General features: G+C 51.1%; 44 protein-coding genes (2 of these 44 running past the window's edge). 15 read left to right on the top strand and 29 right to left on the bottom strand.

From position 1 onward, the window contains the following. A protein-coding gene (locus tag GmarT_RS13860; RefSeq protein WP_002646926.1) for an alpha/beta hydrolase family protein crosses the window boundary here: on the top strand, positions 1-386 show its end. Its footprint begins 1,717 nt before the window's first position; only the last 386 of its 2,103 coding nucleotides appear in the window; the start codon falls outside the window, past its left edge; it ends in the stop codon at positions 384-386. Between the two features lie 171 nt (positions 387-557). Next, positions 558-1,400, top strand: coding sequence for a hydrogen peroxide-dependent heme synthase (gene hemQ / locus GmarT_RS13855; RefSeq protein WP_230682310.1), 843 nt, complete (start codon positions 558-560; stop codon positions 1,398-1,400). Between the two features lie 51 nt (positions 1,401-1,451). Here hemQ and GmarT_RS13850 read toward each other — a convergent pair whose 3' ends face one another. Beyond that, positions 1,452-2,441, bottom strand: a complete 990-nt coding sequence (locus GmarT_RS13850) for a DUF1571 domain-containing protein (protein WP_002646928.1) — start codon at positions 2,439-2,441, stop codon at positions 1,452-1,454. Between the two features lie 643 nt (positions 2,442-3,084). On the opposite strand from GmarT_RS13850, the gene GmarT_RS13845 reads away from it, so the two are divergent. Next, positions 3,085-4,044, top strand: a complete 960-nt coding sequence (locus tag GmarT_RS13845; RefSeq protein WP_197998382.1) for a sugar phosphate isomerase/epimerase family protein — start codon at positions 3,085-3,087, stop codon at positions 4,042-4,044. A 4-nt stretch (positions 4,045-4,048) separates the two neighbouring features. On the opposite strand, the gene GmarT_RS13840 is transcribed toward GmarT_RS13845, so the two are convergent. The 3 genes from GmarT_RS13840 to GmarT_RS13830 all read right to left on the bottom strand — a co-directional run bounded on the left by GmarT_RS13840 (position 4,049) and on the right by GmarT_RS13830 (position 6,523). Then, positions 4,049-5,005 (bottom strand): YdjY domain-containing protein, encoded by a 957-nt coding sequence (locus tag GmarT_RS13840; protein WP_149302857.1) that lies wholly within the window; start codon positions 5,003-5,005, stop codon positions 4,049-4,051. A gap of 98 nt (positions 5,006-5,103) precedes the next feature. Further along, positions 5,104-5,979, bottom strand: coding sequence for an alpha/beta fold hydrolase (locus GmarT_RS13835; RefSeq protein WP_002646932.1), 876 nt, complete (start codon positions 5,977-5,979; stop codon positions 5,104-5,106). A gap of 4 nt (positions 5,980-5,983) precedes the next feature. Further along, complete coding sequence (locus GmarT_RS13830; protein ID WP_002686223.1) at positions 5,984-6,523, bottom strand: O-acetyl-ADP-ribose deacetylase; 540 nt, start codon at positions 6,521-6,523, stop codon at positions 5,984-5,986. Between the two features lie 117 nt (positions 6,524-6,640). On the opposite strand from GmarT_RS13830, the gene GmarT_RS13825 reads away from it, so the two are divergent. From GmarT_RS13825 to GmarT_RS13805, 5 genes are all read left to right on the top strand, one after another. Continuing rightward, a complete protein-coding gene (locus tag GmarT_RS13825; protein ID WP_002686224.1) occupies positions 6,641-7,777 on the top strand; it encodes a glycosyltransferase in 1,137 nt (378 codons plus the stop codon). Positions 7,778-7,834: 57 nt separating this feature from the next. Beyond that, the gene (gene asnB, locus GmarT_RS13820; RefSeq protein ID WP_044238230.1) at positions 7,835-9,847 is read left to right on the top strand and encodes an asparagine synthase (glutamine-hydrolyzing); all 2,013 of its coding nucleotides are present in this window, start codon (positions 7,835-7,837) and stop codon (positions 9,845-9,847) included. 113 nt (positions 9,848-9,960) lie between these two features. Further along, positions 9,961-11,325: a PQQ-binding-like beta-propeller repeat protein gene (locus tag GmarT_RS13815; RefSeq protein ID WP_002686226.1), complete on the top strand. Its 1,365-nt coding sequence runs from the start codon at positions 9,961-9,963 to the stop codon at positions 11,323-11,325. A gap of 165 nt (positions 11,326-11,490) precedes the next feature. After that, positions 11,491-12,123: a CDP-diacylglycerol--glycerol-3-phosphate 3-phosphatidyltransferase gene (pgsA, locus tag GmarT_RS13810; protein ID WP_002686227.1), complete on the top strand. Its 633-nt coding sequence runs from the start codon at positions 11,491-11,493 to the stop codon at positions 12,121-12,123. Positions 12,124-12,271: 148 nt separating this feature from the next. Continuing rightward, the gene (locus GmarT_RS13805; RefSeq protein WP_002686228.1) at positions 12,272-13,279 is read left to right on the top strand and encodes a site-2 protease family protein; all 1,008 of its coding nucleotides are present in this window, start codon (positions 12,272-12,274) and stop codon (positions 13,277-13,279) included. A 136-nt stretch (positions 13,280-13,415) separates the two neighbouring features. Here the strand turns inward: GmarT_RS13805 and GmarT_RS13800 are convergent, their stop codons facing one another. From GmarT_RS13800 to GmarT_RS13715, 18 genes are all read right to left on the bottom strand, one after another. Further along, entirely contained in the window at positions 13,416-14,846 is a 1,431-nt protein-coding gene (locus tag GmarT_RS13800; protein ID WP_002686229.1) for a hypothetical protein, read from the bottom strand. A 31-nt stretch (positions 14,847-14,877) separates the two neighbouring features. Continuing rightward, positions 14,878-16,692: an NPCBM/NEW2 domain-containing protein gene (locus tag GmarT_RS13795; protein WP_002686230.1), complete on the bottom strand. Its 1,815-nt coding sequence runs from the start codon at positions 16,690-16,692 to the stop codon at positions 14,878-14,880. Between the two features lie 26 nt (positions 16,693-16,718). Then, a complete protein-coding gene (locus GmarT_RS13790; protein WP_002686231.1) occupies positions 16,719-17,351 on the bottom strand; it encodes a hypothetical protein in 633 nt (210 codons plus the stop codon). Positions 17,352-17,353: 2 nt separating this feature from the next. After that, positions 17,354-18,772 (bottom strand): hypothetical protein, encoded by a 1,419-nt coding sequence (locus GmarT_RS13785; protein WP_002686232.1) that lies wholly within the window; start codon positions 18,770-18,772, stop codon positions 17,354-17,356. A 66-nt stretch (positions 18,773-18,838) separates the two neighbouring features. Continuing rightward, positions 18,839-21,025: a hypothetical protein gene (locus tag GmarT_RS13780; protein ID WP_002686233.1), complete on the bottom strand. Its 2,187-nt coding sequence runs from the start codon at positions 21,023-21,025 to the stop codon at positions 18,839-18,841. Between the two features lie 35 nt (positions 21,026-21,060). After that, positions 21,061-23,508: a vWA domain-containing protein gene (locus GmarT_RS13775; protein ID WP_002686234.1), complete on the bottom strand. Its 2,448-nt coding sequence runs from the start codon at positions 23,506-23,508 to the stop codon at positions 21,061-21,063. Beyond that, positions 23,492-25,633 (bottom strand): BatA domain-containing protein, encoded by a 2,142-nt coding sequence (locus GmarT_RS13770; RefSeq protein WP_002686235.1) that lies wholly within the window; start codon positions 25,631-25,633, stop codon positions 23,492-23,494. The genes GmarT_RS13775 and GmarT_RS13770 overlap by 17 nt, the downstream gene beginning before the upstream one ends. A gap of 25 nt (positions 25,634-25,658) precedes the next feature. After that, entirely contained in the window at positions 25,659-26,651 is a 993-nt protein-coding gene (locus GmarT_RS13765) for a DUF58 domain-containing protein (RefSeq protein WP_002686236.1), read from the bottom strand. Beyond that, on the bottom strand, positions 26,629-27,654 hold the full coding sequence (locus tag GmarT_RS13760; protein WP_002686237.1) for an AAA family ATPase: 1,026 nt from the start codon (positions 27,652-27,654) through the stop codon (positions 26,629-26,631). Before GmarT_RS13760 ends, GmarT_RS13765 begins: the two co-directional genes overlap by 23 nt. A gap of 172 nt (positions 27,655-27,826) precedes the next feature. Continuing rightward, positions 27,827-28,870 carry a prenyltransferase/squalene oxidase repeat-containing protein gene (locus GmarT_RS13755; RefSeq protein WP_002686238.1) on the bottom strand — a complete coding sequence of 348 codons (1,044 nt, stop codon included), beginning with the start codon at positions 28,868-28,870 and terminating at the stop codon, positions 27,827-27,829. 29 nt (positions 28,871-28,899) lie between these two features. Next, positions 28,900-29,718, bottom strand: coding sequence for an SIMPL domain-containing protein (locus tag GmarT_RS13750; RefSeq protein ID WP_002686239.1), 819 nt, complete (start codon positions 29,716-29,718; stop codon positions 28,900-28,902). A gap of 78 nt (positions 29,719-29,796) precedes the next feature. After that, the gene (locus GmarT_RS13745; protein ID WP_081459518.1) at positions 29,797-31,953 is read right to left on the bottom strand and encodes an outer membrane protein assembly factor BamB family protein; all 2,157 of its coding nucleotides are present in this window, start codon (positions 31,951-31,953) and stop codon (positions 29,797-29,799) included. Positions 31,954-32,252: 299 nt separating this feature from the next. Then, the gene (locus GmarT_RS13740; RefSeq protein ID WP_002686241.1) at positions 32,253-33,338 is read right to left on the bottom strand and encodes a DNA alkylation repair protein; all 1,086 of its coding nucleotides are present in this window, start codon (positions 33,336-33,338) and stop codon (positions 32,253-32,255) included. A gap of 158 nt (positions 33,339-33,496) precedes the next feature. After that, positions 33,497-34,969 (bottom strand): DUF1501 domain-containing protein, encoded by a 1,473-nt coding sequence (locus GmarT_RS13735; protein WP_002686242.1) that lies wholly within the window; start codon positions 34,967-34,969, stop codon positions 33,497-33,499. Between the two features lie 77 nt (positions 34,970-35,046). After that, a complete protein-coding gene (locus tag GmarT_RS13730; protein WP_002686243.1) occupies positions 35,047-40,215 on the bottom strand; it encodes a DUF1549 domain-containing protein in 5,169 nt (1,722 codons plus the stop codon). Positions 40,216-40,636: 421 nt separating this feature from the next. After that, positions 40,637-42,433, bottom strand: a complete 1,797-nt coding sequence (locus GmarT_RS13725; RefSeq protein ID WP_002686244.1) for a pilus assembly protein TadG-related protein — start codon at positions 42,431-42,433, stop codon at positions 40,637-40,639. Positions 42,434-42,584: 151 nt separating this feature from the next. After that, positions 42,585-43,157: a TadE/TadG family type IV pilus assembly protein gene (locus tag GmarT_RS13720; RefSeq protein ID WP_002686245.1), complete on the bottom strand. Its 573-nt coding sequence runs from the start codon at positions 43,155-43,157 to the stop codon at positions 42,585-42,587. Positions 43,158-43,214: 57 nt separating this feature from the next. Next, positions 43,215-43,742 carry a TadE/TadG family type IV pilus assembly protein gene (locus GmarT_RS13715; protein WP_002686246.1) on the bottom strand — a complete coding sequence of 176 codons (528 nt, stop codon included), beginning with the start codon at positions 43,740-43,742 and terminating at the stop codon, positions 43,215-43,217. Between the two features lie 413 nt (positions 43,743-44,155). Between GmarT_RS13715 and GmarT_RS13710 the strand changes: the two genes are divergently transcribed. After that, the gene (locus GmarT_RS13710) at positions 44,156-44,437 is read left to right on the top strand and encodes a hypothetical protein (protein WP_002686248.1); all 282 of its coding nucleotides are present in this window, start codon (positions 44,156-44,158) and stop codon (positions 44,435-44,437) included. Here GmarT_RS13710 and folK read toward each other — a convergent pair. Next, positions 44,434-44,937, bottom strand: a complete 504-nt coding sequence (gene folK / locus GmarT_RS13705) for a 2-amino-4-hydroxy-6-hydroxymethyldihydropteridine diphosphokinase (protein ID WP_044238237.1) — start codon at positions 44,935-44,937, stop codon at positions 44,434-44,436. The two genes, GmarT_RS13710 and folK, sit on opposite strands and share 4 nt — an antisense overlap. A gap of 1 nt (position 44,938) precedes the next feature. Further along, the gene (gene folB, locus GmarT_RS13700) at positions 44,939-45,310 is read right to left on the bottom strand and encodes a dihydroneopterin aldolase (protein ID WP_002686250.1); all 372 of its coding nucleotides are present in this window, start codon (positions 45,308-45,310) and stop codon (positions 44,939-44,941) included. A gap of 179 nt (positions 45,311-45,489) precedes the next feature. On the opposite strand from folB, the gene GmarT_RS13695 reads away from it, so the two are divergent. Continuing rightward, positions 45,490-46,815 carry a polysaccharide pyruvyl transferase family protein gene (locus GmarT_RS13695; protein ID WP_002686251.1) on the top strand — a complete coding sequence of 442 codons (1,326 nt, stop codon included), beginning with the start codon at positions 45,490-45,492 and terminating at the stop codon, positions 46,813-46,815. A gap of 22 nt (positions 46,816-46,837) precedes the next feature. Here GmarT_RS13695 and GmarT_RS13690 read toward each other — a convergent pair whose 3' ends face one another. Further along, positions 46,838-47,566, bottom strand: a complete 729-nt coding sequence (locus GmarT_RS13690; protein WP_149302853.1) for an SDR family oxidoreductase — start codon at positions 47,564-47,566, stop codon at positions 46,838-46,840. 195 nt (positions 47,567-47,761) lie between these two features. Beyond that, a complete protein-coding gene (locus GmarT_RS13685) occupies positions 47,762-48,691 on the bottom strand; it encodes a chemotaxis protein CheX (protein WP_044238239.1) in 930 nt (309 codons plus the stop codon). Positions 48,692-49,033: 342 nt separating this feature from the next. Here GmarT_RS13685 and GmarT_RS13680 point away from each other — a divergent pair, with 342 nt between their 5' ends. The 5 genes from GmarT_RS13680 (at position 49,034) to GmarT_RS13660 (ending at position 53,979) form a co-directional block, all read left to right on the top strand. Beyond that, positions 49,034-49,927 carry an alpha/beta hydrolase family protein gene (locus tag GmarT_RS13680; protein ID WP_002686254.1) on the top strand — a complete coding sequence of 298 codons (894 nt, stop codon included), beginning with the start codon at positions 49,034-49,036 and terminating at the stop codon, positions 49,925-49,927. 221 nt (positions 49,928-50,148) lie between these two features. Continuing rightward, positions 50,149-50,661, top strand: a complete 513-nt coding sequence (locus GmarT_RS13675) for a hypothetical protein (RefSeq protein ID WP_149302851.1) — start codon at positions 50,149-50,151, stop codon at positions 50,659-50,661. A gap of 147 nt (positions 50,662-50,808) precedes the next feature. After that, positions 50,809-51,777, top strand: a complete 969-nt coding sequence (locus GmarT_RS13670) for a DUF1559 domain-containing protein (protein WP_002686256.1) — start codon at positions 50,809-50,811, stop codon at positions 51,775-51,777. A gap of 477 nt (positions 51,778-52,254) precedes the next feature. Continuing rightward, a complete protein-coding gene (speD, locus tag GmarT_RS13665; RefSeq protein ID WP_081459519.1) occupies positions 52,255-52,674 on the top strand; it encodes an adenosylmethionine decarboxylase in 420 nt (139 codons plus the stop codon). A 216-nt stretch (positions 52,675-52,890) separates the two neighbouring features. Further along, the gene (locus GmarT_RS13660) at positions 52,891-53,979 is read left to right on the top strand and encodes a deoxyhypusine synthase family protein (protein ID WP_002686259.1); all 1,089 of its coding nucleotides are present in this window, start codon (positions 52,891-52,893) and stop codon (positions 53,977-53,979) included. 44 nt (positions 53,980-54,023) lie between these two features. Here GmarT_RS13660 and GmarT_RS13655 read toward each other — a convergent pair whose 3' ends face one another. From GmarT_RS13655 to GmarT_RS13645, 3 genes are all read right to left on the bottom strand, one after another. Beyond that, positions 54,024-55,283 (bottom strand): M14-type cytosolic carboxypeptidase, encoded by a 1,260-nt coding sequence (locus GmarT_RS13655; RefSeq protein WP_081459520.1) that lies wholly within the window; start codon positions 55,281-55,283, stop codon positions 54,024-54,026. An 18-nt stretch (positions 55,284-55,301) separates the two neighbouring features. Then, positions 55,302-56,756, bottom strand: coding sequence for a DUF1501 domain-containing protein (locus GmarT_RS13650; protein ID WP_002686261.1), 1,455 nt, complete (start codon positions 56,754-56,756; stop codon positions 55,302-55,304). 65 nt (positions 56,757-56,821) lie between these two features. After that, positions 56,822-57,671: the 3' end of a DUF1553 domain-containing protein gene (locus GmarT_RS13645; RefSeq protein ID WP_002686262.1), read on the bottom strand. Its footprint extends 1,796 nt past the window's final position; the window shows 850 of its 2,646 coding nt (coding positions 1,797-2,646); the start codon falls outside the window, past its right edge; it ends in the stop codon at positions 56,822-56,824.

Here is a 57,671-nt window from a genome sequence, read left to right as displayed (position 1 = left end):
GTTTCTATCTGCTGGGACAATCCCTGGAAGGTATGCAGGTCTGGGATATTCGTCGTGCCATTCAGACATTGAAATCACTCACCGACTCTTCTGGTGCGCAATTGACTTTGCAAGCCAGCGGTGACGCAGCAGTTTTGTGCCTGTATGCCTCACTCTTCGAAACCGGGATTGCAGCGCTGGAACTGGAAGGTCTGCCTGTTTCACATCAGCAGGGACCAGCGTTACTGAATGTGCTGCGCTACCTGGATCTGCCTCAGACGCTCGCCATGGCGGCAACGCGCAGTCCTGTGGTCGTAACCAAAGCAAAACCAGAGGACTGGAAATATCCCGCTGAGGTCAGCAATAAGCTGGGCTGGGATCAAAGTCGACTCCAGATTCAGAAATGACGCAGAGAAATCGCAGCGAGTTTCAAACCGGAGTCTTCGCTCTGTTTGCTCATTTCCGCTGCGCCGTTATAATCGGAATAGAGTCACCGGCAGCACAGATCATCAACCGCCGATGATTCTGCCCGATTATCGCATAGACGCTCTTTTTTCTCATAGACAAGGTACTTCGACGTGAACCGTCCTCCTCATACAGCAGCAGAGCTTCCTGACCCCACAACCAATATGACAGAAGGCTGGCATTGCCTGCACCTGTACTATCGTGTCGACCAGGGGGCGTTGAATCAAATTGACCAGGCTACCCGGGCGGAGGGGCGCAGACAGTTGGCAGCTATTCTGGATGCGGAAGCAGAAGATGCCCCCATTCGCATGCAGACCTCAATCGTTTCCGGCCATAAAGCCGATCTGCAGGTGCTGGTGATGGATCCGGACCCGATCAAAATCGACGGTATCAAGCAGGCCATTCGCAGCTGTGGACTGGGACCGGCGTTGATCCCCACGTATTCGTTCGTTTCGATTACTGAAATTTCAGAATACGTTCCCACGCTCGAACAGTTTGCAGCCAAGCTTAAGCGGGAAGGGACCGATCCGGAAGGCCCCGCATTCCAGGCGAAAATCAAAGCTTATAAAAGCCGCCTGCCCGCGATGAACCAGCAGCGGATCTATCCCGAGTTCCCCGATTTTCCGGTCTGCACCTTTTACCCGATGAACAAGTCACGTGTTCCCGGTGCCAACTGGTATATGGAACAGTTCAGCAATCGCTACAGCATGATGGCCGAACACGGGATGAGCGGAATGAAGTTCGCCGGTCGCGTCGTACAGGTCATTACGGCTTCAACCGGGTTTGATGACTGGGAGTGGGGAGTGACTCTCTGGGGTCGTGCCCCCGAGCCCATCAAAGAAATCGTCTACACCATGCGGTTTGATAAAGCATCTGCAAAGTACGCCGAATTTGGCCCGTTCTACCTGAGCTATATCGTACCCCCGGAAGAAGCAATCGCCCATCTGAAACTCTGATAAATCTCAGACAGGCGATGCAGGCCTTCCATCAAATTCCTGATTCAGCTCTTAACGGCGGAAGCGGTAATTGCTGTTGGTGTGATCAAATTCGGTCGTAGCCAGTTCTGATTTCAGATTGATATCGGTGAATGAATAGGATTCGATCAGCGTCTTTTCATCCAGTTCTTCAGCAGAAGCATTGGCCAGATCCTCTGAGGGCCAGCCAAAACCGCGAACGAAAATTGGCAGACATGTGTTCTGGTCGATATAGATGATCGATTTACGATAGTTTTCTGACTCTTTCCGATTGGCAAAATGAGCGATGAAACAGTAACAGTCTTTGCCGTCATATTTCTGGTTGGGAATCATCACGCATTCTGTATTCAGATTCTCATCCAGATCTTTTTTACGGTATTCGATAATGGTTTCCGCCAGCGCTTTGATTCCCGCTTTGGTAATCGGATAACGAGATTCCTGCATTGCCAGTGAACCATGAGGATCCAGTTTCAGCGTGGGAACCAGTCGTCCTTTTAACCCACCCATTTTGACCAGCATTTTTTCTTCGTTTTCGCCATCCACGTACAGCAGTTCCTGTCCCTTATCGCCGACAATCCACTTCATGTAAACGCTGAACGGCTTGTGACGGCATTTCAGATTGATGACCTGGTTCTCAGACAGTTCGCCCCCCACATATTCCTGTTTGGCGAAGGTGGCAGTATAGTCGGGAATGGTCTCCAGGTAGCGACAACCTTTTTCCAGCAGCAGCTGATTCATCAAAATCGCCATGCGACCGGTCAACATCCCGTTCGCCTGTTGAGCCTGCTGCTTTGCTTCACCCGGCTTATCTGACGGTTTTGAATCTGACATTTCCGTCGGCTTATAAGCAATCACCGGGATGGGAACCGGTTTGGCGGCGACCAGTGCCATATCATTCGGATCAGCATCAGCGGGAGCGGGGTCAAAACTGAAATATAGAATTCCAATTGCAGCAGAAATGATGGCCGACGCCATGACATTTGAAAAATGATGTTCTGATCTGATTCTTAGCATGCGCATCATGCGGTACCATTCCTTTTCGGTAAGAAAATGCAAGGCACCGTCTTGTCTGAACTGAATTCCGGTAAGGGAATCCATTCATCCGTGAAAAGACGTAAACCGGGCTTGCCCGTCGTGATATGATGTGGCCAGCACACGGCAATCCCTGAGTGCGTCTGACAGATTTTTGATTTCATAAATATTCTGTGCTCTCATCACTCTGAAGAAAGAACTCTCCTGACCCGTAGGCGGTTCTGTCTTCAAAAACGGAGAACAATACGCTCGCTGCGTATTTCCCGATTTGTGCATCTCCAGGTTCCGATTCGACCTCACTGTCTAACCGTCTTTTTGATTCATTCGGGGTGGCTATGACTAAAAATTCGTCATTTTGCCGGGCGAGTATTAGTAAAACTGATGCCCGTTTTTTAATCAGAACACTCTCAAACCCGGATGGGTTCAGATTAGATGAAACCCATACTCTCGCCGCATAACCCCCAATCTCACACGCATCTGTTTTTCTGCCATCGCAATTGTGAATTCGAAATGCACTTCGTTTTATTCAGTCCGGGTTTTATTTTACTAAGGCATTCATTTACAATGATTTAGACGAAACGTAATACATAACCTGATTCCGATATCTTCTCTCCTTTGCGAAATGGTCTGCATCATGAATTTGAATCGGCGCGCTTTTCTTCAGTCCTCTACTGCTGCTCTGTTCACAGGCACTTTGCTCAAATCACTTACGGCAGCTCCCGCAAAAGCATCGGCGCAGAGATCCATGAAGCTGGATCTGTCCTGCGGTCGGATCGGGGTCAAAGCAGATCAACGACAGGCAATCGACTATGCCCATCAATACGGATTCGAAGCCGTCGTACCGGATGCAGGCTACCTGGGTAAACTCTCAGACAGCCAACGGAATGAGCTCAAAGCAGAAATGAAAGAGAAAAATCTGGTCTTCAGCGCCGCCGGCATGCCTGTCGATTTTCGTAAAACGGACGAGATCTTCAAACAGGGACTGGCCAGACTCCCGCAAAACTCGGCGGCTTTACAAAGGGCAGGGGTCACCCGGACAGGCACCTGGCTCATGCCGACACATGCTGAACTGACCTATAACCAGAACTTCAAGCAGCATACGCGCCGTTTGAAACAAATCTCGCAGATCCTGGCAGACCACGGTCTGCGGTTCGGGCTGGAATATGTCGGCCCCAAAACACTCTGGTCCAGTAAAATGTTTCCCTTCATTCACTCTCTGCCAGAAGCCCGTGAATTGATCGCAGCCATTGATGTCCAGGGGGTCGGCCTGATTCTGGACAGCTGGCACTGGTACACCGCCCATGAAACCAGAGACGACCTGCTGAATTTGACAAATGCCGACATAGTCGCGGTCGATTTAAACGATGCCCCCGCCGGTCTGGAAATCGATCAACAGCTCGATCAGCAACGCGAACTTCCCATGGCGACTGGCGTGATTGATCTGGCAACATTCCTGAATACATTGAATCAGCTCAAATATGATGGACCTGTACGGGCCGAACCATTCAATGCCGCATTAAGAAAAATGCCCGCCGATCAGGCAGTCGCTGCGACTGCAGCCGCGATGAAAAAAGCCGTCGCTTTGATTCAGTAACCGGCTATTTTGTTCCGTCTTTTGATTTATCTTTCGATTCGTCTTCAGCCAGTGTGATCTCAATCGTGACCGGCGTACCACGCGGGGGTATCTTGTCCTTGTTCGCTTCGAACAACAGGTTTCCTTCGCCCGACGCCGAGCTGGCAATATTTACATCAATGATTGCAGTCGGAAAGTTCGCAACACAGATCAGGTCGCCACTTTCTGCGTAGTAATATTTTTCGCCCGTCATTTCATCGAGGGCGAAACCACTGCCGGCAAAGATCCAGTCAGCCTTCATGATCCGAGGCTGACTCTCATCGTAGAACTTTTTGATCGCTTTCTGAAATGCCTTGTCTCTGGACTTGGTCAGAAACTGATCGCGGGTTTCTTTAGACATCTGGCCGAACCAGATCAGCTCCTTGTATTTCTCATCATAGCGCAGCTCACTTTTTTTATCGATGGTGACCCCCTCTGGTAACCGATCCAGCATCGCGGTGAAATAACGACTGGTGGCTGTTCTGACCCACTGCTGAGCCAACTCGCGCTGCTCTTTCCCATCCTTGTCTTTCCAGATCAGTTCAAGTTTCAGTTTCTGCCCCTGGGGAGGCTGAAACTTCGGCGTGAATTTAACAGGCGTCCCCACCTTGGCACCAATTGCCAGCAGGCCGGCATGAATGGCAGTTGCCGGAGACTCAATCGACAGAATCGACTCATGCTCTTTGGTCTGTTTCTTACACAATAGCATTTCCAGCACGCCCTCCTGCAGGCAGACATGCGTTTTCAACAGCAGTTTTTTGTGGGGCAGATCCAGCATTACCGTTTTTTGTCTGTTCAGGGAAACCAGTTCGTCGGTCTCTTTTGATTTCGCATCCGCAGTCGATCCCGTTTTTTTCTTCATCGGATCGGCGGCCGTCAATACCTGACAGCACAGCAGTACGAATGCGAACAACGTGAACAGGGTCATTGTCTGTCGTTTCATAAATCCATCCATCAGGGTAAAAGGCAGGAAACGCCCGTCAGTAACATACTGTTATTCTAGGAACTTCGATCTAAAAGTCTGCCCTGATTCCACTGGATTTAGCAGATCTTCGCAGAAGAAACGAATTCGTTCAGCCAGTTGATATAATCGGCTGTCATCTGTTCGCGATCAGGTTCAAATTCCAGCGTATGCCGCGCTTCGGGATAAGAAATCAGCGTTTTCCGATCAAACCGAAAGCGTGAAAAACAAACTTCTGTCGCCCGGTTATCAATAATCTGATCCTGTCCTGCCAGTTGACAGAACACCGGACAGTCGATCTGTTCCACCGCGTGATCCACTCGGCGATCCAGTTCCCGGTTGGCCAGCAGGAACGACACGCTCACCTCATGTAACGCCAGCGGATCTTCCTGGATCCATTTCTGCCAGTCCGGATCAGCGGTAAACAACGCTGGATCACTCAAAGGAATCGGCACCCGTTTGTCCCTGATTCCCAGTCGCTCCGCCAATGACAGCTGCATCTGTTGCACAACAGTCGCTTTGACCCGTGCTTTGATCCCCGGATACAGTAACGCGAGTCCGTCTGTTAAGTCAGGTCGCTCTGCTGCCACCACTGTCGCCAGTTTGGCTCCCCAGCTCATCCCCTGCAGCACGATTGGCGCTGGATGGTCTGACTGTTCCCGCTGAAACCTGAGCAGAGATAACAACTGCACCACATCCTGAACCAGCCGCCGCCAGTGTGCGGCATGTCCGCGATTTGGCGTATTAAGTCCCGAACCTCTGCGATCAAAAAAACAGATGGATGCTCCGTATTCACAGAGCTGTTGACATGAGGCTTCATACCAGCCGGAATGACTCTGAATCCCATGCAGCATCACGAGCGTCACCCGGGCCTGTTGATTTTCCGGATGCCAGACGCGTCCCTGCAGACGGTAACCATCCGAGGCAATGAATTCTTCTACGACTGCGTTTGTCATTCATTCATACCAGCATGGTTTCCAGAATACGTGAATAGCAGCCGAAGGTCCCCTGATCGAACAACACAAACCGAACCAGCTTAATCTGCTGTGTCGACTCCAGCCTGGTCGCCACCGTTCGCAATGCGATCTCGCCCGCCAGATCAACAGGATAGCGATAAACGCCTGTGCTGATGGAAGGGAAAGCCACAGACCGGCAGTTAAGTTGTTCTGCCAGATCCAGGCAACTCTCGTAGGCCGACTGCAACAGCTGACTCTCCTTTTTCCCGCCTCCCTGCCAGACAGGACCAACGGCGTGAAAGATATGTCGGGCTGCGAGCTGACCGGCTGTTGTCGCGACGGCACTCCCCGTGGGACAGCCGTCAGGGTAGCGGCGCTGCAGTTCTTTCATAATTTCAGGTCCTGCAGCGTCATGAATCGCACCATCCACGCCCCCACCACCTGCCAGGTAAGAATTGGCAGCATTCACGATCGCATCCACCTCCTGCGTGGTAATATCTCCCAGAACCAGCTCAACCAGGGCAGATCCAAACTGTACGATCATGGACTCTCAATCTATGATTCGAAATGACAAATCGCTAAGATCAGACATTGATCCTGACAGTCAGTATAAAATACTATAGTCTCAGATCAAAGAGCCAACCCGTCAACAATTCCAGCAATGATTGCGAATCAGTCCACCGTGATAAAAGTCAGTCTCCTCATTCCCACTCTGGATCAGTCCGGTGCAGAAAAACAGTTGTCTCTGCTCGCCACGTCGCTGCCCAGAGAGGAATTCGAAGTCCAGGTCATTGCGCTCACGCGCGGCGGCCCCTATGAAACACTGCTCCGCCAGCACAATATCCCGGTGACGATCTTAAACAAACGCTTCAAATTTGATCCACTCGCTTATCGCGCGCTCAAAAAAACAATTGAGCAGCAACAGCCCGATATCCTGCATACCTGGTTATTCGCTGCCAACTCGTATGGCAGAATGGCCGTCAGACGAATGTCTAAAACTCTGAAAACGCCGAAAGTCATAGTCTCCGAGCGTTGTGTTGACTCCTGGAAAAGCAATTGGCAGCACAATGTCGATCGCAGGCTGCTGCCACAGACCTCACTGCTGGTGGGCAATTCTCAAAGTGTCGTCGATTTTTATCAGCAGCAGGGCGTCCCGGAATCAATCTTGCGTGTTGTCCCCAACGGGATTCCCATCCCCGAAGTCACCAGTACGGAATCCATTCGCAAAGAACTATTTCAGCAACAGGATATTCCCGACGATGCACGGTTGATGGCCTTTGTTGGACGACTGGCACGGCAGAAACGCATTGAAGACCTGCTCTGGACACTGCAGTTGCTGAGACAGATGAACGAAAAGATCATTCTGCTGCTGATCGGCGAAGGCCCCGAACGGGCCAAACTGGAGCAGTTGGCTCATAAATATACGGTAACCCCCAATGTGCGGTTTCTGGGACACCGCCCGGATGTGAAACAGCTGTTTCCCCTGTTCGACCTGTTCCTGCTGGCCAGTGATTTTGAAGGACAGTCCAACAGCCTGATGGAAGCCATGTCGTATGGAATCCCGGTCATCGCCAGTGATATTCCCCCGAACAGGGAACTGGTCATGCATGGGGAAACCGGTTTCTTAACCTCAGTCGGTGACTGCACAGGGTATGCACAATATGCTGAACGTATCCTCGCAGACCCTCAACTCGCCACTGATCTTGGCACCGCTGCCCGAAAAAAGATGCAGCAGGACTTCAGTATCGCTAAAATGACAGCAGGCTACGCTGCACTCTACCGCGAAGTGCTTGCTTAAATTATCGCATCCTCAATCAGACTTTTCCTTTCAGTCAAAGAGTAGAACCCGTTTACCATGTGTGGAATTACCGGTACCTCGTGGACCTCGCGAGACAAAAACATCTCGCCCGACGTGCTACAGCGTATGACCAGCGTGCTGGCGCATCGAGGCCCGGATGATTCGGGAGGCTTTCATTCGGATATTCCGGGGAAATCCATATCGTTTTCACCCGGGAATTCCTTCGCCGATTTCCAGCCCCAGTCCCAAGCTGGTGCAGCGCTCGGACATCGACGTCTCTCGATTATCGACCTGGGAACCGGTCATCAGCCACTCACCAACGAAGATGGAACCGTCTGGATTGTCTTTAACGGCGAAATCTATAACTACCAGGAACTGCGCAAAGAACTGATCCAACAGGGGCATCAGTTCAAGACCGAAACCGATACCGAAGTCATCGTCCACCTCTATGAAGAGCAGGGGACCGCCTGCGTCGAACGCCTGCGAGGCATGTTCGCGTTTGCCATCTGGGATGAACGCCGCCAGCGTCTGTTTATAGCCCGCGATCGCCTGGGGCAGAAACCCCTTTTTTACCGACAGGAAGCAGACCGTCTGAGTTTCGCCAGTGAACTGAAATCACTGCTGCAGATTCCCGGTGCCGACAGAACCGTCGATCCCCACGCGATTGATCTGTTTCTTGCTTACCAGTATGTGCCACACCCCTGGTCGATCCTCAAAGGTTATCACAAACTGCCGCCCGCACACCGGGCCGTTTATGAAAACGGGCAGTTGCAGATTGAACGCTACTGGACACCCCCGTATCAACATCCGGAAACCAATTCTCAGTTCCCGTTTCAGTCAGTAGACCAGTGGTCAGCAGCGCTGCGAGAAACCCTGACCGAATCTGTCCGGATTCGCATGCGCAGCGATGTTCCCCTGGGCGCTTTCCTGTCAGGTGGCATCGATTCCACCATCATCGCGGGACTGATGCAGGGCATGTCCGATCGCCCGGTCCACACATTTTCGATCGGTTTCCCGGTCAAACAGTTTGACGAACGCAGCTATGCCCGCGAAGCAGCGAAGATGCTCGGAACCGATCATCACGAATACGTCGTCGAACCTGCCGCCCTGGAAATGCTGCCGCGCCTCGCCTGGCATTATGATGAACCGTTCGCGGACAGTAGCGCCATTCCCACCATGTATCTCTCGCAGGTCACCCGCCAGGAAGTGACCGTCTCCCTCTCCGGAGATGGCGGAGATGAACTGTTCGCCGGCTATGACCGGTACCGCGCGGTTGCTTTGTCCCAATGGTTTGATCGCCTGCCCGCTTTCGCCAGAAAAATGATGACCGCCTCAATCTGGCAGAAAATGCCTGCATCTGTTGAGCAGAAATCGTTTCGCCGTCGCGTCAAACGCTTTCTCGCCGGACTGTCCGTTCCCCCCGAACGCCGCTATCTGAAATGGGTTGGTATTTTTGATACCGAGCGACGCCAGGAAATGTACTCCCCCGGATTCCGGGAACAGCTCACGGACTTCGACGCCGATCAGTTTCTGCTCGACGCCTACCAGCTCTGCCCGGATCGTGACTTTGTCACCCGCACCACGGCCACCGATGTGCAGACCTATCTCCCCTGTGACATCCTGACCAAAGTCGATATCGCCAGTATGGCACACAGCCTTGAATGTCGCAGCCCGTTCCTGGATCACCACGTCGCTGAACTCGCAGCGGCAATGCCTTTGAAATACAAAATGCACAAAGGCCGCGGCAAACAGATCCTGACTGACACCTTTTCCGATCTGCTGCCCGAATCCATTCAAACACGGAAAAAGATGGGCTTTGGTGTCCCCCTTAATCACTGGTTCCGCAACGAACTCAAACCACTGCTGTTTGATGTACTCTTAGATCAAAGGGCCATCGACCGTCAGATTTTTGACCCGCAAGCCGTCGAGCAGCTGATCAGTGAGCACCTGAATCTGCAGTGGGACCACAGTGCGCGGCTCTGGTCACTGCTGGTCCTTGAACTCTGGTTTCAGACATTCCTCGACCCGGCAACCATTCCCGATCACTTCCCGGATCCGGTACTCATCTGAGTCGCAGCCAGCCCATTTTTCGGTGAACCACTTGAGCTTTCGGCTCAAATCCGTGAAAATAGAGGTTCAAAACAGTTTCCCCGCCAACCTGTTCCCACCTGCAAGAGAATCTGATGCGCAGTTTATTTCTCATCCTCTTCAGTTCAATCCTGTTGACACTTCCGCTTCAGGCCGAGACTCCCGCTTCGAATCTGAAAAGCTCCCAAAAACAATATGAAGAATGGCCCCAATGGCGCGGTCCGCGTGGAGATGGCACCTGGCAGGGACCGGCGATCAAAACCAGCTGGCCCGAAACCGGACTGAAAAAACTCTGGGAACGTGAAATCGGCGGAGGTTATGGCGGCATCTCTGTGTCCCATCGCAAACTCTATCTCATGGATCGACCGGTGACTTCGCCTGAAGAACAGGAAAAAGCACAAGGCATTCATGGACATCGGGCCGACCGTCAGGATATTGAACGCGTACTCTGCTTTGATGCGCTCACCGGCAAACAGCTCTGGTCACATTCTTACCCGGCTGTTTATGACAAACTGGACTACGGCAACGGTCCCCGCTGTGCCCCCACGGTAGTTAATAATCGGGTCTATACGCTGGGTACAATGGGGGATGTCTTCTGCCTTGATGCGAAGACGGGCGACATCATCTGGAAAAAACAGCTCGTTACAGACTTCGGCGGCAAAGTCCCTCAATGGGGTTATGCTGCCGCTCCCTATCTGATCGGTGATCTGGTAATTCTCATGCCGGGTGGAACAGAACAGGGAACCGCCATTGTCGCCCTCGACAGTAATACAGGGAAAGAACGCTGGCGTTCACTGCAAGACGAAGCCGGTTATGCCACACCACTGCTGATTCATCACAACCAGCAGGACCAGTTGATTGTCTGGTCGCCGAATCAGATCCATAGTGTCGACCCACGGACCGGTGCCCATTTCTGGTCAGTTCCCTATAAAGTCACTTACGGCGTAGCGATTGCCAGTCCGATCGAAAAGGAGGGAATTATCTTAGTCGCCGGTTACTGGGAAGGTTCCAAAGCTATCCAGTTGGGAGAGAAGCCAGAGCAGGCTGAACTCTTATGGGAAGACCGCCGCGCATTGCGGGGACTGATGTCACAGCCATTATACCGGGATGGCTATGCCTACCTGCTGGACAAACAGTTCGGACTGACCTGTTTCGAATACGCCACCGGCAAGAAAATCTGGGATGATGACAACCAGATGACGCCCGGCAACAGCCGCAACCCGCAGGCCAGTCTGGTCTGGCTCAACAATTCCTCGCGCGCTTTGATTCTCAATTCGGAAGGTGCTTTGATTCTCGCTGAACTGACTCCTGCCGGTTACAAAGAACTCGCCCGCGCCCGCCTGATCGGCGAAACCTGGGCTCATCCAGCATACGCTGAAACACGTGTTTATGCCCGCAGTAATACAAAACTGGTCGCCGGCGAACTCCCCATTGAAGAATCGATTGCTGATTCCCCATAAAAGCAAACAGGCTGACCTGTAAACTTCGCGGCTAACTCGATAAAATGCAGACGAGCTCTCAGGGTATGATTCTGATTTAACCTGACGTACACCTCTGTTCTTTAATCTGATGTCCTGAGCGCTGCTTCTGATTCTCCCGTTATCTAATGAAAACAGTTATACAGTATGAATTCACCAGCGGAAAAACAGTCCGAGAACCCGCAAACCGGTTCTGAACTCTTAGGACCAGAAATCTGGAATCTGCCGAACCTGATCACCGTCAGTCGACTGGTGCTCGCGCTGGTCTTATTTGTCATCATTTATCTGGAAGGCTGGTGGAAGACCTCTGCTGCCATCTTCATTCTGGCTGCTGCCACCGACTTTCTGGACGGCTATTTTGCCCGTAAATACAATCAGGTCACCACGCTGGGCCGGATTCTGGACCCCTTTGTAGATAAAATCATCATCTGTGGCGCCTTCATTTTTCTGCTGGAGCGTGGCCCGGCTACGGGCATCAATGCCTGGTTTGTCCTGATCATCATTGGTCGGGAAATGTTCATCACCAGCCTCAGAGGATTTCTCGAACAGCATGGTCGTGATTTTTCCGCCAGCTGGAGTGGTAAAATCAAAATGGGTGTCCAATGTGTCGCAGTGGTTCTTTGTCTGCTGTCACTCAGCCCGGAAGCCCCCTTTAACAGCTCCGCATTCTTTCTGCTTCGCGACATCTCTATCTGGTCAGCAGCACTCATCACCCTGTACAGCGGTGTGGATTATGTGTTCCGAGCCTCCAGAATTCTTCGCAATAAGCCATTGTCATAAGCGAAGCCTGATCGTAAATACGGAAGAGTGAAACGGCAGCGGATATAGAATTTCAAAAAACTCGAATTTCTCGCCTCAACTGGAAACTCCTCAACGTATAAAATATCAGCATCCGGACTACTGACTTTCAATATTTAGACACAGACTAATGCCTGACAAAAATCATCCTCTGCCACCCCCTGATCCTGTCATTATTGTGCAGCCACAGGACTACCAGACCGAGGTCAAAGATTTTTCCACAGCGCAGCCTGCTTATCGAAATACAGTTCGTCCGCCACGCAGTAAAGTACCACTGATCCTGTTTGTGGTGACTTGCCTCAGTACGTTCATTGTCGGTGCCACACATAACAATCCGTTTGTTCCTGTCCCCAGAGAATTCGCCCGCGTGTATGATCATATTCAGCTGGTTGGCTGGACGAGATTCTTCATCGACGGAATTTCTTATGCGGGTCCTTTGATGCTCATTTTGCTCTCCCATGAAATGGGGCACTATCTGCAATCGCGACGCTACCACATTCCCGCCACCCGACCTCTGTTCATCCCCATGCCTCTCACGCCGTTTGGAACCATGGGCGCCGTGATTCTGCAACGAGGCGGAATCGCCAATCGCAAACAGATGTTCGATATTGCCGTTTCCGGTCCCCTCGCGGGACTGGTCTTTGCGCTCCCGATCGCATACTGGGGCGTACTGCAATCAACGGTTGCCGTCACTTTGAAGCAACCAGGCACGATGAGCTATGGAGAACCACTGATTCTGCAATGGATGATCAGACTGGTCCACGGACCGCTGGCGGAAAATCAGGAAGTCATTTTAAACCCGATGCTGTTTGCAGGCTGGGTCGGGATTTTCATCACAGCATTGAATCTGCTTCCCATTGGTCAGCTGGATGGTGGTCACATCCTCTACACACTGCTGGGTAAAAAAGCGAATCTGATTTCCCGCCTGCTGATGGCATCCGCAGTGGGATATATGATTTACGCGGATGAGTATGGCTACTCTCTCTTGATACTCTTACTTGTGTTTTTTGGCATCAATCATCCTCCCACCGCCGACGACACGGTCCCCCTGGGTAAAACCCGGATCATTACAGGCTGGCTGACACTGGCGTTTTTCATCATCGGCTTTACCCTGACACCAGTCATATTTTACCAATAACTGACATTTACCAGTCAGATTGCAGCCCAGGCGACTCAGTTGGATCACGTCACATTTAACCAGAGCGTCAGAGACGATCTAATATGATACCCTGTCCAAATGGTCCGGGTGACGCAGCAGTAAAACCGGGTACAGCCTATTTAATCTTTCCCAGGATCTGTTCGGCGCGAAATACGATTTCCAGATCTTTATTGCTGGTCGCTTTCTGCAATTGTGCCTGTGCGGCTTTCCCATACTCTTCCAGCTTCTTCTGAGCCGCTTCGCGTTTTTCCCAACTCTGATTTCCCAGCTGCGCAATCAGGCCATCAATGCGTTTCAACAACGCCGGATCCGCATCCAGCAGGATGACAATTCCGGTGCGACGCACCACATCGGGAAACGGGGTAATTTCCAGCGGCAATATTTTGTCGAGATAACTTTCGTCAAGACAGTACACAACGGTTGCCTGATCGCTTCGCAAGGCATGCTCACCCAGAATACGCAGGACATGCTCAACTTCTGGTGTGCCCAGCCCCAGATCGACCAGCTGTTTCCTCCAGATCTCCAGCGCCTCCGCCTGTGACAGCCCGGCAGATTCTATATAGGGCACTAAAACAGCAGGTGCTTTAGAGGCAGTCGCTGCTGCTGTCGCTTTCTTCTCAGCTGGTTTCGTGGCCGATTCAGCCAGTTTCGGTAACGCACCTGCCGCCTGTAACTGTTTACCCAGAGCTTGTAGCGCTTTGGCCTGGGCTTCTTTTTTTTTCTTGTTCAGCGATTCTTCTGATAAAGGGTCAACGGATTTCGCTTTCTCTGGTGGATCTGATTTTGCCTCAGGCTGCTTGTTCTCTTTTTTTATCCCGGGCACCTGTTCGATAGCTGCGACTTTCCAATGATCCTTCTCTCCGGCAGGCTGCATGATCGTCAGATCTTTCAGGGGATATGTGTCCGCATTCTGCACCTGAAAACCATTCTCAGCATGGCTCATCGTAATGCGCGGGTTATGATTCAGTTCCACGTCATACAGAATAAAGCGATCACATTTATCGATACCTTTCACATACAGGCGATCCGCCTTTTGCAGCGGACTCAGCCAGTGGGATTCAGACAACTGCATGCTGAGCGGACTCTCTTTAAGCAGATTCTGTGAACGCCAGTAGATGCGTTTCGACTGAATTCGTGCAGAAGGCCAATGCGCTAAAAAACGCCCGGAGGGAAATTCCAGCAGCACATCAATATCTTTGGTTGCCGGTCCTGCAAAGGTGATCAATCCCAGTGGCGCCGGTTTGTCGCTCTCACTGGCATCGGCGCTCAAGCGGCGGGACTGCACATAACCGGGGGTCGTGGAGCGAAACAGAGCCGTGTCATTCAGCTTCTTACCATGCGCCGAGACCAGAAATACACTGACATCTCTCACGATCAGTTTGGACGAGGGTGAAGCCTCAGGTTCACCAGCCCAGCCATTTCCCAACGGGCACAGAAGCCAGAGCAGCCCCATCATGGCACCGGTCAAAGCCCGCATCCGCCTGCGATCGTTCGACAATCCATAGGTGTACTGAATATGCTGATTGAATTTTAAATACTGATTCATGGTTGATCGCTGTAATGGAATTCGTTTTCAATTATTTCTGATTCGCCGCCAGTTCTTTGGGTACCGCCCGGATCAGTTTTGGATCGCCCCAGACAAAGCGATCTCCCACATCCTGATCTTTTCCAAAATCAACGACCAGCGTCAAAGTCTCACAGCCTGTCACATCCAGGCTGAGTGATTCCAGTTTCGTGGCGCTGGTAAACTCTGGCTTTTCAAACAGGGTTTTGCCATCAGCCATGACCTTGACCGCGACATTTCCCAGTTTCCCCGTTTCAGCCTGCAGGCCTGGTGTGGTCTGGAATTGTTCAAATTCTTTACCCAGCTGATAAACCAGCACCGTCCGGGCATGCACACACAGTCCTTTGGAGAACGACTGCGTCCCGATCTTCAAAGGCTGGCCAGCCAGACTCTTGTTGACCTGGTAGGGATACCGCTGATTGAAAAAGGGGACCTGCGTCACACTGTCCGGCTGGATTTCCACCAGCGAAACCGAACGGGCGTTGACCGTTTTCACAGACTCCAGATAATCCTTATTGATGGAAAACGAATCGCCCCACGGCATGGTAATGCTGGCGGTTGCGCCCTGGTTCAGTTCGACCACGCCGGGAATCTGCGTATTGCCGATCAGAGTCATCAGGCTCTGCAACGCCAGTTTGCTCTCAGGTTGCACGCGATTCTTCCACAGGACCAGTCCCACAACCCGGTCCAGATTGACTTCGCGTTGCTGTCCCTGGTATTGAAACAAAAGACTCTGTTCGTTAATCCCCACCACTTCACCTGACACGCGATGAATATTCCCATCCTGCGTGGTGACATAAGCCGAATCTTCGATCTTCGATTCCCCTTTGCGGTCTACCGTCTTTGTTTGTTTCTTGTCTTCCTGAATCTTCCAGAGTTCATGTACGGCTCCCGGTTTTAATATCAGGTCAATCTCTTTTTCAGCAGCGGGAACCTGAAAATGGATGCCCGTTCTGGTCCATTCCTTTAAGGTCCCCGAAAGTTTTCCCGCTTGAGAAAAGGCCACCTGCCAGCCGGACGATAATTTTCTTTTCGCCTGTTTATAGAGTTCGCTGGGATAATCTCCGATGTAGAGTTTCGCCTTGCTGTTTTTATCGGTCTCCACTGCAAACGTGTATTCGCCGTCCTGGGGAATCTGGATCAGTCCTTCATACACAATTCCGAAATTGATGGCACTGCGACGGCTCAATAAAGCCAGTCGCGGGCTTGCACCATATTTTTTAACCGGAACCGCTTTCAGATCAGCCATCGATTTAACCTTCACAGGATGGCTCCATTCCATCAGTCGGTACGCAATATATTTTTCCGGTTTCTCAATCTTGACAGGCAGTCGATATCCCTTTTCATCGATCTTGTATTCGATCGCGGGAATCTCGCGCACTGCTGTATTGACGCGAAACAACTGCTCTTTGGGTACTTCCGCCTTTTTCATCCCCGGACCTGACACCTGAATATCCAGCTTCGCCAGTCCCACCGAGTGATAATAGGGCAGGGTAAAGCGATGCAGTCCTTTACGAAGTTTGACTTTCGCAGTACGGGGTCCCGCGGCATAACTCGGCTTTTCCCCATCAATCAGTAGCTGACTCACATTCTGAGGCAGCGCCGGTTCCAGAAATTTGTAAGACGTCACATCAAACAGGCTGATTTCCTGCAGGTCTTTACCGACTTCGATCTTCAATACGCTGGAATCGACAGACCGGATCTTACCCGAGACCTTTTTTCCATCATAGAGCAGCACTTCATCGGCAGAGGCGAGCGGACAGATCAACAGTTCCGCCACACAGATCAGCACCGCCAGCAACAAGCCGCTCAAATTACACTTCTTCATAAGAAATACCATTTGCATCAGAGTCTTTAATCTTGTTTCTCGGAAGTCGGTTTTGTTTTATCGACTGCCTGATTTCGCGCCAGACGTCGAAAATAATCTGCCAGAATGTCTTCATAGCCGGGTGGAAAGCCTTCCGTACGCGACTGCAGAATCTTCTCCCGCTGTTTCGGGGTCAGGTCTGCCCAGTTGCGTCCCTTTTTATCGGGGGCCTTCAGTTCCCCCTCTCCGCCGGGACCTTTCCCCAACGTGGAAGAATTCGCCGGACGCGTCGGGTTGGCCCCCGCAGCGCCGCCCCCTTTTTTACACGATTTTTCCAGCATCTCCACCAGCGTATCCAGTCGACTGATAATGCGGGGCTGCGTGGTTTTCGCAGGCTGTGTCGTCTGCCCTTTATCAAAATCAGTAATGACTGACTTCACATCGGTCTGAATATTTTTAAAAGGATCCTTCAGCCAGGCATCGTCCTTCAGTTGCGACAGATTGTCTTTCGGTTCCGGCGGAATGATTAGCGGTGCTTTAACCTGTTTTGCCCCAGGCTTTGCCGCTTCGACCGCATCTGCGAATGCACTCTGCAGACCGCCTGTATAAAACAGCGGGGCACAAATCGTCAATGAGAACAGGAATCTCAAGTGGGTTTGATGGGATTGGGTACGTTTCATTATTATTCTCCTGCCAGACAATGGGGACAGGTCATACTGTGTAATCGTCCGGTGATTAAATCAATTTCTTTCTGACGGACCGAAAGCAGATCAATCCGTTCCTGACGTGACGCTTCCGTGATTTTTTTCTTCTCAATCTGTCGATCCAGCTGATCAGTACGCGTATGAACGGACTGCTGCATCCAGCGTAACATTTTGACTTCTGCCAGCAGTTTGTTGCGATTCCCTTTACAGCCTTTACACTGGCCCCCTCCATTTTTATTGGACGGTCGGGAGGCATCAATCATCGCATCCAGCAATGCCTGCAGATCGGTCTCAATCTGCTTCTGATCATCAATCATTGCTTTGTCGGCTTGCGCCAGCAACAGACCTTCATCGACCAGTTCCATCTGTTCCCGCACAGCGCCCAACGCCACGGGCAGGACCAGGCTGAACTGCGTCAGTTCACATAGTTCGATTGACTCACTACAGAGGCTGATAATTTTTTCCTCCGAAGTCGCCAGTCTGCGTACAGCCGCCAAAGCCTGTTTCTGTTTCTGGGCCACACGATCCTGCAGCTTGGTTGTGACTTCGCGAATCTGTTTCTGCTGCGCAATCATATCCTGCAGCTGATCCATCACCCGCTGACGTACCAGTGATTCGACTTCTTTCCGCAGTTTGTCTTCCAGCTTTTTCGTATCCTGCTGTGCCGAGCTCAACTGTTCAATCGCCTTTTTCTGTTCTTCAGACGCAGGCTTGGGTTGAGAAGCTCCCAGCTTCTTGCAGGCGCCGCCCATACATTTTCCTGCACCTGACAGTGACTTACAGATACTCTGCGAGGCCGGCCCGTATTCACGCAGCATCTGTTCCAGATTTTCTGCGGACTTCTGATTGCGCTGCTCGCTGGTTTCCAGCGCTTTCAAATCTTTTTTATTGCCACTTTTTTTCTGCTGCTCCAGTGTATTCGAGAGTTGCAGCTCTTCCTTCTTCAGTAATTTATTCAACGTCTCACGCGAATCAATCAGCTTACGCAACTGCTCCAGTTTCAGTTCCAGCCCGATGTCGGCGGTCAGCAACAGTTTTTTGAGTTCTTCCAGCAGAACCAGGATCTCTTTCTGTTCCTGGCTGGCTTTATCCAGTTTGAGATCATCCAGCATTTTGGAAGCTTCACCCATGCGATCCAGGATCAGCTGTTCGCGGGCTTTTCGCAGTCCCAGCAGCAACCGCGCCGCATCGTCCGGCTGCGATTCGCGAATCAGCTTGGAGAGCCGAAACATCCGCTCTTCCAGTTCCTGCATATGCGCTTTCGCTTTGTCCTGCTCAAACTGAATCTGCGTTTGGGGCGCAATTTTTTTACCGTCATCAGCGGCTGCTTTGTCAGCAGCAGATACCGCGCCCATCATCTGGGAGATGACGAACATCAACACCAGTCCCGACGCCATTATTTTTTTTCTGCTCCGCATGTCCCTCACCTCCATAACAGGGGGCCTTGAAATATGTTTCTGACTTCAATTATCGAAGATCGAATTGACCTGTTTTTTCTTCAGTTCTTCTGTTTTTTCTTTCACCAGCTGTTCCAGTTTAATCACGGCATTCAACTGGTTAACCACATCAATAAAACTGTCCCACTGTGCCATGTTATTCAATATCTGATCCATGGATTTCAAAATCTCGTCCTGACGCGTATGGATCTGTTCCATCGGGTCAGGGGAGTCTCCGCGTAACGTTTCCAGCGACTGTCGCTGTAGTTCCATCTCACGATCATGCAGATCTTCCAGGGGTTTGAGCACTGTCTGTGAAATCAACTGATAGGTCTCTTCTCCTCCGAGTTGGTTCAGCTTCATTTCCTCAACCGAAGCGTTCAACGCATGGCTGACCTGTCCTGTTTCCCGTCTGACCAGTTGATGCTGTCGCATCCAGTCGGCAGCCTGATCCAGACTTTGTGCCAGCTTCAGTTGATCTCTCAATTGTTCCGCCTGATCCCGGGCTTTCCTTAATCGCGAACGCAACTGCTGTTGCCTTAACAGTATTTCCCGAAACAGTTCTTCCGGTTTGACAACGCGAAACACCAGTTGACGGGAACTCGTCTGCTGCACCCCGGTATAACAGTTATCCTCCGCATGACTTTGAAACGTGATTACCGCACCGGGACTTAATTTCAATTCTGAGATCGACACACGTTTTTCGTCTTCTATCACATTCTCCACCGCAGGATCCGCAGGTCCGTAGACGGGATAATCTTTTTTGGTAACTGCCTGTTTTTTCTTTTCTGCTTCCGGGTTTCCAAACACCTGATCCAGAGCCGCTTCCGTCACATTCTGACTCTTTTTCGTTTCTGTTTCAGCCAGTGGCAGATTCGAATCCATGCCCACCCACCTGATACCAAAGTCGTCGCGGGCGATGATCGAGAAGGGGATCGTGGCGTCTGCTGTAATCCGCTGTCGAACTCCTGAATACCGGAAACTCAATCGAGGACCACGATCCGGCTGCACACCGATCGAAACCGGTCGTGGATGCGAATGAATCTCATGCTCTGCCGAGTGTAACGTCAACCGAAAGTTGACAGGTTTCTCATGCGTCCATGCTGCCTGAAAATGCTTACCATCTGTACTCTTCCATTGTAACGAAACGTCCTCAGAATCAACGTCAATCTCCCGGACTTTGACATTTGTCGTCAATTCCAGCAGCACCTCCGATTGCGGCAATAATCTCACATTCCCCTCGCTGGCTGAGAAATGTGACACAAACGGTTCTGAGAGCCGGGGATGCGTCGCCTGCAGCTTCAAGTCGGTAATGCGGGGACGATCAATGGGCACAATCTCAAAAGGCTCCGATTCACCATCTCCGCCCCAGGCATAAGCTTGAACCGGCAGTTGCAGCGGGGGCACTTCGTATCGAAAATCCCCCTCCTGAAAACGGTTCATTGTTATCGTTTCACTGTTTCCCTCTTCTCCTGTCAGGTACAGCCACACACTTTCCGTCGGTTCTTCCTGATCTTCGACGACCACCTGTAATGCTGCCGACTCCCCGCGGGGAATGATCCACTGTCCATCCTTGAGCCCCACGACCGTCAAACGCGTATTGCGCGGCCAGGGCGCGTTCGACCCTGCAAACCACCGCTGACTCCATAACCGGCCCGCTTCCGGCGCTGCGATTCCAAATCCCACGGGAATCAGAATCACCGCCAGCAAAATCAACAGGCAATTTCGCGTATGCCGGGAATCAATCACTTCCTGAAAGGAATACTGACTGAGCGACTGATAATTCGACTGTACCGCCTGTTCAATCATCGGCTGAGACTGTTCAGACTGTGTCAGATGACCAGGCAACTGCAGCACACTGGCAACACGCGGCGCCAGTGCCTGTTGAGGAATCACTTTTTGGGAACGGTCGATCAGATTCGCAATTTCAATGGGGGACAACGAAACCCGCAAAGGCAGATAAACATACCGGTAGATCAGATAACCCATCACCGCCACGCAAACCAGTAGATACAACATACGAGCTACCAGGCTCAGCCCCAGCCACCAGTCAAACAATAAAGACAGACTTGCCAGTCCCAGCAGAGCCGCGAGAATCCGCACCGTCGCTTCCAGCAGAGTATGTCTGCGTAAAGCGACCCCGACGCGTTCCAGCTTCCCGGAAATCGTCTGCTGCAGCGCCTCGAATTCATCAGATCGTGGCGTGGGTGACATCTATCAGAAACTCCTTCGAATCGTTAATCCAGTTGTTAAATCAGTCGACACCATTTTCGCAAAATCCATTCTGTGACCAGCAGACCGAAAATCAGTATATAAAACAGGGGCGCATCCCAGATCTCCTGTCGTTCTTCCAGCAGGCGGGAGACCTGTTTGATTTTGAACGCATTCACGATTCCGTCTGACTCCGAAAGATCAAACACACGCCCTCCCGTAGAAACCGCCATCGTCTGCAGGAATGCTTCGTCCAGAGTCGGGTTTTCCAGTTCCTTGTTCGGAAACTCGACTTTAATCGGCAGTGTCGCTGCTTTGACGGTCGCGCCTGCCGCTTCGTCCCCCAGCCAGACTCGCACGAAATAAGTTCCCGGCTGCGTGACCGGAAACGAGGTAGAAAACTCACCCGCTTTGTTTCCCGGAGTGAGTGTCAACGGTATCGGCTGATCATCACCGCGTTCGACATCACCGTACAGGCGCTGCAACCCCGGTTCCATTTGCGATTCATCCAGAAACCGGGCAATGATTTTTGCCTGACCGCCCGGTTGGTAAGTGGCCTGGGGTGTCGACAGTCGAAACGGATAATTTCCCCCCAGCTGTTTGCTGCGCCCCGCACGATCCACGACGCGTGCCCAGAAGCCATCAAAGAACTGATCATCCAGGTAACGCCAGCGATAGGTACTGTCAAAACCGATAAAGATCGACCAGCCGGGTCCCACTCGCTGTGAAGCAATCAAAACTTCCTGACCATATTCATTACGCATGCGGGGATCGGCGTGCACTGCCAGAACGGTTGCGCCCGGCTTGGCTTTGGTAACGGGGAAATGCCAGAACATCCCGGGCAGATTATCCAGAATCTGTTCATTGGCCTGGCGATCCGTAGAAAAAGTGAAGATCGGATCCTGAAATCCCGGATCCGTCACATCCAGCTTCCAGGGCGAACGCGCACTCAGGCGGATCTGCACCTGCGATCGAAACAGACCCGGTTCCCGGATGACGGGCAGCAGATTCAGCCAGCTGAGCGACGGATCAGACTGGCGATCAAACATCTGTGCCGTCTGCATTTCGCCGGCAATATAAACGAGTCCGCCTCCCGCCTTGGTGACGAAGCTTGTCAGCAGTTCCGGAAAGTTGATCGGCCACTGAGTTGGATCGGGGTCGTACAGGATCACACAGTCATAATCATTCATCTCTTCCTGGGTCACAGGCAGCCGACGGATCGGCAGGTCTCCCGGATGTTCGTAAGTTTTATCAGCGGCCATCAGCCACGATGAGAGCTTAATCTGTCGATCACGCAGAAACGTATTCCGCAGGAACTGCACTTCGGGAAATGTGGAACCGGCGATGAACAACACATTCAGACGCTGACGAATCACCCGCACTTCCGCGGACGCCAGATTGTCATCCTGCGAGATTTCCGGGCCTGCATCGACGATTTTGGCCCGAAACTCCAGTTTCCCGGTTTTGGTTTCGCTGAATTCGTATGTTTTAGGCTGCAGGGCGCCGTCCAGATTGAGCACGATCTCTTCGCGGATAAATTCCTGCCAGGGGCCGCCGTTCCTGCGCTGCTCGATCACTAAAGTGCCCGATTCCGCCTGCATCCCCCGCGATTCAATATGCACGGTGATCTGATTGGGATCCTGCACAAAGACCACCGGGCTGGCTTCCAGTTCAGTGATCGCGACATTCCGTGGCCCGTCGGTGGTTCCCACGCCGACTGTCACCAGAGGCACACCTTCATCTGAAAGCATCTGCAGAACTTCTTCCGGCGCTTCTCCTGCCGTCGACTGACCATCGCTGACAATCAACACTCCCGATAAAGGCATTCCCGAATACGACAGTAGTGCCTGCCTCAGGGAACTGGCAATCGCGGTTCCCGTCCCGCCTGGCTGCCATTCTTCACTAAGTGACAGCGCCTCGGGATTAAATTTGTCAGAGAAACTGTGGAGATGAACGGTGCGTGCTCCGTCCGCGGACAGTTTTTTCAGGAACGGTTCATTCACCAGTTTCTGAGCCAGTTGCATCCGGTTCATCTGTCGCAATGCCGCCGTATCTGCTGACATGCCCAGATTTCGGGAGACTTTGTTGGCTTTGTCCTCATCCTTCCAGGCGTCTTTTAATGACATCGAAAGGGAATTATCCAGAAGGACCAGCAGATGCGAGGGGATTTTCTCCTCTTTGCTGAGCACCAGAATCGGCTCCAGCAGCATGGCAATTACCAGCAGTACAATAAAAATACGAATCGTATACAGCAGACAGCGACGCACGAAAGGGACCTGCCGGGCGTCACGTTGATAGAGCCACCAGCCACCACCAATCAAAACGAGAACCCCCAGAATCAGCAACAGTCGCCAGTCTCCTCCAGGCAGCCCGACCCACTGCGCAGACCAATGGCCTCCTTCGGTCCAGGTCGAAGCTTTGATGCCAAACAGGAATTCCAGAAAACCGTTCAAAGTCACTTCTTTCTGTTTATCGCCGACGGCCAATAAAAGTCGCCAGCATACTTTCTGAGATCAGACAGCCCAGTAACACCACTGCCAGGTAACGCCACAACTCGGTCCCTTCGGTAGTGAGGTCCATTTCTTTCCCCTGGTACCGAATCAGCTTTAAAGGCATCTTTCCCAGAAACTGCTGTAAAGCCGGTTCATCCAGTTTCTTCTGTAACGAGTCATTCACATCGGCATTGATCGCAAATTTTTGTGTCTGTTTTCCGAGTTGCGCATCCTGCCACTCGGCTTCCACAACACCGGCAAAGCGAACCGCGGGAGAACTGAGTGTGGTTTTGCCCTCGGCATTGCTGGCAAAGACAAGTTCCAGGGGGTTCTGTTCCTGCTCCAGCCAGATCAGTTCGCCCGACTGAGGTGCCGTAACCGTATCCAGTTCAAAATGGATGGGCTCACCTGCCGTCAGATTCTCGCCCCGTTGAATGTCAGCGGCGATCTGTTGTGCCGCGACACGCATTGCCAGAACAAAACTCGCCTCGGCAGGCCAGTCGCTCCACTTCTTATCTGCGGTAATGGTCCACAACAGCACGCGTCCTTCGCCAAACCGTTTTTCCAGAACCGCTGGCGACTGTTGTGCATCATTCCAGCGTGCCAGCACGCGTGTCTGTAACGAATCGGCTCCGGCATCCAGGGTCACATCGACGAAACGTCGCGGTCGGATGCGGCTCAACAGTTCGGGCGTCAAACCTTTCAGTAATTCAATCGGCGAATCTGCAATCGGTTCAATCACCAATCCCTGGGAAGAGAGATCCCGTACCTGCTGCAGTCGTGCCGGCAGTAGTCCATTTCCCCCTTTGTACAAACCCTCGTTATAGAGCTGCAGATCACACTGGTCGCCGGCAAAGATCATCAGTCCGGTTCCCAGAGAGACCAGCTCTTCGAGTTCTTTGATTCGCTCTTTGGACAATTGATCGACGTTGGCCAGTACAATCAGGTCGGGAGCCGTTAAAAGTTGTGTTTTCCAGGTCGAGCTCTCCGCCTGGGTCACCTGCCAGTTGGAATTCCCCGCAGAGAGTGCCAGTGCCAGAAAATCGGTTTCACTTTCAAACGGATTCAGTCCCGGCTCTCCATCCACAAGTACGACATCTACCATCTGGCGTACGTTGATGATCTTGCGCTGCACATTGTCATCCAGTAATTTGTCAGCAGGAATGCTGAGTGTGACCGTATGCTGACCCGCCTGGTCAAATCGTACACTGATTGGCACACTCACCGTTTTCTCAGCTGGAATTTCAGGTAGTGTCACCGGCGTCACATTGCCATCCACGGTTAATAACGCCTGTCCCGATTTCAAAGGTTCTTCACCGGCATTTTCGATAATCGCCGTCAGTTTCACTTCCTGGTCCACCAGTGCGATCCGACTATCCAGTTCCAGGGAGCGTAATACGCGATTGCCTGCCGGCTCATCACCGATATCAATAAAGCGGACCGTCACCTGTTCCTGAGACCAGCGATCAAACAGATCACGCACCTCATCGGTCCAGCCGGCCTGCCAGAGATCAGTGATAATGATGACTTCCTTGACGGGGAAGGTGGCTTCCTGAAGCTGGCGATCGATATCTTCCAGTGTCGACATCCAATGACTGCCTGTCTGGGAATGCGACAATTCATTCACGCGGCTGACCAGTTTTTTTCGTTCACTCTCATCCAGATGTGACATCCGCACCAGCGGCGCAGCCGGATTCGATGCCAGAACGACAGAGACAGAATCCTGGGGCCCCAGCTGATTCAGTACCTGTCGCGTAGCATTCTGGGCCCGTTCAAAGGCACTCTGATCGGTCTTCCGATAAGCCATACTCAGCGAGTCATCAATCACAATCACGCGACTGGCCCGGCCTTCGACAGATAGAAATCCCGCCAGATTGGTCCCGGAACTGATCGGACGGGCGACCGCCAGAAACAAAGCCAGCACTGCTAATGTGCGAATCGCCAGCAGCAGCCACTGTTCCAGTTTCAAGCGACGCTTGTTGGTTTTGAGGGTCAGTTTGAGATATTCCATCGGCGCCCAGTCCACGCGGATAAACCGTCGCCGGTTTAACAGGTGGATGATAATGGGGGCGGTTGCCAGAACCGTTCCCGTCAGTAATAAAGGGGCCAGAAACTGCATAGTGTCTTTCGAATTTCTCTTTCTGTCAGGAACGTTGTTCTACATCGGGGGCAGGGGAGTTCGAAACGATTTCCGACTGGGTCTCCTGGTTTGAAGTGCCCGCCAGTGCAGACATCCTGCCACGATGCGTTTTTGCCCCCGCAAACTGTCGGTTGTGTAAATAACGGCTTAAAACGACTGCCAGGTTTTCATCCGTCAACACCTGCAGATAGTCAATGCCACAATACTGACAGCGCTGACGGGTTTCCTGAATGAACTGTTCCATGGCCGCCTGGTACGCTTTATGAAACGCCCAGGGCTCGGCGAAGATCTCTTCTTCGCCTTCGATGTCCTTAAAGATCACAGAATCCTTAAAAGGCATCTCCACTTCATCACGATGCAGGATGTGTACCACGATCACTTCATGCCCGGCGTGCTGCAGTTTCCCCAGCGATTCATAAAACCGATCCAGAGGCGTCAACAGATCTGACAGCACGACCACCACGCCGCGTCGATGAATCTGGTCTGCCACCTGGGATACCGCAGGGCCGATATCTGTTTCTCCCTCCAGTTCGACCTGCTTGAGGACCTCGATGAACTTCGAAAGATGGGAGGGCGTGCTCCCGGTTCGCAGATCTTCCTGCACGTGGTCATTCAGAATCGCCAGGCCCACCGCATCGCGCTGTTTCAGTAAGACTGCCGACAGGGAGACGGCAATCGTGGCCGCGCAATCATATTTCGAATTCTGGGGTCCTCCGTATGCCATCGAAGAGGAAGAATCGATAATAAACACGGCGCGCAGGTTTGACTCTTCTTCGAATCGTTTGATATAGAAACGGTCCGAGCGTGCGTAAGCTTTCCAGTCCAGATTTTTCAGATCATCGCCGGGTGTATAACTGCGGTAGTCTGCAAATTCAGGCGACAGACCATGTAGAGGACTGCGATGCAGGCCGGCAATCGAACCTTCGACAGGCTGTTTTGTTTTGAATCCAATCCCTGCAATCCGACTGATGATTTCAGGATTTAAGTATTCTTTCATACTGTCCATCCTTTCCGGCTGCACTCTGTTGTAACGGCGTTTCTTCAATCAGTTTTTCGATCACGGTATCGGGAGACTGTCCTTCGGACTCGGCATTGTAAGACAATACAATCCGATGTCTTAACACTGCTTTCGCGACAGCCTGCAGGTCTTCCACAGTGACTTCAGGGCGACCATAAAGCGCGGCACGAGCTTTCGCCGCGAGGATCAACGACTGCCCGCCACGAGGCCCCGCGCCCCACAGAACCCAGCGATTGATGAATTCAGGAGCATCATCTCCGTCCCGACGGGTGGCCCGGATCAGGTCCATTGTATAATCGACCAGAAAATCACTGATTGGCACACGGCGGACCAGATGTTGCAGTTCCAGAACTTCTTCCCCGGTCAACGTTGATTCCGGTTCCACCTGATCATCGCCTGTGACCGCCTTATAAATCTGGCGTTCTTCGTCGCGCGTCGGATACTTGACGATGATCTTCATCAGGAAACGGTCCAGCTGTGCTTCGGGCAGGGGATAGGTCCCCTCCTGTTCAATCGGGTTCTGTGTCGCCAGAACAAAAAAAGGACGGGGGAGCTGGTAATGTTTGGTTCCCGCCGAGATGTTCTTTTCCTGCATCCCCTGCAGTAATGCGGCCTGCGTTTTGGGAGGCGTACGGTTAATTTCGTCGGCCAGCAACAGGTTCGTAAAGATGGGACCTTCAATGAATTTGAATTCCCGGGTCCCGCTTTGACGGTCTTCATAGATCACGTCGGTTCCGGTAATGTCAGCGGGCATCAGGTCGGGAGTAAATTGAATCCGCCCGAAATCCAATGACAGGCTTTTGGCGAGTGTCGAAACCAGCAGCGTCTTTGCCAGCCCCGGGACACCTTCCAGAATACAATGTCCGCCAGCCAGAATACTGACCAGCAACTGTTCTACGACATCGTCCTGACCGATCACGACGGTACGAATCTGTTCTCGGATGCGTTCCTGGGCCACTTTCAGTTTTTCCAGTGCGACCATGTCTGGTGCTGTTTTAATCTCTGACAAGATTCACTCCCTGTTCTACCAGTCTGAAACGACCGGTTATATTCGTTAGACTGAGTCCAGTTTTACTGTAGCGTCTCCAAGGCCATTTGAGACGAGTAGATTAGATTGAACGACGCTCTGGTTAAATGTGATACGCTCTAGAAATTCATCGTTGATAAATGGGTAAGTATTTGTAAGGCAGCTGCAGGACAATCAACGCCACACTGGTACCGAAAACGGGACCCACTCCATCTCCATTCCAGCTGCCGTTGGATGTCTGTGATTTGACCAGACTGTCCCGCTGACCGGGATAATAGGCATCCCAGTACTCATCGCCTGCCTGATAAAACGCCTGGGCGGCGTAAAGGTTCAAATAAAAATAATGTCCCGACTGAAATCCGTTTTTCCGATTCTTGAACTGGCCATAGACATATTCCATACATTCTTCCGCAAGTGGTGATTCGTATTCTCCTGCGGAGTACAGGCAGGTAATGGCAGCCGCGGAAATCGGCAGTCGGGTATCGTTACCTGAGTTATAAGAGTAACGAATCCCTCCTTCGGGAGTCTGGCAGAGTTCCAGGTAGCGGACCGCATTTTGAATGGTACTTTTAGGCACGGTAAAGCCGGCATTGTGTGCCGCGCGCAGTCCCTGCATTTGCGTGACGGTCACACTCCCTTCATCGCCACCTCCAGGCGTATAGATCCAGCCTCCCCTATTACTCTGACCGGAAGCCGTTAACTGAATCCCGTCTTTGACGACTTTGGCAATCCGGTCGCGCACTTTCGCGTCTGTCTCCATACCGTATACGCTGGACAGAAACAGGAGTGAGAAACCATGGCCGTACATCGGACGACCATTTTCTGCGCCTGCAGCGATCAACCCATTTCCCTGTGCCTGGCTGAGAACATATTCGGTCGCTTTACGAACCTGGTCAGCATAAGGACCACGACTGGAGGTATTCCCGTTGGCCAGAAAGGCGATGCCAGCCAGCGAAGTCATGGAAACCGGGTACGTACTGCCATCCTGAGTGGTCTGAAAGCTGCCTCCAGGAGTCTGCTGTTTGGCCAGGTATGCCAGCCCGCGTTCAATTGATTTGACAGCAGCAGGCGTCATATGTTTGGGGAGAATCTCTTCCCCACGCATTTCAACTGGTCTGACGATTAACATCAGACACAGCGTACAGCCCGTCAACAGTGTTTTAAATTTCATAAGACGCCCGTCCTTGAATTTCCTGCCTGTTACTCAATGGAATAAGTCACACGCACTGCCACCGCGATCGGGATGGCTTTCAATAAAGTCGATGCCTGTTCTTCAGTCTGATTGACTCTTGTCGCTGACATGTACTGTGAAATGATCTGATTATAAATGGCTGCCGTATTTTTCTGACTGTCACCGACGCCATCAACGGAGATCACTTTTCCCAGTTTGACGCCCGTGAGCTTCGCCAGCTTCTCCGCCTGGGACCGCGCATCTTTGACGGCCTGTTCGTAAGCCGCTTCTTTCAGTTTTTCCACGTCCGTCACTTTGAATGTAGCCATTGTGTTGCGGGCTTTTGATGGATTGTAAGTACCCGGTACACTAGGAGAAGTGTCGTTACCGATAATCACACCGGCATCTTTACCGGAATCGACGATGCGTACAATCATTTCCAGCAGTTCCTGGGAGCTCAACTTATCGATTCCAGTCACGCGCAGTTTGAGTGTTTCAGACACTGACAATTCCTGTGAATCCGTATTATTCACTGCCATGCCGCGCATCATGGCCTGCATCTGACTCGCATTCAAAGAAGAGTAAAGAGACAGGCCTTCTTCCACGACTTCCAGCCCCGGGATCTTCAGATTTTTGAAAGCGGTTTCCGCCCGTCGACGATTACCATGAAACTTGGTAACCGCATCGCCGGCCAGTTGTCCCTGGCCGATTACAATTCCCGTCAGTTCAACAACGGAAGGCTTTGCTTCGACGCTGCCCAGCCCCATCACCGTAATCCCCTGATTTTCGGCTGCAGCAGACGAATGCGTCATCATGCCCCAGCAAAAGAGGACTGCCAGTGAAAACATAGTAACTCGTTGTAACAATCGGGACAGACCACTCATATTCAATTCCGTATCCAGTCGTTTAAAAGTGATTCATTCGTGTTAAGGTTTTGACTTCTGATCTGATGATCCAGGGATGGTCACCGGGTAGGCAGTGACAGCCTGATTCGAAACACACATTATCAGCCCCTGTCTGAAATCGATCGAGCCTCCCAGCGAAGACAGATCATGCCCTCGATAGATTCCAAGAATGTCACCATTTGTCTTGGAAATTTCAAAAATCCCCCGGCTGGTGAATACCCAGAGCTGCTCCGGATCGAGCAGGGCACTCATACCTCCGGCAGCTACGGGCAACTTGACTGCCCAGTTCAGTTCATGCGATTTGCGGTCAATGGCTTCCAGTTCCCGTGACAGGAGATAGATATTCTTCTGATCGATACCCACCAGTTGTGCCGATGTTTTGATCGGGCGTTCCCAGAGCATTTTTTTTGCTGCCAGATCCAGAGCAAAGACTTTATCCATGCCTGCTTCTTTGAAATAAACCAGATTCTGATCCCGCAGCATCTGTCCTTCGGAATGCAACAGAACATCCTCATCAATCGCCGCATAGTAATAATTGGTATTGGTCTGATCGACTTTGTAAGGGTACCGGAATGCCCAGTTGATGGCTTTGGTCGAAAGATCGATCTCAAACAGGGCACCGTTATTCGTCAGAATCAGCAGGCTGCCCCCGGTCTTCCGCAAAATCGGAACCGGCATGACAGGCATGCCGTTCGAGGTGTTTCCAGCAACCACACTTCCCAGGGGAATCGACCACTGTTTCTTCCCGGTTTTCAACTGCAGGCAGTTCAGTGTCAGTAGTTTATTATTCTGCTGATGTGAAATCACATAAATCTGCTCGCCAGCGACGAGCGGTTTTGAAATAAAGCTCTCATTGGTCTGACTGCTCTGCCAGAGCTGTTTTCCGGAATCCCGATGATAGGCAATCAATCGATAACAGGCACGATACCGGTTCATCTCTTTCTGGGGAATCAAGGTTGTCAGTACATAGTTGCCGTCGACAGTAATATGGTACTGGTTCAGATTGGATGACTGATGAAAGCTGTAATTATTGAAGTTGGTGCCGAGGTCTTTGAACTTCGCGTTCCGCCAGACCAGCTTGCCGGTCTGCAGATCGACGCCGAAACAGATCCCGTAAAAATTAAAATAGGCCCGTTTGTCATCCACGGCCATCGGGGGCACGAATGTCTGATACGATTTACTGCGTCCATAATAGTCAGACTGGGAATTGACGATTGCCTGTTTTGCCGCCTGGTCCAGATAAGTGACCTGCCAGCGAGGTGCTATCTGTTTGTCTGACATCTGAAGTGGCTGAGAAATCCGATTCGAAAGCGCAGTCGTCGCAACAGAGTGATTGTCACTTTTTTCAGAGTCAGCAGGCATCAACGACTTGAGATACATCACAGGATCGACCGCGTCGCCTCCTAATGTCACTTTCTGATCGGAATACTGTTGAGAGATGAGTTGAATCGTCGCAGCCGCCTGTTCCATCTGCCCGTTACGTATCAGGGCGAGCGCGTATTTGACATTCAGATCCATTTCGGAAAGATTGGAATCAGGATGGTGTTCCAGCACAGCACGCCAATAGCGTGCCGCCTGATGGAACTGCCCCTGCTCGAACGCATCATTACCCAGCAGGTCAGCGACATCATCACCGATGGAAGTTAAAAAATACTGGGAATATATTTTTCGGGCTTCCGCTGCCGCCTGGGGAGTCACCAGCCTGCCTGACGCATTGAGATCTTCAAACTGTTTGCGGGCTTTGCCGTCAAAGAACAGTCGAAACGCCTCGCGTCCTTCGGGAGGCAAGGCAGTCAGCGCCTGAAAGACTCTGTCTTCCGCATCGATCAGAAATCCATCACTGGTCGGCAGCAGGCGCGAGGTAGATTTTGTCTCAGAGAGTTCCTTGAGCGACGTCAGCGCCTTTTCCCACATCCGATGCCGGATATAACGTTCGTAGTCTTCCAGCAGATTCAATTTTTTCTCATCCACCGAAATGCTGAACCCCGGCATTTTATGGGGAGAGGTAACGTCCGCCGCCACGGCATCCTGAACGACGGCAGCACCATTCACAACAAAGACCTGTGCTTCTGCCAGTGCAATGGGACAGAAAAGCCAAACAGCTCCCCCCCAAAGCAGGCATTGCTTCCAGACTGATTTCAGATTGAAGTGTTTCAAGTGCGCACCCATAGATAACATAATCCATCCTTAGCCGACGAATGGCCTGTTCCTTCGTAGAATATCAATTGTGTTGGCGCGATCTATAAGAACATAACCAGGATGGTTGTGGGGTGACAGGAGTTCCCGGTTTTTAAATAATCCCTCGTTTTTTCTGATCTTCCCTCGCACATTTCTGCAAGAAATAAACCATGTCATCATTGTACACCACATGGTGATCAGAATTTCAAGGACTATTTTGTCGCTTTTTGCTTTTTTAATAACTTTCCGTTTTTTGAATTTCCCCCTTCATTTATTTGCTGAGGAAAAACAGCTGCCTCTCAGGCATCCTGCAGTTCAAATTCTACCTGTTCCAGCTGCTGACCGTTGACAATAATCGCCAGACGATGGATGCCGGGATAATACCTGCGTGTGGAAATGGGTTTGAAGGAATGTTTTGATCGATAGACTCTGGAATGCTCAGGGTAAACGCCTTCCGAAATCTTAAATACTTTACGGGTTGTCGCGCCTTTCTGTCTCACAAATTCAACGGCATATTCCATGCGGATTTGCCCCAGTTCCGTTTTATGTGAAACCAGTTCAAATTCAAACCTCACCTCTTCTCCCATGCTGATGACAGACGGCTGGAGTTCAAACTTTCTGATTTTGAGGTTATCCGGCCGGCGATAACCGAACAGAGCCAGCGTCTGCGGATCTCCCTGTTTTAATAATGTCCGACAGCCGTGCTTTACAATCCAGCGTGTTTCCGGTTTTCCTTTGAGCCACTGTTCAGCCAGAGACAAAACGATTTGAGGATGATCTTTGGAGATGTCATTCAGATGATTGGCGACGCTCCGCCTGACATATTCACTGGAATCGGATTTCAACCGTTTCAGAATTGGCAGCAGGGGGGCAGGATTCTGTTTAAAGGCCGGTAAAGCCATTGCCCACGGCAAACGGGGGCGACTCCCCTCGGAAGCCAGCCTGCGAACATGCTGATCCGACGATGCAGCCCAGAGCTTCAACTGGCGGATCATGCGTTGCTGATCTTGCACAATAAACGGACGGACGGCAAATTCGCTGCTGGAGAACTTCGTAAAATGTTCCAGTGCTGCCATAGAGCGATCCCAGTCCTTCAGGCCGTAGACTTCAACAAAGTCAGGGAAGAACATTGCTTCAAAACCACCAAAAGAGGGGGCAGCCCGCTCTAAAACGGTGAGTGCAGTCCCATAATCATTCGGCAGAAACTCATGCAACGCATGCGTAATATGCCGCATACGCTGTTTCAGTTCACGCTGCTCCCATTCCGCGTCAAACACAAACTGCAGCATACGCTTGCGAGGAAAGCGCGGCGAATAGCGGGCAAGTTCCTCAATCAGTCGATTGAGATAGGCTTCATCGTAGCGGTCTTTAAGCGGTTCAGGCATGAATCTCGTTTCAAAGCTGATGACATTTCACAATTCTGCTGACAGACGGCAGAGTCCGCCGCGTATCGTACTCTTTCTTTTGTCTCACCACAAACAAAACAGGCCCGCCTGTCGCAGTTGACAGGCGGGCCTGGATAAAATTGAAATTACGGATACGGTTATCCCATGAGTTTGGTGACGGCCTGGGCTTTCACCAGTTCGCGGGGCTGATTCAGATGGTTATACACAATCGTTTCCGGATTAATTCCGAACGAATGATAAATCGTTGCCAGCAGTTCGCGGGGATGGACGGGATCTTTTCGCGGGCTCGAACCGGTTTTGTCCGATTCACCATGCACGTAGCCCCGTTTAATCCCGGCACCTGCAAGCAGGGAAGTATAACAGTAAGGCCAGTGATCGCGTCCGTCATCACTGTTTGAGTTTCCGGAAGTACTGACGCCGCGTTGCGGACTGCGTCCGAATTCACCAACCGCCACGACCAGAGTCTCATCCAGTGTACCACGGTCGTACAAATCGGAGATCAGACTGGCCAGTCCCTGATCGAACATGGGAGCCGACTGATTTTTCAAACGATTGGTCAGACCGGAATGGACGTCCCAGGAATGGTTATTGGAATTGGCAACTTTCGGCCAGACCACTTCAACGACACGCGTTCCCGCTTCCACCAGACGTCTTGCCAGCAACAAACTCTGGCCAAACGTATTGCGACCATATTGATCACGGACAGCATCCGATTCCTGATCCAAAGCAAACGCATCACGGGCACGCCCGGAAATCACCAGATCCAGGGCACGACTGTAATATTTATCGAGCTTGTAGTCCTCAACCGCTTTGTTGAGTTGAGGCATGCCTTTGTTGATTGTGTCACGCAGACTGGCGCGACGCTGCAGACGGGATGTATAAACATCGGGACGCAGTTTCAGGTCGTCGACACTGATCTTGTCCATCTTATTCATATCCATATCGTCTCCGGGTGGATACAGATAGTAAGGATCATAGGCACGTCCCAGGAAGCCTGCGGTACCCGCTTTGCCGACCACATTACTTTCCTGCAGAGGACGAGGCAGCATCACGAAAGGTAACATGGAAACCTGTGGTGGCTGCAGACGGATCACGTTGGAACCAAAGTTCGGGAAGTCCTTGGGACTGGGCGGTTCCAGCTGGCCGGAAGGGCTGACCTTGTCGGTCGTGTAACCGGTCAACATCTGATAGATGGCAGCGGTGTGATTGAAGAGTCCTTTGGGTGTGTAGCTCATCGAACGGATCATCGTGAACTTGTCATTATTCTGAGCCAGATTGGGAAGCAGCTCGGTAAACTGCACACCGGGCATTTTGGTGGAGATCGGCTTGAATACACTGCGTACGTTATCGGGTACATTTTCTTTAGGATCCCACAAATCAATGTGGCTGGGGCCCCCTTGCAGAAAGATCAGAATGACACTTTTGGCTTTGGCCCAGCCGGGGCCGCCACCACCTTCATTACTGTTGGCCGCCGCTTCCTGCAGTTGCAGCATGGACCCCAGTCCCATACCCATCATGCCGGAACCACCTACCCGCAACAAATCACGTCGTGAAATTTGATTTCGAGACTCACATACTTCCTTGCCTGGTTGACCGGGAATGATCAGCATTTCAATATCTCCTCATTTGGATTTGAGAGCAGTTTCAGTTTTGTATTCTATGTTGAAAACAATTTTTTGAATCGTTCTTAATGATTAAACAGAAACGCCGGACTGTTAATCAAAGCCCAGGTCAGGTCCTGAGCCGCAATCAGACGGTGATGTTTGAGCTGTTCGGCACTTAACTGCACATCACTTCGCAGTCGTGTGAGTGTCCGGTCAACCGGTTTGAGTTCCTGCATTTCCTGCAGATGCTTACGGTATTGCACCAGAACCGGGTCGGTCGCGCGTGGCTGTTTACTCTCGGCAACTGCTTTTAACATCGACTGCAACTGACTGTCGGCTTTGCTGTAATATTCCTGCAGTTTCTTTTTCTCGGCAGCATTTCGTTTATCGACCGCCTTCGCCAGAATATTCTGAATATCCTGGGGATGTTTATCGAGGGTGGTTGGTCCGATGCCGTCCGTGATAGACAGACGGAAACGGCCAATCGAATGCGTATTGCTGTTGAACTCCTGCTTCATGACAAATGTCAAAATCATTCCCTGATCATCAGCGGGGACCGGCGACTGGATATCGAAACTGGCGACATGTGGTTTTCCAATCTGTGGTGAGACTGCCCAGCCATTTCCCTGCGGAGCAAGCTTGCCATCAATGGCCGTCGCAATTGAGTACCCATTCTGACTGAAATCAGCCTGAGCGTTCAACAACTTGAGCTTTGTTTTCTGATCCGGTTTTGATTTCGGAGCCGCGTAGACTTCGAATTCAGTCAATACAAAGTTCCCATCTGTCGAACGACCGGGACCTTTCCTGGGAAACGAATCATCGATCAATACTTCCAGCCGGACTGCCGAAAGATTTTTCAGACTGGTTTCTGTGACGATTTCATAATCACCTTTACCATTTTTCCCCTTCGCCAGCAGGGACAGATCTTTCTGTGGTTCCAGAGTTGCTTCATTCGTCGCTTTCGCGGTTACAGGCTTGATGGGAGTCCAGTGGGTCCCTTTTGCTTCCTGTTTTTCCCAGGCAGCGATCTTGTCCTGAATCGAACTCTGGTAGGCGGACAATGCTTTCTGCAGCTTCGCTGTGCGTGCCTGTTGTTCCTTATTGAGGAAGGCTTCGCGTGGCGCAATCGCTTTCTCAAACTCAGACAGCTTCTGTTGTGCTGACTGAATATTCTGTACGCGCTGATCTTCCTGCTGAATCACTTCCGGCTTCAATCCTTTTTCATAGGCCGCCAGACGCTTTTTCAATGTCTCATGTTCGCTCTGAATCTGCTGTTGAATGAGCTTGACACCTGCCTGTGTCTCCTCGGGAGAAGCAGGGCGGTTCAATACACGTAAGAAGATAGAGTTAATCAGAGACGAATCATCTTTTTCAGTCTGCACCAGTTTGTTCAAAGCGTTATTGGGATCACTAATGGCATTTCCCACGGTGGGCCCACTGATCAACGCCATAACCGGTCCCAGTTCCACGCTGGAAGACCGCTCACACTCACAAGGACTTTCGCGTTGTGCACGCCCGAACTTTGCCAGGAAGTCACTTTTCAATTCAAAGCCGACGTCGGGCAGTTCAGCTGCACGGGTACCGGCCGGAACTCCAGGGATATTGGACTGTGAACCCGTGACACGGCACAAGGCATCATACAAGACTTCTGCCGGCAGACGCCGCGCTTTTGCATGCGAATAGTTAATGCTGTCATCTTCATTCCACTCGTTGGATTCGATGGATAACTGATAAGTACGCGACTGACAGACCACGCGCATCATATGCCTGATATCAAAATCATGTTCAAGAAAATCAGCCGTTAATCGATCCAGTAATTCCGGATTCGAAGGCGGATTACCCGCCCGGATATCATCAATCGGTTCGATCAGACCGGTCCCCGTCAGATAACCCCAGATGCGGTTCGCATAAGCTTTGGCAAAGTACTGATTGTCACGGGAGGTGATCCAGCGGGCCAGTTTTTCACGCCGGGTCAGTTCTTCTTTTTTCTTCTCACCCATTTTGAATTTGGCAGGGTAGGGGAATTCCGGCGGTGTTTTCGCTCCGGTTCGTTCGTGGATCATTTCTCCTTCGTTTTTATCATACACAACCTCAAACAGCGGCTTACGGCCTTCGACAGCGGTTCCGCCAATCGTGCGTCCTTTACTTTCCGGGGCATTCTTCAAATCATACTGAGCGAAGAAAGCGGACGTTTCGTAATATTGATCCTGAGTCCAGCGTTCAAAGGGATGATCGTGGCACTTATTGCAGTTGAAACGAATTGAGAGAAACAGGTGTGTCGTATTTTCCATCGTATCTTCAGGCGTACGATGGATTTTGAAATACGAAGCAGCCGGTACTTCTTTATTAGATCCCGAAGCGGACAGAATGTTGTAGACAAACTTGTCGTAAGGCACATTCTCAGCGACGGATTTGCGGATCCAGTCGTGGAACAGTTGAGAACCTTCTGTCCCCAGGTACTTGCGATTGACCTGCAGCAGGTCAGCCCATTTATTGGTCCAGTGTTCCACATATTCCTGACTTGCCAGTAAGCGGTCAATCAACTCATTGCGTTTCGTACGCGACTCGCGTTTGTCGGCGAGAAACGCTTTGACATCATCAATTGTGGGCGGTAATCCTGTCAGATCGATATAAATCCGGCGGATAAACTCAGCATCAGAACACAACTCAGAAGGCAGGGTCTTTGTTTTTTTGAGTTTCTGGTCAACCAGCTCGTCGATATAGTTGTAGACAGGCTGTTGTTTCCAGGCGAATTCAGAGCGATCTCCCATGACGGTGACAGTCGTAGCCGCATACTTACCCTGATAACGGGCGAGCAGGGGGGCTTCCCCGCGGCGAAGTGCTTCTGCTATTCCGCCATGATGCATTTTGGCAATTTCAATGTTACTGCAGTCAATAAAAGCATCGGAAGTCACATCGCGAATCTCACCATTATCATAAGTTGCCAGAACCCGGAACTGCTGCAGCAGTCCTGCGCGAGGCACAACCGGATTTTCGGGCACGACTTTGATGCTGGCAACACGGGCCGCATCTCGCTGGAGCGGGGTGCCCTCTTTAATCCATGACGAAACAATCTCGTAATGGGCATTACCGGCCAGTGCCACCTGGCCTCCCTTGTGAGGAACTTCCGCAATCGCTTTCAGCAGAATCAGACTCTGCTCCGGAGCCGCCAGATTCACGCGCCGCGATTTAAGATCGTCTGTGAAAGCACGCAGGTCAAACAGATCATCGGTGCCTCGCAAAGAGAGCTTAAATCCATCTTTCCCCTTATTGGCACCGTGACACAATCCGGAATTACAACCCATTTTTGTAAAAGCCGGCGCCACGTCCCGCCAGTAATCAGGACTGTAGCTGGCAGGAAAATCCGCCACCCTGATTTTGGCTGTTGCCTGCTGACCGTGTAGACTGAACTGAACTTCCGCAGTACCGGGTTTTAATGCCCGTACCAGCCCGCGGGGTGAGACATAAATCGTGTCTTTCTCCTTGAGTGACTTCTGCACCAGTCGCGTCAAATCCGTCTTAGCACCGGATTTGGTATACCCTGTCACCAGGAACTGAATCGTGTCATATTTCTGGGCAATCGTGGCTTCAGCAGGTTGTACTTCCAGTTTCACCAGTGGATCAGAATTGCTGAATGATTCTTCGGGAAGTTTTTTCTCGTTTAAATCGACAACAACGAGTTTGTTTAACTCGTTTTGTGGAACTTTACTGCTGTTTGTCGGCTTGGCAGCGACAAGAGTCCCGGCCTGCTGTAACGGAACAGGTACAAAGGATTTCTTCAACTTTCCTGTTTTTGCTTCATACAGACGCACCTGACCATCCTGGCCGGCGGTCGCGATAACTTCACCAGCTGGATGGTAGCAGACGGTATACAGGCCCGATTCCGGCACTTTCACTTCACTGACGACTTTGACCCCTTTATTGCGATTTTCCTCAACCCGTTTCTTATCTTCTGCCGAACGTGATGCCACACGCTCAGAAAGAATTTTGACCAGATCTTCCGGAAACTTGGATGCGATCTCAAAATCAAAGACTTTCAGTTCGCCAGTATGGTTCAGGCTGCTGACAGCGACCAGTTGCTTACCGTCCGGATGAATATCGACACCGAAGATCCGTCCTTTCAGAGCAGGGAACTGGCGCACCAGGTTTGCATCATCTCCGATGACCCGCTTCGACTGCCGGAAAACGTGATACAGTTTTGGCACACCATCCGCACCGCCGACCAGCACAGTATCCTGTGTAGGATGCCGATCGATGGCAGCCAGTCCTCCGGTCAGGGCTTTGGGTGTAATTGAAGTAATATTATCGATAAACCGCTGGGTTTTCAGCTCGGTCAGTTTAGTCGTGCGATCGCGGCTGACTGATATCAGATGGCTGCCATCCGTGGAAAAAACAGTATCCAGTACCCAGTCGTAATGGGCATTCTGGTACAGGACTTCTTTTCCTGTTTCCACCTCAATGACGCGGACCGTATTGTCACTGCAGCCAAATGCCAGCAGTTTTCCATCGGGAGACCAGCTGGCACCATACAGGGTATCGTAGGTGACCGGAATCGACTTCTTGAGCGTTTTGGTCGCCAGATCCCAGATCTGAACCTCTCCCCGTTCCGCGGGAGTCCCGCCTGTGACGGCCAGAGATTTTCCATCCGGGGAAAACTGCACCGATTCAATGCGTTGTGACTTTCCAATCAAACGGGCCAGAATCTGATCTCCGTCGGCAGCATGCAGGATCACTTCATGGAACCCGGCGACTGCCAGTATTTTTCCGTCAGGCGAATAAGCCAGCGAGGTGATGACCGGGGGAGAAGAATAGGTCGGCGGGTGTTCCTGATTAAAACGATACTCCACCTTTGCCGGTGAGTCATTGCGGGCCCCCTGCTGGATCCATAATCGGACCAGATTAATCTGATCCTGAGATAGAGGCGTTTTTGCTTTCGGCATTTCTGCTTCATTGCCATGGGGGGTAATCAGTTGAACCAGGTAACTTTCATCCGGTTTTCCGGGCACAATCGCTCTGGTTTGACTTTCTCCCCCTTTAAGAAAATGGGAGAACTCGGTAACGACATATTCCCCTTCGGGATTTCTTGGATGGTGGCAACCGGCACACTGCGCCTGAAGTATTGGTCGGACCTGCTGATAAAAGCTGACTTGTTTTTCAGCGGCCACAGTTTTCGCAGTAAACAGGCCGGAAACAGAACTGGCGCAGAGCACAACTGTGAAAGTTGCAATGGTACGGATCTTGTCGCAGGACATGAACCTCAACCCCCTTGTGGCAAACCTAAGTTAAAATAACTCTGGTGATGAGAAGACAGTTTCTTCTCATTGCCCCTTATTGATTTTGAGAGGGCTCATTATTTCAGAGCGAAAATCAACCAGGGTGAGAGTAGTGGAAGGATAAGTTTAACTCCGATTGATCCTCAATCAGAAACTTAATATTCGACTGCTTTGATATCTAGTATTATGAATACATCCTAATTCCTCGTCGATGAGAATTTCCCGTTTTTCAAAAAAATTTAAAAGATTTCCCACTCAGGGTCTGCCGCTGAGGACCTTTCATAAGGTTATTTATGAACTACCGCTTACAATAAAAAAAGGGGTGACCGTTCCCAGTCACCCCTCTCACTCAGGTAGAAAATCAACCCAAGCAGGCACGAATCATAACAAATTCGTTCACTTAATAATCGCTTTCCGGATCCGCCAGTAATTTCGCTGGAGGCACATTGGCGGCAATCTTGCCGAAGGCAGTCAGTAACTGTGACTTCATGTCTTCGATCGTTGCACCACCGGGAGCATCAATACAGATCCCATTGCACGCTTTGGCCATGGCCTGCATCAAGCTGCGATCTGCCCCTTCACCTACGGTCATGGTGTGAACCGTATACCCCAGCTTTGCTGCTTCCACAGCTTGCCAGAATGCATACTGTTTGTGCCGATCATTCGTTGAATAGTCAGACTGACCATCGTCATCGAAATCGGTCACATCATCCCAGTCCCAGCTACCTGGCAGTGACCAGCCTGAAGGCGAACGGTTTGCATTACCGTCGGTCATCACCAGAATCGTAGGTCGCGCACCAGCACGGCCATGGGACTGCAATAATTCTCTTGCATCTTTAATCCCATAACCCATACCAGTGTAAGGAGCATAGTGAGAAGCCTGCTTGTGTCTCTGGATGGAATCGATATCAGAGTATCGATTCGTGATGAGTTCATCTCCCAGATCAACAGACTCGGAAATCCCCTGTTCATTTAAAACAGATTGAATACGTGATGTATCATCATAAGTGACCAGACCAATATGATCGCCGAACTCCAGACCGCTGAGGAATTCGGTAAACAACGTCACCCCTTCTTTCATCGCATTGAATGGATAAATGGGAGCCCGCCACAGATCTTCAGACTGGCTGTTCAACTTGCGTTGTTCAATCAGGTATCCCATCAAAGTGCGGTACCCATATTTTTTGCGGTAACCATAATTATTGACAGTGCCGTCCGACCGAACCCATTTGATATAGTTTTTCCACAGATTCTTATTTGTGTTGCCAGAAGGCTCTCCGTTCAGATTACCATAATAATTTTTACCTTCCTGTGGAAAGGGGTATTTTAAATTACCACTGGAATCTTCTTCATCCAGATCCAGAGCCCTGTAAATATAATCGTCGTTAGTGGAACTGATATAAGTCCCGACTTCCGAATTTATTCTACCATAGCCCGTTGCGGGAAACTTCAGTTTACCGCTATCAGAATAAGTTGCGCCGGAGTCAACCAGTGTCTCCCAGATATCATCCAGGTTGGCTTCCACCGCCGATTTTCCCAGACGATAGGAAGACATCGCATCAAATTCACTGTCGTAGCTCATTGAACCTGAATAATCGAGAACAAGCACAATGTCGCGGGCTTCAATAAACGCGATTGCGGAAGTCGTTACCGCGGCAGTTTTCTCACTCATAAAGCCGGCAAAGAACAACTGCAGGCGAGAATCCGGCTGTCCCTCGGTAGCATTATCTTTACGGGCCGTGACTTTCACCACATTATAAGGCTTGGCATTTTCGCCCCAGACCATATGAAAGGTTCCGCCGCTGTCCTGGTAACGTTTACCGAACTCGACATCGGTTTCAGGATCAATGTAGACCCCGTTTAACCGTGCGACTTTCTCAGCAACAGCCCTGGCAGTGTCGATGGCAATGGAATTCGCATCCTGCACATCGCCGCTGACATTGTCGCTGCCTCCAATACCGTCAGCCGTTGTCTGTACGGCATCCGTAATCTGCTGAGCCGCAGCCAGCGCTGCCGCTTCAACGGCATTACGCATTCTTGTCTTGGTCATTGTGATCACGGCGATGTCGATACCGAACGCCATGAAGCCCATGGTTGCGACGAGGAATGGTGCTGCCATAACCATGAACGCACCGCGACGACTCTGGTCGTGCGGGGAACTGGTCTCCTCATCTTTCAGTTGTTGAAGTTGTCTCATGTTTTCCCCCTCTTGTACTCTGAAATAGAGCCACAGACACTAAAGTAAATTTTTTGTTTCCAGCTCGCATCACATTTAACCAAATCATCTCCCGATCAATTCTACTCGGCCCTAATGGTCCTGGAGACGCTACAGTAAAACGGGACGCAGTCTAGTTGACGATCTTAGTCGTACCGTTATTCATAATCAGATCCCAGACAGGATCGCCACTCATTGGTTTGGCCATTGAACCTTCCAGGTTCATAATATCGGACAACTTGGAATTCGAAGCGCCTTCAGGAATCTCAATCCCTATTCGAAATAACCGGTTTCGGTTGTCGGAATTACTTAAATCAAAATCTGTTCCCGTGCTGGGAGGATTCGGCATGGGATCCAAAGGCACCCCGTTTTCATCTTCCGCATGCGTGATGGAGATAATCAGATTGGTTTCATCATTTTCGACACCGGAGGCACGCAGGAAATTGCGGACATCCAGAATAATTTTGTCATTCAGAGTCTTGCCAGCGGGGAGTTTTAAACCGGCATCCATCGAAGCCAGGCGACCTGCCTGGGCAAGGGCTGCGTCCATGACCGTCGTAGTGTGAACAGCTTTGCGTACCGCCACCATTCCCAGCAGTAACGCCAGGAAGACGGGCGCAATTAATGCGAATTCAACCGCCGCAACGCCGCGACGGTTCTCCGTTGAAATGACTGACTGCATACTCTGTTTTCGCATGACTTGCATAAGTGTGCTCCTGCAGGCGGTTGCTTGCCGAAATAAGTAATATTATTTTCTGTCTGATTACTCGTGACGTCTGACGGAATGGCCGGATAAAACCATGCTGTCTTCTTTGGCCGCGGCCTCTGCGGCTTCGACCGGATCCACGAAAAACGAGCTCAGTAATCGAACATCTTTGTACGGCACTTCAACGCGTACCAGAAATAACTGCGCTTTCTGCGCATTGGCTAATTCGAGATCGGGCAGTGTCTTGTAATTAATTTGCGATACATCGACGCCCGGGGTGTCAAACTGACTGGCATCTTTGACCATCACTTCAGCCAGATCGGCATCGAAGACGGTATTCAGCAGGGCTTTGACTTTGGTTTCCACCTGCGCGGTTGTCACTTCTTCACACCGCCCCAGCTTGGCACCTTCCTGTGTCGCTTCCTGGATAATATTAGAAATCATGTAGGCATAGCCGAATTCAAAAATGGCATACACAAACACAAGAAATACTGGAGTCACGAATGCCAGTTCCACCAGGGCCAGGCCGGAACGTCTGGCTTTCTGTTTTTGATTCAATGCCACTCGGCTGTGCCGCTTAAACATTTTTTTTCTCTTGAAAATAGTTACGAATGTCCCTCCATGGTCATATCTGTTTAAATCTGCTGAAGCGCAGTCGGCCGGGAGAACTGTTCAAGAGGGGCTGGTATCGTCCAATAAAACAATAGCTCAGAATTTGTCTGCTGCAGGTCTTTTCTGCAAATTATTCAGAATTAATTTCCTGTTGAAAAAATGCATCAGGTCCCCATAATGCAACTTGATCCAACAGGCCACTGTAGATAATAAACAGCATTTTTCGTGCTGTTGATCGTGATATTTGTTAATTTCTTGTGCCAGATAGACTGATAACAAGGCCCTTCAATTGAAATTCATGTTGCATTAGCGATACACTGTCTGCAGTCGTGCCAGCTGGTTACATGAAATCAATAAAACAAGATATGTTTTGGCAGAAATAAATTATGGGTAAAAAGGCATCGTCAACAATCAAGGCAGGCTCAAACATCCAGGTGAAAGACGGGATCTGTGTCCCTGAATTTCCAGAAATCTGCTGTGCAGGCTGGACAGGTATGGTTGTCGAAGTGCGTGGTAAGAAGGTTTCTGAACGAACCTATATCCTCGAATGGGATGACGAAACTGAACAGAAAATGCCAGCAGCTTATAAATCTCAGTGTGAAGAACAGGGGCTGTTCTTCAAAATGGCCTGTCTGCCCGGCGATGCATTATCGCTGCTGGAAGATTAGAGACGCACATCGTCCCTGCGAATGAATACAGATCCATGGTCTGTCTGAAGTTCTGCTGCGATCTCTGACAGGGGCTTTCCCACACCGGGGACACAATACCCCGGAGCCAGTTCCGCCAGTGGCACCGCCAGGAAAATGCGGCTGCTGATGTCCGGGTCAGGAACACGGCGATGAGCTACCTGCAACTGCTCTTCATTAAAAAGTACCAGATCGATATCGATCGTACGCGGTCCATTTTTATTCAGGGGGTCTCGCACGCGCAGCAGCCGGGCCTCAATCCCCGGGATCACTTCATCCCAAATCTGCTGAGCATCACAGGCGGTTTCTAACAAAACAGCCGCATTTAAAAAATCGGCCTGATTGGTATCTCCCACGGGTTGACTCTGCCAGACAGAAGATTTCCGGATGATTGCTCCACAGCTTGTCAGCAGCCGGACTGCCTGGGGAAGATGGAACTCTGCACGAATATTACTGCCTAATGCCAGATAAACCTGATTCATTTCAGACTCCTGAAACATCCTCACGCGTTCTGACAACTGTCACTCCGACGGAGCGGGCAAAACGCAGGGCACCGGGTTTTTCTATCTGCACCTGAACTGACTGAACTTTGTGATCCCGCAAACAGATCCGCGCCACCTCATCCGCCATTTTTTCCACCAGTTGAAAATGAGAGTTTTCTACCAGCTCAATGATCTCCTTGGTGATCGTTCGATAATTCACGGCATCGTTAATATCATCAGACCGGCCCGCTGTTTTCAAGTCGACGAGCATGTTGATATTAATCAGCACATCCTGTTTTTTCTCTCGCTCTTCATCGTTGATGCCGATGATCGTGCGTAACAACAAGTCGGAAATATGAATTTGATCAGGCATATTATTAAGCGTAGTTTAAAATGGGGCAGACTTAAGTTTAAGAACAGCTACAATGATAGAATTACTATAGTCTTAATCCCTCCGATTGCACAGCGAAGAATTCCTGACTTCTGGCAGGAACACATTGATTATCTGCATTCGCCACGACAAAGGGGTTCCCGAATAGAAAGAACAACAATATGAACCGCACTCCCGTTACAAGACGTCACTGGCTGAAACAGACCCTGCTTCAATCAATGGGGCTCGCTGCTGTCGGACAACTGCATCTGACATCCTCACTGGCAGCTCCCTCACAGTCCTCTCAGAACCCGCCGGTAATTTTACTCAGATCAGGCTGGCAAACCGTTAATATCGGTGATATCGGACACTCTCCCGGCATTTTAAAACTTCTGGAAGTGTATGCGCCCGAATTTGAAATCATTCTCTGGCCCAACAGTGTCGATCGCGGCGTGGAACCGATGCTTAAAAAACGTTTTCCTAAACTGAAAATTGTTAAAGGACGTCTGAACCGGAACGGGAAGCTGGATTCCCGGGAGTTACAACAGGCATTTGAAAAGGCTGATTTCTTTCTGCATGGCTCAGGCCCCAGTGTGGTCTCACGGCGGGAACTGGCATTCTGGAAACAGCAGACCGGTAAACCGTATGGCATTTACGGTGTCACTGTCTCCGAGATCAATCCCGAGCTGCATGAACTGCTCTCGGGAGCCGATTTCATTTTCACCCGTGAAACACATTCACTGAAGAACCTCAAAGATGCCAAGGTGACGTCAGCACATCAGGATTTTGCCCCTGACGCGACCTTTGCGATTGACCTGACCGATGACAAAAAGGCATCCGCTTTTCAACAGAAACATCAGCTGGAACCGGGCAACTATTTATGTGCTGTCCCACGGTTACGCTATACACCTTACCACAAAATCCACAAATCCAGCCGCTGGACCAAAGAAAAAATTGCGGAAGTGGAATCGGTCAACAAGCAATACCAGGAGCAGGATCATGCCAAACTGCGGGCGGCCATTATTGAATGGGTCCGGACCAGCGGTCAGAAAGCAGTCGTCTGTCCCGAAATGACCTATCAGACAGAAATTATAAACCCCCTGGTCATTGATCCGCTGCCTGCGGATGTCAAATCCAAAGTCGTGGCCCACGATGAATACTGGCTGCCTGATGAAGCCGGTTCTTTGTATCGCGATGCCGCTGCTGTGGTGAGCATGGAATGCCATTCTCCCATCATCGCCTGTGCTTTTGGTACCCCCGGGCTGTATGTCAGACAGCCCACCGATACGATCAAAGGGCAAATGTGGTACGATATCGGTTTAAAAGACTGGACATTCGAAATTGATGAAGTCAACGAACAGCAGATTGCTGAGCGGGTCATTCAGATTTACAACGAAAAATCCCAGGCAGACAACAAGCTGCAAGAAGTGATGCAGTCGATCGAGAAGCGGCAACAGAATACAATGCAGATCCTGAAGCAGGCTGTGCTGAAGGCTCATTCCTCATGATCTGATTCCAAATCGGTGGAAATCATCCCAGACCGCCTGTGAGCTGTTCTCCACCGGCAACCGTCAACACTTCACCTGTCACAAAATCAGACCGTAACAGGTAAAGCAGGGTGTTGCAGATTTCAGCAGGGCTTCCCGCTCGCTTCAGAGGTACCTTCTGCGCCCGCTGTTCCAGGTACGACAGGTCTTCTCCTGGTGGGGGTAGAATGGCTCCCGGGGCGATGGCATTGACCTGGATCGCAGGTGCCAGCTCCAGCGCCAGACATTCCGTGAGCGTAACCAGACCCGCTTTAGAGATCCGGTAGGCCAGATGTTCTTTCCCGGCCCGTTGTGCCCGCCAGTCCACAATATTCACAATCTGACCGGTCTGCCTCGGCGGGAGTAGTTTTGCAAACCGCTGGCAGAGAAAAAAAGGAGACTTCAGGTTGATGTCCAGATGGGAATCCCAGTCGGCCTCGGTGGTATCTGTAAGACTTTTATTTTCAAAGACAGAGGCGTTGTTGATCAGAATGTCAACTTTGCCGAACTCGGTCATCGCCGCTTCAAAAATGACAGCCGCGGCAGTCTCGGGATCCGAGAGATTCGCTGAAACACGAGTCGCATTACGTCCCCGCTCACGGATCTCATTGCATGTCTGCTCTGCCGCCGCTTGTGAAAGGTGATAATGAATACAGACATCCACCCCGGCATCTGCCAATGTCAGCGCCATCGCGCGGCCGATTCGTACCGCTGAGCCCGTAATGACTGCCACTTTGCCTTCCAGATTCAATGTAAACTCCCTCCCATGGAAACTAAACGGTGCCCGGTTTTACTGTCGCGTCTCCAGGATCAGGTGGGCCAGGTAAATTAGTCCGACAGACGCTATCGTCAAATGTGAAACGCTCAAAAATAAAAAGCCCCAGTCATCAAACCGGGGCTGATACGAGAACGACCAGAGATGTTTCGCTTAATCTATAGCGGAAACGGCTTCTTTGACAACCGGGGTTCTTCCAAACGCCCGTTCAATTTTGCCAATCAGAATCTGCTTTGTGAAGTCAGATTTCAGAATATAGTCACTGGCTCCATGATTAAAAGCCTGGATAATTGCAGTAGTGGAGCGGTTTGACGTCATCACCAGCACTTCCACACCCCGAGTGAGGGGAGACTCTTTGATGTATTTGACGGATTCCGCATGATTTCCATCAGCACCATCCAGGTCGAGTAAAATCAGGTCGGGAGAATTCAAGGCGGCGTCAATAAACGCTTCTTCAATCGAAGACGCGGTTTCGACTTTATAACGTTCGTGCAGCAGACCTTTGAATAAAGCACGGTTCATTTCGTCCTGATCGATGACAATCAGACGTTTCCTGTCTGTCATTTCGTGTTCGAAATCAATAATCTCGCCCAACTGTCCTACAAAGCCAAAATAGACGGCAAGGGGACCGATCCCCGTCTGAAAGAGTCCGCAGCGGGAACCAGCTTCCGGCGGATAGAGTGTATCAATCTGTTCCGTTTCAATGACAGTGGGGTGGCCGAGCTGGAATCCCATATGATCAACCGCTTTTTTAGCCTGGCCGGCAATCATATTTGATAGCTCACACGCAAAATCGGTCAGGACGTGTTCATCGTCTGCCAGTTCTTCATCAATCAGCACAGACACAGCACGCGAAACCAGTTCACGAGGGAGATTTACCACCACGATCCCTTTGCCGGGACCATTTACTTCAATTGCTGAACTCCTGTCAAAGCGCGGTGCTTCATCGACTTCGACAACCTTTTCCAGCTCGGCTGTCGTGCCGACAAAATATTTGAATACATCAATCACAGAATTAGTAACCGGATCTGAAAACCGCCTGGTCAATGTTTCTGTTGTATGTGTAGCAGGAATAAGTGACATAACTGAGTCCGTATTTAACAAATAGTTGTATCTGATGAAATCACTCCGCGGAAGCAGAAACAGCTCCCACTCTGGTTTGTGATCTTCAGAATATATTTTGTTTTAATGATAAGTTCTTAAACTATATGTCAGAAATGCCGTTCCGCAGTCAGTGACTGCAGTTGGGACAGGGCTCTCATTGTGCAAATGAACTCAAAATTGCTAAAATCAGAATGACCTGCTAGTTGTTCGAACAGACTGACCAGCACATAGTCAGTGACGCAAAGCACGTAACCTCCTTTTTACCAGCAGATAAAGCAAACGTACTCACAATCTGTCTTCAGGCGACGAAAGAATCATCAAATGAAATACCAGTTTTCTTTTTTTCGTGTTTTTTTCATCTCCTTTATTGGAATGCATTTATGTCAACCGACATTTGAAGCGTTTGCCTCCACAAATCCGGAAGTGAAATCTGAGTGGTCAGGCAGACAGGATACCTGGCATGGCTTTCAAAGAAATCATTTTCAGATCGAAGACCGCAAGTGTTATGTGGTCATCCCCCCAAAAGTCGCTCCAGGGAAACCCTGGGTCTGGCGTGCCCGGTTTCCTGACTTCCACTACGAGATGGATCTCGAACTGCTCAAACAGGGCTTTCACATAGCCTACCTTGATGTCGCCAATCTGTTCGGCTCCCCCCAGGCAATTTCATACGGAAACAAATTCTATGAAGAACTGACCAAACAACACGGATTTCAGAAGAAGGTCGCTCTGGAAGGAGTCAGTCGCGGCGGATTGTTCATTTATAACTGGGCACTCGCGAATCCGGAAAAAGTCAGTTGTATCTACGCAGACACTCCTGTCTGCGATTTTAAAAGCTGGCCAGGCGGGAAAGGAACCAGTGCCGGCTCCGAATCCAGTTGGCAGGCATGTCTGAAAGCCTACAAAATGACGGAAGCAGAAGCCCTCGAGTACAAAGACAATCCAGTTGACCGTATTAAGCTTATCGCCGCGGCCGGAATTCCTGTCCTGCACATCATCTCGGAAAATGACCAGGTTGTGCCGCCAGCCGAAAACACGCGATTAATGTTCAGCCGTGTCCCGGATAAGTTTCGACACAATAATTTCAAAATCATTTCGGTCAAAACTGGTACGGAAAAATCAAAGGGTCACCACTTCACGCATCCGCATCCCGAACAGGTTGTGACCTTTATTAGAGAGAATACACTGCAGAAAGACACAAACCGCTCCTCTGAATAATTTTGCGGGATCGCCTAAAAAACCAAATCGAACACTTTCCTTTGCTTATTAAATCGAAAACAATGGAGTCAGGCACGGAAGCTCTCTACAGTGCATCACATTTAACCGTAGCGGCTCTCAATCAAATAGACTCGGTCTAAATGGCGCTGGAGACGCTACAGTAAAACTGGACACAGTCGAAACAGAATCAAACCAGATACTTATTGAATTGAGTGATCCCCGTGTCTTCCCACCAGGCCACCCCACAAACTGGCATCCAGCGCCGCAGACGGCTCGACAGCCTCCGTCGTTCTGCTGGCATGACAATGCTCTGTTTGCTGTATGTGATCACCAGCACGGGAATGCTGCCTCAACTGCAGCCCGGAAAAGGGTGCCATTGTGCAGAGCAGTCAACATCCAGCAATGACTGTTGTTGCATCAATAAAACGGCTTCCGGTGACTCCAGGGAAGGGGCTTCCTGTTGTACGGCCCGCAGACAGAAACCGGGAAGTTGCTGTAACGCGAAAAAGACAGAGCCCCTCAAAAGTCAGAAGGAGTCACCACTTCTGCAGTTATTGCGTGCCTGTGGATGTGGCGATTCCTCTGAGAATGCGTTAGCTGTGGCATTCCCTCGAAACCTGCATTCTGGCCCGGCTCTGCTAAACCCAACTGACCTGCAGTCAATTTTGACATTCATTGATGTCCTCCCTGTTACCATGACATTCACACCGGACACACCTCCGCCGCGCGTCTGAGCGTCTCCCACGCCTCTTCGAAGTTTGCAGTTCCACTTCGATTTTCAAGAATCGGATTGGATGTGTCTGCAATCTGTCTCCTTCCCTGTATCGGTGACGCCCGAAATGCTCGGCCACCGCCTCATGAAACATAACAGGTAAACTGAAATGAAACAAAAAACATCCCTTTATCGACGTACAACTCGTGGCTTTACCCTGATCGAACTCCTGGTTGTGATTGCCATTATCGCAATTCTGATTGCCCTGCTGCTCCCCGCTGTTCAGCAGGCCCGCGAAGCAGCCAGGCGGTCAACCTGCAAAAACAGCCTGAAACAGATCGGGGTCGCCTTACATAACTACCATGACTCTCATCAGTCCTTCCCTCCGGGCTACATCGCCAGAAATGTCACGAGCACAGCGGACAGCACCACAGAAACCGGCACCGGTTTCGCCTGGGGAGTGATGCTGCTGCCCTTCATTGATCAGGCACCGCTTTATAATCAGCTCAATCTCAATCTGGACAGCACCGTCAGCCCGAACATCGGACTTGCCACATCTGCAATCCTGATCTTTCGCTGTCCCAGCGATACAAATCAGGGCGTGTTTTCTGTCTCAGATGGCTCCAATACCTACAGCCTTTCTTCAGCAAACTACGCCGGGATCTATGGCTATGGCAGCCTGACTGATGCTCCTGGAAATCCCACCGTAAAGGGCATCCTGTACCGGAACAGCAATGTTAAAATGCGCGACATTACCGATGGCACCTCGAATACCATTGTCGTTGGTGAGCGATCTCATCAGCACCAGTTTGTAGGTGCCGCCTCAGTCATTCAGGCCGATACAACCTGGTACGCAGCGATTCCTAACGCCACGCGTCCCGCTGGCATGACCATGGCCTCCATGACCGAGGGTCCTGCTTCACTCGTTCTGGGACACGTCGGGCAGGGGGGCATGATGACCATGCACCACCCGCCCAACACAACCAACCATATTGCCAACTTCTCCAGTAAGCACGAGGGGGGAGCTCACTTCCTGCTTGGAGATGGCGCGGTCCGATTTCTGAGCGAGAACATGAACTATGAAACCTTCCGGTATCTGGGAACCATCAATGACGGGAACGTCATCGGCGAGTTTTAGGACAGCCCCAAATCCCTGAGGAAACGATCTGAAAACTGCCCCGCGCTGACCAGTCAGTTGCGGGGCGGTTTCTTAACAGGGCCTGCATGCACCACTTATCACATTCCAGGCTCCCGGTCTTGCAGGGGAAACAGTACCATCGCCGGAACCATTTCACCGGGTAGTCCCTGCGCATGGACAGGATATTCCCAGCCTTTCAAACCGGTCGAAACCAGAGCCGCGTCCCTCCTGCGAAACCCGAACGCCTGCCAGTAGTTGCCGCCGCGGGCTCAAGGCCGGGAAACTGTTTTTCGATTTTTGTAAATTCCGCGCAATTTCGTCAATTTATTTCTTGTATTTTATTCTTCAATAACATAATAATCTCGCACTTTAAAAATTGCGTACCGATATAGGCATTACGATTCGAAATTGTCTCGAACATTTCATCAAAATCGGATGCCTGTTTTTTTCAGGCACCTCTAGTGGAGGGTTTATGAGTTGCATAAAGGAAGACATCTTCTCATTGATTGTCGTAATGTCTCGCGGGACATTTGTCTAAACGACCAACTGGTTCTTGAAGCCATGGCGCGTGGTGCTACCCGCGCTGGTGCAACTGTGATTTCACAGGTTAGATATCACTTCGGTCATAATTCAGCACCGGGCTTCACCGCTATGTGCCTTCTTGATGAAAGCCACTGTTCAGCACACTGCTACGCAGACCTCGGCTTAATCGCTCTGGACGTCTTCACCTGTGGTGATACCGACCCGAATGACGTATTACGTTATATTCGGGAAGAAATTGACCTGGGTGATGTCAGTATTCTGGAGATGCCCCGCTTCCCCATTCCGAATGGGAAACCTGCCTTACAGGAAGCGGCCAGCTACCCTTGCGAAGCTGATCAGGTCGTCGCTCTATAAATTCTCAACATTTCCAGACTCTACCCGGAAACCACCAGAACTGCCTACAGTTCTCGCTCGTGACGTGGTAGATTAAATCTGTTGTTGAATTCTTGTCATAACTACCGCATTCAGGTAAGTGTGCTCGGAAGTCTTTACAGTCGACGAGCGCACTTGCCATGCGATATGACAGGGAAAGTACGTTTGCTAATTGAGATCTATCAGGGAAAGCAGAACATGAGTGGAGAACGAGAGTTCCACGACGGTCGAGGCGACGGATTAAAGCCTTTGAAAAGCCTGGACCTGTCCAGTGTCAACTCCTTCGCCGAGTTGCTACAGGCAATGTCCGAAACCGCCTTTTCAGGCAGAAAACTGGGGGTCGCCTATGATATCCTGCTGGAAATGTCGAAAGACACCAACTGCAAAGTCGTACTGACCCTTTCTGGTGCCATGACCGTTGCCAAGCAGGGCAGTATCATCTGCGACATGATCGACCGCGGTCTGGTCCATGCCGTTGTCGCTACCGGGGCCCTCATTGCCCACGGCCTGACAGAATCGATTGGCCTGGTCCATTACCAGTACAACCCCAACGATTCAGACGAAACACTCTACAAAAAAGGCTACAACCGTATCTATGACACGCTGGAAATGGAATCCAATCTGAATAACGTCGAGCGGCTCGTCCGTTCCGTACTCAGGGAATCCAAACCGGAAGACGGTGTCTGGTCTTCCGCCCGTCTGTGTCGCGCGCTCGGGCAGAGGCTCTCGGAAGTCGACGAAGGTCGTGGTATTCTCCGCAGCGCCTACGAACAGAACGTGCCCGTTTTTATCCCTGCGTTTACCGACAGTGAAATTGGTCTTGATGTCGCCACCTGGGCCATGTCTGAACATATCGCGCAATCCGGTAAATCAGCTGAAGAACTCGATCAGGCTGAAATCCTGACCGCACTCCCCAGCTTCAACCCGTTTATCGACCTGCAGGAATACGCCGGTCTGATGCGTGACGCAGTGACCCTGGGAATCTTTACCGTCGGTGGTGGCGTTCCACGTAACTGGGCGCAACAGGTTGCTCCCTACTATGAAATTGCCAACTACCGACTTGGCACCGAATGGAAAGAACCCCGTTTCAAATACGGCATTCGCATTTGTCCCGAACCCGTTCACTGGGGAGGCCTGTCAGGCTGCACCTACTCGGAAGGGGTCAGCTGGGGGAAATTCATCTCTCCCCAGGAGGGGGGACGCTTCGCGGAAGTCTATTCCGATGCGACCGTGGTCCTGCCTCTGCTGATGAAAGCCGTCTTTGAAAAACTGGACGAAACCAGCTGAACGCGGGTGGATTTTCCAGGCTCTGCATTAAACAGTCTCGTCAGTCACTTCTGTTTCGGTGACTGACGGGGATCCTGCTGCAGATAGCGAGCTATCCCCAACCCCAGTTGTTGACCGACAGTCATGTAACCGTTCGTGTTACTGTGCGGCGTATTCCAGCATGTTTCCAGCGTAATTCCAATCACATGTTCGCGCGTCGCGCTCCGCACCCAGTTACTGGAAATCTCTTTCCAGCGTTTGTCATATTTGGGACCGGTCGAGGGCGTACTCCGATCCAGTTTCAAAGGCTCTCGCATCTCCTCGCGGCAGACTGCGATAAATGCATCCTGCAGCGCTTTACGCCGCTCCGTATTGAGCTCCGGAGGAGCAATATAAAAGTAAGGCTGCTTCGAGTTCGGTCCCGGATTATGCAGATCCATAAACATTACCAGCCGGTTCTGCTGATCGAGCTGCTTCAGAGATTTCATCGCCGCTTGAACCGCATTCCAGCGCGGATGTTCTGACCAGTCCCGATTATGATCGTGCGGTACCTGATTCTTACCGCCATTCCCGGTCGCTACGTTATCGATATCCATGATGGGGATATAGTAAATATCCGCTTTTTCCCTGAGAGCAACTGCCTGCGGATGATCACTCACGGCCCACTCGATAAAGCCGCGGCCCACCCAGCTGCCACCAGATTCCCAGGCATGCTGCCGTGCCTGTACCCAGACAGCCAGCCGTGAGTTATCCTTCTCACCGACGGGCGAAACAACCAAAGCAGGAACACGGCGCCCCGCGCGGGTCTTACATAACTCAAATTCCGTCACATTGGCATGTTTCTGGCTCAGTCTTTTGACCAGTTGTTCTGCATCAGTGGGAACAAAAGGTGGTCCCCAGGCAAACCAGACGACTTTCGCATCCGGTTTCACTTTCCACTCGCAGTTCTCTCCCTGTTTTTTCCCCGGTCGTGTCTGTGCCCAGCGTCGTTGATCGGTACTGAATGCCGCTTGCTCAGGTAGCGCCCATGAGGCTGACAACTTCTGGCCATTCGCCTGTTTCAGTTGACTGGCATCGACGGTCACCGTAAGCTCTTCCCCAGGCGTGACTCCCGTCACCTGGAAGTACCACCAGCAGGGCCAGCCAAATTGAGGATCACCGGCGGGACGAATCAAAATCGTGCGCTGCTTCTGGTCGACCTGTATGACTTCCGCAGAGCCTCCCGGAAAATCAGAGGAAACCACCAGATCCTCAGCTGAGGCTTCAGAACCGATAAGAAACATCGACAACACCCACAACAGAATGAAGCTGTATAGTCTTGTCATCGTTTCTCCCCGACTGGCTTATTTCAGGATTCCCTCAGCAACTTTACCTTGTCCCGGCTCCACAAGAGCCACCGGTTGTGCATTATGCTCAAAATGTAATTCGTTCGCCTTCAGACCAAACTGGTGCAGCAATGTCGCATGAAAATCATGCTGAGTGACAACATCTTCGACAGCCCGGTGACCAAAATCATCCGTGGCTCCATGGATGTGCCCTTCTTTAACACCACCGCCAGCCATCCAGATACTGAAACCTTCCGTATTGTGATCGCGGCCCGGTTTTTTGCCCGCCCCGCGATCCTGCACGACAGGCAGACGCCCCATTTCACCGCCCCATTGTACCATCGTCGAATCCAGTAAACCACGCTGTTTCAGGTCAGTCACCAGGGCTGCACATGGTTTATCACAGGTTTTACAACGGGCTTCCAGAGCCGCAAAAATGTTCTCGTGCATGTCCCAGGCGTAATTCCAGATCTGCACGAATCGTACACCACGTTCCACAAATCGACGGGCCAGCATGCAGGCATCCGCGAACTCTTTGGTTACCGCATCATCGGCTCCATACATCTGGTGGGTTGCTTGCGTCTCTTTGGTCAGATCCAGTGCTTCGGTCGCCGCGGTCTGCATCCGGGCTGCCAGTTCGTAACTCGCAATTCGAGCGGAGAGATCGTCTTCACCGGGATGTCGCTCCAGATGAATCTGGTTCAGCTCCTTGAGCAGATCCAGCTGATTACTCTGCGGCTTTCCACGGAGTTGTGAAATCGGATTCAGATTAGCAATCCGTGGTTCCGATTTACTGACGACTGTTCCCTGATAAAGTGATGGTAACTGCCGACTGTCCCAATAGGGAGAACCAACCGGATTGCGAGGAATCGTAATCGCGACGAATGCCGGCAGATCCTGTGTCTCCGCTCCCAGACCATAGGTCACCCAGCTCCCCAGGGAAGGCCAGCCTTCGCGACCGCGGCCCGTTGTCATCGCCCGCATCCCCGCCACATGGTTTCGAATGTTGGGCAACTGCATGGAACGAATCAACGTCACATCATCGACAATCTCGCCGAAGTGAGGCAGCAGGGCGGTATTGATTTCCATCCCCGATTCGCCACATTTTTCAAACGTGTCAGGAGACGGCATGATGATGGACGTCGCCTGACCGGCGTTGTCATATTTAATACCATCGCCGGGAAAACGTTTGCCCGCATATTCATCCAGCGTCGGCTTGCGGTCAAACAGATCCAGATGACTGGGGCCACCACCACAGAAAATCGAAATCATCGATTTTGCCCGCGCGGGATGACTCGTTTTCTTCGGCTTCAGATCATACGTTATTTCCTCAAGCGCCGGTTTTTCCGGTGCCCCCAGCAACTGGTCCTCTTTTAACAATGTCGCCAATGCCAGCGAAGAAACGCCGAATGCACTCTGCGCAAGAAAATGACGGCGGGAACCGTTTGAATAATCATGACTGTTCTGAAACACAATGCACTCCCTTCGGAGAGGTTATCATTATACAGACATCTGTATGACGTCTGATTTTAAACCATTTATTCGACATACAAAAACTGATTGGTACCAAACAGGACATGGCACAGTGACGCCAATGCTTCCTGCCGGGGATCTTTGACTTTTTTCGCCTGATATTCCTGTAACTGCAACTGATAATGTTTCTCCAGCGCCTGCATCTCTGCAGCCGACGGTTCATGACTCAATGCGAGCTTCCAGGCGGTCTGCACCAGTTTCTTTGGAGCAGTGGATTTTTCTGCTGTCGCCAGCACCCGTTTTGCAAACGCGACAGACTGCTCCCGCATGAATTCGCTGTTCAACAGCGCCAACGATTGCGTCGCCACGGTAGAAGAAACCCGCCGCTCGCAGTTCGGCTCCATACTCGGTGCATCAAAGGCATTCAGCATCGTGACCGGCTGAGTCCGTCTTACCTGGATATAAATGGAACGCTTTAATTCCCGCCGATCGGGAGAAACCTTGCCCGCCCCCACAGTAATGATTCCACTGTCAGCCAGGGAGACCGGGATCGGTGCGCCAAACTGGTCTCGATTCAGTTCGCCACTGACGGTCAGAATCGCATCGCGAATCGATTCCGCTTCCAGCCGCCTCAGATTCATCCGCCAGAGCAGTCTGTTATCTGCGTCGACCGCCATTGCTTTCTCGGAATGAGAAGTGGAGGTCTGACGATACGTCCGCGAGGTCATGATCAAACGGTGAATCCGTTTTAATTCCCAGCCATGCTCCATGAAGTCGGCTGCCAGCCAGTCGAGTAGTTCGGGATGCGTGGGAGTCGCGGCGCGTGAGCCGAAATCACCTGTCGAATCAACAATCGCCTGACCGAAATGATGCATCCAGAACCGATTCATCAAGACGCGAGCCACCAGCGGATGC

Origin of the sequence: Gimesia maris (assembly GCF_008298035.1) — a bacterium.
Lineage (GTDB): Bacteria > Planctomycetota > Planctomycetia > Planctomycetales > Planctomycetaceae > Gimesia > Gimesia maris.
Note: the sequence above shows the minus strand (reverse complement) of the source record. Positions and strands in the feature narration are given on the sequence as shown.

Excerpts from the sequence above, each read along its gene's own strand:
- GmarT_RS13770 (WP_002686235.1), bottom strand. The coding sequence starts at position 25,633 with ATGCAGTTTCTGGCCCCTTTATTACTGACGGGAACGGTTCTGGCAACC.
- GmarT_RS13790 (WP_002686231.1), bottom strand. The coding sequence starts at position 17,351 with ATGAAACGTACCCAATCCCATCAAACCCACTTGAGATTCCTGTTCTCA.
- GmarT_RS13655 (WP_081459520.1), bottom strand. The coding sequence starts at position 55,283 with ATGACAAGACTATACAGCTTCATTCTGTTGTGGGTGTTGTCGATGTTT.
- GmarT_RS13785 (WP_002686232.1), bottom strand. The coding sequence starts at position 18,772 with ATGGCGTCGGGACTGGTGTTGATGTTCGTCATCTCCCAGATGATGGGC.
- folB (WP_002686250.1), bottom strand. The coding sequence starts at position 45,310 with ATGCCTGATCAAATTCATATTTCCGACTTGTTGTTACGCACGATCATC.
- GmarT_RS13845 (WP_197998382.1), top strand. The coding sequence starts at position 3,085 with ATGAATTTGAATCGGCGCGCTTTTCTTCAGTCCTCTACTGCTGCTCTG.
- GmarT_RS13685 (WP_044238239.1), bottom strand. The coding sequence starts at position 48,691 with ATGTCACTTATTCCTGCTACACATACAACAGAAACATTGACCAGGCGG.
- GmarT_RS13825 (WP_002686224.1), top strand. The coding sequence starts at position 6,641 with ATGATTGCGAATCAGTCCACCGTGATAAAAGTCAGTCTCCTCATTCCC.
- GmarT_RS13805 (WP_002686228.1), top strand. The coding sequence starts at position 12,272 with ATGCCTGACAAAAATCATCCTCTGCCACCCCCTGATCCTGTCATTATT.
- GmarT_RS13815 (WP_002686226.1), top strand. The coding sequence starts at position 9,961 with ATGCGCAGTTTATTTCTCATCCTCTTCAGTTCAATCCTGTTGACACTT.
- GmarT_RS13780 (WP_002686233.1), bottom strand. The coding sequence starts at position 21,025 with ATGTCACCCACGCCACGATCTGATGAATTCGAGGCGCTGCAGCAGACG.
- GmarT_RS13680 (WP_002686254.1), top strand. The coding sequence starts at position 49,034 with ATGAAATACCAGTTTTCTTTTTTTCGTGTTTTTTTCATCTCCTTTATT.
- GmarT_RS13730 (WP_002686243.1), bottom strand. The coding sequence starts at position 40,215 with ATGTCCTGCGACAAGATCCGTACCATTGCAACTTTCACAGTTGTGCTC.
- GmarT_RS13830 (WP_002686223.1), bottom strand. The coding sequence starts at position 6,523 with ATGATCGTACAGTTTGGATCTGCCCTGGTTGAGCTGGTTCTGGGAGAT.
- GmarT_RS13695 (WP_002686251.1), top strand. The coding sequence starts at position 45,490 with ATGAACCGCACTCCCGTTACAAGACGTCACTGGCTGAAACAGACCCTG.
- GmarT_RS13745 (WP_081459518.1), bottom strand. The coding sequence starts at position 31,953 with ATGTTATCTATGGGTGCGCACTTGAAACACTTCAATCTGAAATCAGTC.
- GmarT_RS13720 (WP_002686245.1), bottom strand. The coding sequence starts at position 43,157 with ATGCAAGTCATGCGAAAACAGAGTATGCAGTCAGTCATTTCAACGGAG.
- GmarT_RS13800 (WP_002686229.1), bottom strand. The coding sequence starts at position 14,846 with ATGAATCAGTATTTAAAATTCAATCAGCATATTCAGTACACCTATGGA.
- GmarT_RS13850 (WP_002646928.1), bottom strand. The coding sequence starts at position 2,441 with ATGATGCGCATGCTAAGAATCAGATCAGAACATCATTTTTCAAATGTC.
- GmarT_RS13660 (WP_002686259.1), top strand. The coding sequence starts at position 52,891 with ATGAGTGGAGAACGAGAGTTCCACGACGGTCGAGGCGACGGATTAAAG.
- GmarT_RS13765 (WP_002686236.1), bottom strand. The coding sequence starts at position 26,651 with ATGAAAGAATACTTAAATCCTGAAATCATCAGTCGGATTGCAGGGATT.
- GmarT_RS13760 (WP_002686237.1), bottom strand. The coding sequence starts at position 27,654 with ATGGTCGCACTGGAAAAACTGAAAGTGGCCCAGGAACGCATCCGAGAA.
- GmarT_RS13795 (WP_002686230.1), bottom strand. The coding sequence starts at position 16,692 with ATGAAGAAGTGTAATTTGAGCGGCTTGTTGCTGGCGGTGCTGATCTGT.
- pgsA (WP_002686227.1), top strand. The coding sequence starts at position 11,491 with ATGAATTCACCAGCGGAAAAACAGTCCGAGAACCCGCAAACCGGTTCT.
- folK (WP_044238237.1), bottom strand. The coding sequence starts at position 44,937 with ATGAATCAGGTTTATCTGGCATTAGGCAGTAATATTCGTGCAGAGTTC.
- asnB (WP_044238230.1), top strand. The coding sequence starts at position 7,835 with ATGTGTGGAATTACCGGTACCTCGTGGACCTCGCGAGACAAAAACATC.
- GmarT_RS13835 (WP_002646932.1), bottom strand. The coding sequence starts at position 5,979 with ATGACAAACGCAGTCGTAGAAGAATTCATTGCCTCGGATGGTTACCGT.
- GmarT_RS13710 (WP_002686248.1), top strand. The coding sequence starts at position 44,156 with ATGGGTAAAAAGGCATCGTCAACAATCAAGGCAGGCTCAAACATCCAG.
- GmarT_RS13735 (WP_002686242.1), bottom strand. The coding sequence starts at position 34,969 with ATGCTGATCATTCCCGGTCAACCAGGCAAGGAAGTATGTGAGTCTCGA.
- GmarT_RS13740 (WP_002686241.1), bottom strand. The coding sequence starts at position 33,338 with ATGCCTGAACCGCTTAAAGACCGCTACGATGAAGCCTATCTCAATCGA.
- GmarT_RS13750 (WP_002686239.1), bottom strand. The coding sequence starts at position 29,718 with ATGTTTTCACTGGCAGTCCTCTTTTGCTGGGGCATGATGACGCATTCG.
- GmarT_RS13755 (WP_002686238.1), bottom strand. The coding sequence starts at position 28,870 with ATGAAATTTAAAACACTGTTGACGGGCTGTACGCTGTGTCTGATGTTA.
- GmarT_RS13725 (WP_002686244.1), bottom strand. The coding sequence starts at position 42,433 with ATGAGACAACTTCAACAACTGAAAGATGAGGAGACCAGTTCCCCGCAC.
- GmarT_RS13670 (WP_002686256.1), top strand. The coding sequence starts at position 50,809 with ATGAAACAAAAAACATCCCTTTATCGACGTACAACTCGTGGCTTTACC.
- GmarT_RS13715 (WP_002686246.1), bottom strand. The coding sequence starts at position 43,742 with ATGTTTAAGCGGCACAGCCGAGTGGCATTGAATCAAAAACAGAAAGCC.
- GmarT_RS13840 (WP_149302857.1), bottom strand. The coding sequence starts at position 5,005 with ATGAAACGACAGACAATGACCCTGTTCACGTTGTTCGCATTCGTACTG.